The organism is Stenotrophomonas sp. SXG-1, from assembly GCF_014083965.1.
Taxonomy (GTDB): domain Bacteria; phylum Pseudomonadota; class Gammaproteobacteria; order Xanthomonadales; family Xanthomonadaceae; genus Stenotrophomonas; species Stenotrophomonas geniculata.
The window spans coordinates 4,267,867-4,323,779 of record NZ_CP046588.1; the positions used below are offsets into that span (position 1 = coordinate 4,267,867).

52 protein-coding genes (2 of these 52 only partly in view) are annotated in these 55,913 nt (G+C 67.6%); 25 read left to right on the forward strand and 27 right to left on the reverse strand.

The window, feature by feature from the left end:
- Window positions 1–758: the 5' portion of a chloride channel protein gene (locus GOC52_RS19480; protein WP_049454069.1), read on the reverse strand. It extends 583 nt beyond the left edge of the window; only the first 758 of its 1,341 coding nucleotides appear in the window; the start codon lies at window positions 756–758; its stop codon lies off the left edge, out of view.
- A gap of 203 nt (window positions 759–961) precedes the next feature.
- Between GOC52_RS19480 and bioB the strand changes: the two genes are divergently transcribed.
- From bioB to bioC, 5 genes are all read left to right on the forward strand, one after another.
- Window positions 962–2,005, forward strand: coding sequence for a biotin synthase BioB (gene bioB / locus GOC52_RS19485; protein WP_049412416.1), 1,044 nt, complete (start codon window positions 962–964; stop codon window positions 2,003–2,005).
- A gap of 67 nt (window positions 2,006–2,072) precedes the next feature.
- Window positions 2,073–3,296 carry an 8-amino-7-oxononanoate synthase gene (gene bioF, locus GOC52_RS19490; protein ID WP_049480069.1) on the forward strand — a complete coding sequence of 408 codons (1,224 nt, stop codon included), beginning with the start codon at window positions 2,073–2,075 and terminating at the stop codon, window positions 3,294–3,296.
- A 17-nt stretch (window positions 3,297–3,313) separates the two neighbouring features.
- Complete coding sequence (gene bioH / locus GOC52_RS19495; protein WP_191850230.1) at window positions 3,314–4,093, forward strand: pimeloyl-ACP methyl ester esterase BioH; 780 nt, start codon at window positions 3,314–3,316, stop codon at window positions 4,091–4,093.
- Window positions 4,094–4,122: 29 nt separating this feature from the next.
- Complete coding sequence (locus GOC52_RS19500; RefSeq protein WP_049480070.1) at window positions 4,123–4,902, forward strand: SDR family oxidoreductase; 780 nt, start codon at window positions 4,123–4,125, stop codon at window positions 4,900–4,902.
- A gap of 12 nt (window positions 4,903–4,914) precedes the next feature.
- Complete coding sequence (bioC, locus tag GOC52_RS19505; protein WP_010482174.1) at window positions 4,915–5,799, forward strand: malonyl-ACP O-methyltransferase BioC; 885 nt, start codon at window positions 4,915–4,917, stop codon at window positions 5,797–5,799.
- Window positions 5,800–5,912: 113 nt separating this feature from the next.
- Here the strand turns inward: bioC and GOC52_RS19510 are convergent, their stop codons facing one another.
- Together GOC52_RS19510 and GOC52_RS19515 are read right to left on the reverse strand one after the other, a co-directional pair.
- Window positions 5,913–6,557 (reverse strand): YdcF family protein, encoded by a 645-nt coding sequence (locus GOC52_RS19510; RefSeq protein WP_049480113.1) that lies wholly within the window; start codon window positions 6,555–6,557, stop codon window positions 5,913–5,915.
- Window positions 6,542–7,504, reverse strand: coding sequence for a pyridoxal-phosphate dependent enzyme (locus GOC52_RS19515; protein WP_049435790.1), 963 nt, complete (start codon window positions 7,502–7,504; stop codon window positions 6,542–6,544). Before GOC52_RS19515 ends, GOC52_RS19510 begins: the two co-directional genes overlap by 16 nt.
- A gap of 159 nt (window positions 7,505–7,663) precedes the next feature.
- Here GOC52_RS19515 and GOC52_RS19520 point away from each other — a divergent pair, with 159 nt between their 5' ends.
- Together GOC52_RS19520 and mnmG are read left to right on the forward strand one after the other, a co-directional pair.
- Window positions 7,664–8,146, forward strand: coding sequence for a hypothetical protein (locus GOC52_RS19520; protein ID WP_049435791.1), 483 nt, complete (start codon window positions 7,664–7,666; stop codon window positions 8,144–8,146).
- 550 nt (window positions 8,147–8,696) lie between these two features.
- Window positions 8,697–10,586, forward strand: coding sequence for a tRNA uridine-5-carboxymethylaminomethyl(34) synthesis enzyme MnmG (gene mnmG, locus GOC52_RS19525; protein WP_191850232.1), 1,890 nt, complete (start codon window positions 8,697–8,699; stop codon window positions 10,584–10,586).
- Between the two features lie 132 nt (window positions 10,587–10,718).
- On the opposite strand, the gene smeC is transcribed toward mnmG, so the two are convergent.
- From smeC to smeA, 3 genes are read right to left on the reverse strand one after another with little or no spacing between them, the layout of a single operon-like run.
- The gene (gene smeC / locus GOC52_RS19530; protein ID WP_191850234.1) at window positions 10,719–12,134 is read right to left on the reverse strand and encodes a multidrug efflux transporter outer membrane subunit SmeC; all 1,416 of its coding nucleotides are present in this window, start codon (window positions 12,132–12,134) and stop codon (window positions 10,719–10,721) included.
- Complete coding sequence (smeB, locus tag GOC52_RS19535) at window positions 12,131–15,280, reverse strand: multidrug efflux RND transporter permease subunit SmeB (RefSeq protein ID WP_191850236.1); 3,150 nt, start codon at window positions 15,278–15,280, stop codon at window positions 12,131–12,133. Before smeB ends, smeC begins: the two co-directional genes overlap by 4 nt.
- Window positions 15,281–15,292: 12 nt before the next feature.
- Entirely contained in the window at window positions 15,293–16,489 is a 1,197-nt protein-coding gene (smeA, locus tag GOC52_RS19540) for a multidrug efflux RND transporter periplasmic adaptor subunit SmeA (protein ID WP_191850238.1), read from the reverse strand.
- 128 nt (window positions 16,490–16,617) lie between these two features.
- On the opposite strand from smeA, the gene baeS reads away from it, so the two are divergent.
- From baeS to GOC52_RS19590, 10 genes are all read left to right on the forward strand, one after another.
- Complete coding sequence (gene baeS / locus GOC52_RS19545; RefSeq protein WP_191850239.1) at window positions 16,618–18,009, forward strand: sensor histidine kinase efflux regulator BaeS; 1,392 nt, start codon at window positions 16,618–16,620, stop codon at window positions 18,007–18,009.
- Window positions 18,006–18,695, forward strand: coding sequence for a response regulator (locus GOC52_RS19550; RefSeq protein ID WP_019337017.1), 690 nt, complete (start codon window positions 18,006–18,008; stop codon window positions 18,693–18,695). Before baeS ends, GOC52_RS19550 begins: the two co-directional genes overlap by 4 nt.
- 149 nt (window positions 18,696–18,844) lie before the next feature.
- On the forward strand, window positions 18,845–19,666 hold the full coding sequence (locus GOC52_RS19555) for a nucleotidyltransferase domain-containing protein (protein WP_010482192.1): 822 nt from the start codon (window positions 18,845–18,847) through the stop codon (window positions 19,664–19,666).
- 164 nt (window positions 19,667–19,830) lie between these two features.
- Window positions 19,831–20,361, forward strand: coding sequence for a gamma carbonic anhydrase family protein (locus tag GOC52_RS19560; protein ID WP_019337016.1), 531 nt, complete (start codon window positions 19,831–19,833; stop codon window positions 20,359–20,361).
- A 123-nt stretch (window positions 20,362–20,484) separates the two neighbouring features.
- Entirely contained in the window at window positions 20,485–21,174 is a 690-nt protein-coding gene (locus tag GOC52_RS19565) for an RDD family protein (RefSeq protein ID WP_010482196.1), read from the forward strand.
- Window positions 21,171–22,163, forward strand: a complete 993-nt coding sequence (locus tag GOC52_RS19570) for a stage II sporulation protein M (protein ID WP_019337015.1) — start codon at window positions 21,171–21,173, stop codon at window positions 22,161–22,163. Before GOC52_RS19565 ends, GOC52_RS19570 begins: the two co-directional genes overlap by 4 nt.
- Complete coding sequence (locus GOC52_RS19575) at window positions 22,153–23,775, forward strand: DUF4129 domain-containing protein (RefSeq protein WP_191850242.1); 1,623 nt, start codon at window positions 22,153–22,155, stop codon at window positions 23,773–23,775. The genes GOC52_RS19570 and GOC52_RS19575 overlap by 11 nt, the downstream gene beginning before the upstream one ends.
- Window positions 23,772–24,956, forward strand: a complete 1,185-nt coding sequence (locus GOC52_RS19580; RefSeq protein WP_191850244.1) for a DUF4350 domain-containing protein — start codon at window positions 23,772–23,774, stop codon at window positions 24,954–24,956. The genes GOC52_RS19575 and GOC52_RS19580 overlap by 4 nt, the downstream gene beginning before the upstream one ends.
- Window positions 24,953–25,939 (forward strand): AAA family ATPase, encoded by a 987-nt coding sequence (locus tag GOC52_RS19585; RefSeq protein ID WP_014648782.1) that lies wholly within the window; start codon window positions 24,953–24,955, stop codon window positions 25,937–25,939. The genes GOC52_RS19580 and GOC52_RS19585 overlap by 4 nt, the downstream gene beginning before the upstream one ends.
- Window positions 25,936–27,234, forward strand: coding sequence for a DUF58 domain-containing protein (locus GOC52_RS19590; protein WP_054172761.1), 1,299 nt, complete (start codon window positions 25,936–25,938; stop codon window positions 27,232–27,234). The genes GOC52_RS19585 and GOC52_RS19590 overlap by 4 nt, the downstream gene beginning before the upstream one ends.
- 103 nt (window positions 27,235–27,337) lie before the next feature.
- Here the strand turns inward: GOC52_RS19590 and GOC52_RS19595 are convergent, their stop codons facing one another.
- Genes GOC52_RS19595 through GOC52_RS19605 form a run of 3 tightly spaced genes read right to left on the reverse strand, consistent with a single transcriptional unit; the run spans window position 27,338 to window position 29,743 of the window.
- Window positions 27,338–27,985, reverse strand: a complete 648-nt coding sequence (locus GOC52_RS19595) for a hypothetical protein (RefSeq protein ID WP_191850246.1) — start codon at window positions 27,983–27,985, stop codon at window positions 27,338–27,340.
- Window positions 27,985–29,163 carry a glutathionylspermidine synthase family protein gene (locus GOC52_RS19600; RefSeq protein ID WP_191850248.1) on the reverse strand — a complete coding sequence of 393 codons (1,179 nt, stop codon included), beginning with the start codon at window positions 29,161–29,163 and terminating at the stop codon, window positions 27,985–27,987. Before GOC52_RS19600 ends, GOC52_RS19595 begins: the two co-directional genes overlap by 1 nt.
- Window positions 29,164–29,170: 7 nt before the next feature.
- Window positions 29,171–29,743 carry a DUF1190 domain-containing protein gene (locus tag GOC52_RS19605; protein WP_005420172.1) on the reverse strand — a complete coding sequence of 191 codons (573 nt, stop codon included), beginning with the start codon at window positions 29,741–29,743 and terminating at the stop codon, window positions 29,171–29,173.
- 466 nt (window positions 29,744–30,209) lie between these two features.
- Between GOC52_RS19605 and ilvD the strand changes: the two genes are divergently transcribed.
- Both ilvD and GOC52_RS19615 read left to right on the forward strand, forming a co-directional pair.
- The gene (ilvD, locus tag GOC52_RS19610) at window positions 30,210–32,048 is read left to right on the forward strand and encodes a dihydroxy-acid dehydratase (protein WP_191850251.1); all 1,839 of its coding nucleotides are present in this window, start codon (window positions 30,210–30,212) and stop codon (window positions 32,046–32,048) included.
- Window positions 32,049–32,152: 104 nt separating this feature from the next.
- On the forward strand, window positions 32,153–32,719 hold the full coding sequence (locus tag GOC52_RS19615; protein ID WP_049435806.1) for a hypothetical protein: 567 nt from the start codon (window positions 32,153–32,155) through the stop codon (window positions 32,717–32,719).
- Between the two features lie 36 nt (window positions 32,720–32,755).
- Here GOC52_RS19615 and dinG read toward each other — a convergent pair whose 3' ends face one another.
- The 3 genes from dinG to aroE all read right to left on the reverse strand — a co-directional run bounded on the left by dinG (window position 32,756) and on the right by aroE (window position 36,228).
- On the reverse strand, window positions 32,756–34,858 hold the full coding sequence (gene dinG, locus GOC52_RS19620) for an ATP-dependent DNA helicase DinG (protein WP_191850253.1): 2,103 nt from the start codon (window positions 34,856–34,858) through the stop codon (window positions 32,756–32,758).
- A 167-nt stretch (window positions 34,859–35,025) separates the two neighbouring features.
- Window positions 35,026–35,379, reverse strand: coding sequence for a hypothetical protein (locus GOC52_RS19625; RefSeq protein WP_029379808.1), 354 nt, complete (start codon window positions 35,377–35,379; stop codon window positions 35,026–35,028).
- Window positions 35,380–35,382: 3 nt separating this feature from the next.
- Window positions 35,383–36,228 carry a shikimate dehydrogenase gene (gene aroE, locus GOC52_RS19630; RefSeq protein ID WP_049454105.1) on the reverse strand — a complete coding sequence of 282 codons (846 nt, stop codon included), beginning with the start codon at window positions 36,226–36,228 and terminating at the stop codon, window positions 35,383–35,385.
- 48 nt (window positions 36,229–36,276) lie between these two features.
- On the opposite strand from aroE, the gene GOC52_RS19635 reads away from it, so the two are divergent.
- Complete coding sequence (locus tag GOC52_RS19635; RefSeq protein WP_191851489.1) at window positions 36,277–37,149, forward strand: TolB-like translocation protein; 873 nt, start codon at window positions 36,277–36,279, stop codon at window positions 37,147–37,149.
- A gap of 55 nt (window positions 37,150–37,204) precedes the next feature.
- Here the strand turns inward: GOC52_RS19635 and GOC52_RS19640 are convergent, their stop codons facing one another.
- The 4 genes from GOC52_RS19640 to GOC52_RS19655 all read right to left on the reverse strand — a co-directional run bounded on the left by GOC52_RS19640 (window position 37,205) and on the right by GOC52_RS19655 (window position 39,804).
- Window positions 37,205–37,474 (reverse strand): gas vesicle protein GvpG, encoded by a 270-nt coding sequence (locus GOC52_RS19640; protein WP_010482214.1) that lies wholly within the window; start codon window positions 37,472–37,474, stop codon window positions 37,205–37,207.
- A gap of 32 nt (window positions 37,475–37,506) precedes the next feature.
- Window positions 37,507–38,496 (reverse strand): porphobilinogen synthase, encoded by a 990-nt coding sequence (hemB, locus tag GOC52_RS19645; protein WP_010482215.1) that lies wholly within the window; start codon window positions 38,494–38,496, stop codon window positions 37,507–37,509.
- A gap of 19 nt (window positions 38,497–38,515) precedes the next feature.
- Window positions 38,516–39,433 carry a bestrophin family protein gene (locus GOC52_RS19650; RefSeq protein ID WP_010482217.1) on the reverse strand — a complete coding sequence of 306 codons (918 nt, stop codon included), beginning with the start codon at window positions 39,431–39,433 and terminating at the stop codon, window positions 38,516–38,518.
- A gap of 122 nt (window positions 39,434–39,555) precedes the next feature.
- Window positions 39,556–39,804: a hypothetical protein gene (locus GOC52_RS19655; protein WP_006475755.1), complete on the reverse strand. Its 249-nt coding sequence runs from the start codon at window positions 39,802–39,804 to the stop codon at window positions 39,556–39,558.
- Between the two features lie 184 nt (window positions 39,805–39,988).
- Here GOC52_RS19655 and GOC52_RS19660 point away from each other — a divergent pair, with 184 nt between their 5' ends.
- Window positions 39,989–40,447, forward strand: coding sequence for a hypothetical protein (locus GOC52_RS19660; protein ID WP_049435816.1), 459 nt, complete (start codon window positions 39,989–39,991; stop codon window positions 40,445–40,447).
- Window positions 40,448–40,531: 84 nt separating this feature from the next.
- On the opposite strand, the gene GOC52_RS19665 is transcribed toward GOC52_RS19660, so the two are convergent.
- The 6 genes from GOC52_RS19665 to GOC52_RS19690 form a co-directional block, all read right to left on the reverse strand.
- Window positions 40,532–42,334 carry a DUF885 domain-containing protein gene (locus tag GOC52_RS19665; RefSeq protein WP_191850255.1) on the reverse strand — a complete coding sequence of 601 codons (1,803 nt, stop codon included), beginning with the start codon at window positions 42,332–42,334 and terminating at the stop codon, window positions 40,532–40,534.
- A 113-nt stretch (window positions 42,335–42,447) separates the two neighbouring features.
- Window positions 42,448–43,749 (reverse strand): reprolysin-like metallopeptidase, encoded by a 1,302-nt coding sequence (locus GOC52_RS19670; RefSeq protein ID WP_191850257.1) that lies wholly within the window; start codon window positions 43,747–43,749, stop codon window positions 42,448–42,450.
- Between the two features lie 368 nt (window positions 43,750–44,117).
- Window positions 44,118–44,582 carry a hypothetical protein gene (locus tag GOC52_RS19675; RefSeq protein WP_054172775.1) on the reverse strand — a complete coding sequence of 155 codons (465 nt, stop codon included), beginning with the start codon at window positions 44,580–44,582 and terminating at the stop codon, window positions 44,118–44,120.
- A 212-nt stretch (window positions 44,583–44,794) separates the two neighbouring features.
- The gene (locus tag GOC52_RS19680; RefSeq protein ID WP_029379809.1) at window positions 44,795–45,310 is read right to left on the reverse strand and encodes a cytochrome c oxidase assembly factor Coa1 family protein; all 516 of its coding nucleotides are present in this window, start codon (window positions 45,308–45,310) and stop codon (window positions 44,795–44,797) included.
- A gap of 25 nt (window positions 45,311–45,335) precedes the next feature.
- Entirely contained in the window at window positions 45,336–47,561 is a 2,226-nt protein-coding gene (locus tag GOC52_RS19685; protein WP_191850258.1) for a S9 family peptidase, read from the reverse strand.
- A gap of 154 nt (window positions 47,562–47,715) precedes the next feature.
- On the reverse strand, window positions 47,716–48,405 hold the full coding sequence (locus GOC52_RS19690) for a glutathione binding-like protein (RefSeq protein ID WP_191850260.1): 690 nt from the start codon (window positions 48,403–48,405) through the stop codon (window positions 47,716–47,718).
- A gap of 112 nt (window positions 48,406–48,517) precedes the next feature.
- On the opposite strand from GOC52_RS19690, the gene GOC52_RS19695 reads away from it, so the two are divergent.
- Both GOC52_RS19695 and GOC52_RS19700 read left to right on the forward strand, forming a co-directional pair.
- Complete coding sequence (locus tag GOC52_RS19695; RefSeq protein WP_071228550.1) at window positions 48,518–49,126, forward strand: TIGR00645 family protein; 609 nt, start codon at window positions 48,518–48,520, stop codon at window positions 49,124–49,126.
- Window positions 49,127–49,327: 201 nt separating this feature from the next.
- Window positions 49,328–50,329 (forward strand): energy transducer TonB, encoded by a 1,002-nt coding sequence (locus GOC52_RS19700; RefSeq protein ID WP_049435820.1) that lies wholly within the window; start codon window positions 49,328–49,330, stop codon window positions 50,327–50,329.
- Window positions 50,330–50,413: 84 nt separating this feature from the next.
- Here the strand turns inward: GOC52_RS19700 and GOC52_RS19705 are convergent, their stop codons facing one another.
- Entirely contained in the window at window positions 50,414–50,668 is a 255-nt protein-coding gene (locus GOC52_RS19705) for a hypothetical protein (RefSeq protein WP_049435821.1), read from the reverse strand.
- A gap of 77 nt (window positions 50,669–50,745) precedes the next feature.
- Here GOC52_RS19705 and GOC52_RS19710 point away from each other — a divergent pair, with 77 nt between their 5' ends.
- Window positions 50,746–51,543: a helix-turn-helix domain-containing protein gene (locus tag GOC52_RS19710; RefSeq protein ID WP_191850262.1), complete on the forward strand. Its 798-nt coding sequence runs from the start codon at window positions 50,746–50,748 to the stop codon at window positions 51,541–51,543.
- A gap of 100 nt (window positions 51,544–51,643) precedes the next feature.
- The gene (locus tag GOC52_RS19715) at window positions 51,644–52,345 is read left to right on the forward strand and encodes a transposase (RefSeq protein ID WP_191850264.1); all 702 of its coding nucleotides are present in this window, start codon (window positions 51,644–51,646) and stop codon (window positions 52,343–52,345) included.
- Window positions 52,346–52,379: 34 nt separating this feature from the next.
- On the opposite strand, the gene GOC52_RS19720 is transcribed toward GOC52_RS19715, so the two are convergent.
- The 4 genes from GOC52_RS19720 to GOC52_RS19735 all read right to left on the reverse strand — a co-directional run.
- A complete protein-coding gene (locus tag GOC52_RS19720) occupies window positions 52,380–53,564 on the reverse strand; it encodes an ABC transporter permease (RefSeq protein ID WP_043399475.1) in 1,185 nt (394 codons plus the stop codon).
- Entirely contained in the window at window positions 53,561–54,307 is a 747-nt protein-coding gene (locus GOC52_RS19725; RefSeq protein WP_012512433.1) for an ABC transporter ATP-binding protein, read from the reverse strand. Before GOC52_RS19725 ends, GOC52_RS19720 begins: the two co-directional genes overlap by 4 nt.
- Window positions 54,304–55,830: an alpha/beta hydrolase gene (locus GOC52_RS19730; protein WP_049435824.1), complete on the reverse strand. Its 1,527-nt coding sequence runs from the start codon at window positions 55,828–55,830 to the stop codon at window positions 54,304–54,306. The genes GOC52_RS19725 and GOC52_RS19730 overlap by 4 nt, the downstream gene beginning before the upstream one ends.
- Window positions 55,831–55,898: 68 nt before the next feature.
- Window positions 55,899–55,913: the final stretch of a GGDEF domain-containing protein gene (locus GOC52_RS19735; RefSeq protein WP_191850266.1), read on the reverse strand. Its footprint extends 1,188 nt past the window's final position; the window shows 15 of its 1,203 coding nt (coding positions 1,189–1,203); the start codon falls outside the window, past its right edge; the stop codon is at window positions 55,899–55,901.

Consider the following 55,913-nt stretch of genomic DNA (forward strand, 5'->3'; position numbering starts at 1 on the left):
GCGAACAGGCCGCCCAGCAGGCCCGCCACCACGCCGCACAGCAGGATTGCCAGCCAGCCCTGGCCGAGCGGCAGGCGTGCGCTCACATGGCCGAAATAGGTGTAGTTGCCCAACAGGCCCAGCGACACCACGCCACCGACGATCACCGCAGTCAACAGGGTGCCCGAGAAGCGATGCTCGAAACGACCGCTGAGCTCCTCGATGGCGAAGACGATGCCGGCCAGCGGCGTGTTGAACGCCGCCGCGATACCCGCCGCACCACCGGCCAGCAGGAAGTGCGAGAGCTCGCGGGGATCCTTGAAACCGAACCAGCGGCCGAACAGATACATCAGGCTTGCGCCTACGTGCACGGTGGGCCCCTCGCGCCCGACCGATGCGCCCCCCAGCAGCGACAGCGAGGTCAGCAGCAGCTTGCCGGCCGAAACCGCTGGGGAAAGGTTGGTTTTCCGGAACGGCTCATCGGCCTTGTCCAGCGCAGCGATGACCTGCGGAATGCCGCTGCCCCGCGTGGGCTTCAGCACGCCGGAAGTGAGCCACGCCAGCAGCGCGAAGATGCCCGGCGTCAGCAGCAGGGCCCACCACGGAGAGTGCGACGTGATGCGCTGGAACAGATGGAACGCCGCGTCGCTGGCCTTGGCGAACAGGATCGCCACCAGCGCCACGGCCACGGCGCCGCCCCAGAGCGCGGCGCGGCGGCGCCAGGCTTCGCTGAGAACCAACGCGGTGATGCGGCCGCGAAGGCGATGGAGATCGGTCATGGGAAAGAGTCTGCGCGCCAGCGCTTCCGTTGGGCAGCGGCCACTTTGGCCGCAGCCCTTGCAGGATGCGGTGAAATGCGGCGTTTCCGCCAGGCTTGATGGGAGCGGCCAACCGTAAACCACAATAACAGCATTGAGGTTGACAGGGTTCATCAACCCACCCACACTGCCGCCCTCGCTCCACTCGTACCCAAGGTCCCGCCATGGCTGCTGCCATCCGCCACGACTGGCAACACGACGAACTGCAGGCGCTGTTCGATCTGCCGTTCCCCGAGCTGCTGTTTCGCGCCGCAGCGGTCCATCGCGAGCACTTCGACCCGTCGCAGGTGCAGGTGTCCACGCTGCTGTCGGTGAAGACCGGCGGCTGCCCGGAAGACTGCGCGTACTGCCCGCAGGCGCAGCGCTACAGCACCGGGGTGAACGCGCAGAAGCTGATGGAGACCGACGCGGTGCTGGCCAAGGCACGCCAGGCCAAGGCCGCCGGTGCATCGCGCTTCTGCATGGGTGCCGCATGGCGTTCGCCGAAGGATCGAGACATTCCGAAGGTCGCGGCGATGATCGCCGGGGTGAAGGCACTGGGTCTGGAGACCTGCGCCACGCTGGGCATGCTCAGCGGCGAGCAGGCGCGTGCGCTGAAGGACGCCGGCCTGGACTACTACAACCACAACCTCGACACCGCGCCGGACTACTACGATTCGATCATCCACACGCGCCAGTACCAGGACCGCCTGGATACGCTGGAACACGTGCGCGATGCCGGCCTGAAGACCTGCTGCGGCGGCATCGTCGGCATGGGCGAGACGCGCGCGCAGCGCGTCGGCCTGCTGCTGGCGCTGGCCACGCTGCCGGCGCATCCGGATTCGGTGCCGATCAACAAGCTGGTGCAGGTGGCGGGTACGCCGCTGCATGGCAGCGCCGAACTGGACCCATTCGAGTTCGTGCGCATGATCGCGGTGGCCCGCATCGCCATGCCGCGCTCGATGGTGCGGCTGTCGGCCGGGCGCGAGGCGATGAGTGACGAACTGCAGGCGCTGTGTTTCCTGGCCGGCGCCAACTCCATCTTCTACGGCGACAAGCTGCTGACCACCGGCAACCCGGAAAGCGAGCGCGACCTGGCCCTGTTCGCTCGGCTGGGGTTGCAGCCGATGGCGGTGCAGGTGGATGCCGAAGGCCACGACCACGGCGGTACCGTGCACGCCGATATCAGTGCCGATACGCCCGGCTGTGGCTGCGCTCACGCGGCCTGAGACGGGCCGCAAGCAGGCGCCGCGGCAACGCGCTACCCTAGCCGCCCCGTCGACGCATTCAGCCACCATGGCCCGCCCCGACCTGACCGCCCGCCTCCACGCCCAGCGCGCTCTGCGCGATGCCCAAGGCCGTCGCCGCCCGCGACGCACGGTCACCCGTCGTGATGGCGTGCGCCTGGAAGTGGACGGCCAGTGGCTGACCGGCTTCTGCAGCAACGACTACCTGGGCCTGGCCCAGCAGTTCAGCGTGGTCAACGCGCTGCAGGACGCCGCCGCACGCGAAGGCGCTGGCGCCGGTGCCTCGCACCTGGTCTGCGGCCATCATGCCTTGCATGAGGCGCTGGAACGCGAGGTGGCCGAGTGGCTTGGCTATCCACGTGCGCTGCTGTTCGGCAGTGGCTTCGCCGCCAATCTGGCGGTGCAGCAGGCACTGCTGAGCGAAGAGAACGACGTGTGCGTGCAGGACAAGCTCAACCACGCCAGCCTGCTCGATGCGACCCGGTTGGCCGGTGCACGTCTGCGCCGCTATCCGCACCTGGATCCGGAAGGCGCAATGCGTCAGCTCAAGCACGCGCCCGATGGCGCGGCCATGCTGGCCACCGATGGTGTCTTCAGCATGGATGGCGACATCGCACCGCTGCGTGCATTGTCGCTTGTGGCACGCCTGCAGCAGGCGCTGTTCTATGTGGATGATGCGCACGGTGTCGGCGTGGTCGGTGATGGCCGTGGTGCCGTGGCCGCCGCCGGGCTGGGCGTGGACGACGTACCGCTGCAGCTGGTCACACTGGGCAAGGCACTGGGCGGTTCCGGTGCGCTGGTGCTGGGCCGCGACGACCTGATCGAGCATCTGGCCGAAACCGCGCGCCCGTACATCTACACCACCGCCGTGCCACCGGCGATGGCCGCTGCTGCGCTTGAAGCAGTGCGCCTGGCGCGCCGCGACCACTGGCGTCGCACAAAGCTGACCGACCTGATCGCGCTGTTCCGCACTGAAGCGCGTCGCCATGGCCTGGACCTGATGGCTTCGGAAACACCGATCCAGCCGCTGCTGTGCGGCGATGACCGCACCGCCGTGGCGATGTCCACGGCGCTGGAACAGGCCGGCTGGCTGGTCGGTGCAATCCGCCCGCCGACGGTGCCGGAAGGCAAGGCACGCCTGCGCGTGACACTGTCCGCGCTGCATACGCCGGAACAGGTGCGTGGCCTGGTGGAGGCCATCGCCAGCGCGCGCGATCGCGTGACCCTGGCCGTGCGTGAAGCCGCGCCACCGCCGCTGCCCGCTTTTGCCTGAGTTCCGTGTCGTTGCCCATGCATATTGACGTCACCGGCCGTGGGCCGGACCTGGTACTGATCCACGGCTGGGCCCTGCAGGGCGGTGTATTCGCGCCGCTGGTGCAGCGCTTGGCCGACCAGTTCACCCTGCACCTGGTCGACCTGCCCGGCCATGGGCACAGCCGCGAGGACACCACGCCACTGCGCCTGCCGTTCGTGGTCAGCGCCATCGCGGCCGCCACGCCGCCAGCGGTGTGGTGCGGCTGGTCGCTGGGCGGCCTGTTCGCACTGCACGCGGCGGCCACCCTGCCGAAGGTGCGCGGGCTGGCGATGATCGCCGCCACGCCGCGCTTCGTGCGTGGCGAGGATTGGCCGCACGCAGTGGAGCCGGCCGTGTTCGAGCAGTTCGGGCGTGAGCTGGCCACCGACTTCGGCGGCACGCTGGAACGCTTCCTGGCGCTGGACGTGATGGGCTCGGCACACGCCCGCGAGGAGCTGCGCACGCTGCGGCAGCGGCTGGTCGAGCGCGGTGCGCCTACCGAACGCGCCCTGCTGGAAGGCCTGCGCCTGCTGGAAAGCACCGATCTGCGCGGCGCACTGGCCACGCTGGGCAAACCCAGCCTGTGGATCGCCGGCCAGCGCGACCGGCTGGTCTCACCGGCGGCGATGCAGGCCGCCGCGGCACTGGCCCCGGGCGCGCAGGCACTGACCATCGCCCACGGCGGACATGCGCCCTTCCTCGGCCATGCCGACGAAGTGGCCGCCGCCCTGCAACACTTCGTTGCCGGCCTGTCACCGGCCGATGGCGGACAATGAGCCCCCTCCGAATTCCGCAGGATTGACGCATGGATCTGGGTATCAACGGCCGCTGGGCACTGGTCTGCGGCGCAAGCAAGGGGCTGGGCCTGGGCTGCGCGCGTGCGCTCATACGCGAGGGCGTGAACGTGGTGATCGTGGCGCGTGGCGAGGCTGCACTGAAGGTCGCCGCCGACGAACTGCGTGCACTGCCCGGTGCCGGTGAGGTGCGCGCCGTCGCCGCCGACGTCACCACCGAGGCCGGCCGCACGGCGGCGCTGGCCGCCTGCCCGCAGGTGGACATCCTGGTCAACAATGCCGGTGGTCCGCCGCCCGGTGATTTCCGCAATTTCGAACGCGACGACTGGATTGCCGCGCTGGACGCCAACATGCTGGCGCCAATCGCGCTGATCCGCGCCACCGTCGACGCGATGATCGAGCGCGGCTTCGGCCGCATCGTCAACATCACCTCGTCGGCGGTGAAAGCCCCGATCGACATCCTGGCGTTGTCCAACGGCGCGCGCAGTGGCCTGACCGGTTTCGTCGCCGGCCTGGCGCGCCGCACGGTGGCCCACAACGTCACCATCAACAATCTGCTGCCCGGCCAGTTCGACACCGACCGCCTGCGCGCCAACTTCGCCCACAGTGCGGGCAAGGACGGCGATGCCGGCGAAGTCGCCGAACGCCGCCGCCAGCAGATTCCCGCCGGCCGCTTCGGCACGCCTGACGAATTCGGCGCCGCCTGCGCCTTCCTGTGCAGTGCACAGGCCGGTTACCTCACCGGACAGAACCTGCTGATCGACGGCGGCGCCTACCCCGGTACGTTCTAAGAGACTTTCGCAATGCCGTCCCACTTCGATGCCCGCCATGTCCGCCGCGCGTTCGCGCGTGCCGCCAGCAGCTATGACGCCGCCGCCGCCCTGCAGCGCGAGGTGCAGTCGCGGCTGATCGAATCGCTGGACTACCTGGAGGCACGCAAGCCCGAGGTGGTGCTGGACATCGGTGCCGGCACCGGCCACGCCAGCGCGTTGATGAAGAAGCGCTGGCCGAAGGCGCAGGTGATCGCGCTGGACGTGGCGCTGCCGATGCTGGACCAGGCCAAGCGCCAGGCCGGCTGGTGGAAGCCGTTCCAGCGCCTGTGCGGCGACGCCGCCGCATTGCCGTTGGCGGACAACAGCGTGGATGTGATCTTCAGCAACCTGTGCCTGCAGTGGGTGGACGACCTGCCGGCGGTGTTCGCAGGCTTCCGTCGCGTGCTCAAGCCCGGTGGCCTGCTGCTGTGTTCCACCTTCGGCCCGGAAACCCTGATCGAACTCAACGAAGCCTTCGCGGCCGCCGATGACCGCCCGCACGTGAGCCGCTTCGCGCAGATCGCCCAGTTCGGCGATGCGTTGATGATGGCGGGCTTCCGCGACCCGGTGCTGGACCGCGATCTGTTCACCCTGACCTACGACGACCTGCCCTCGTTGATGCGCGAACTGCGCGCGATGGGCGCGACCAACGCGCGGGTGGACCGCCGCCACACACTGACCGGGCGTAGCCGTTTCGCGGCGGCGGCAGCGGCGTATGAACCGATGCGGCGCGCCGACGGCAAGCTGCCCAGCAGCTGGGAAGTGATCTATGCCCATGCCTGGGCACCGGACCCCGGCGCACCAATCCGCGAAGGCGGGCATGACGTGGCCTCGGTGCCGGTGTCGGCGATTCCGATCCGGCGCAAGCAGACCTGATCGAAAGCCGCCGGGCATGGCCCGGCGCTACCGGGCGCGCGATAGGGGCCGCGCCGGGTGCACCAATGGTAGCGCCGGGCCATGCCCGGCGAGCGCAGCGGCGCGGCAGCCGCTCAGGTATTGGCCGGCGAACTCAGCGGCGGGCGCACCAGGTCGCGGTGGAAGAAGTAGATCTCCTGCACCAGGAAACGCCAGCTGGTGTGGAAGCTGCGGAAGCGCGTGCTGGGCGTGGACGAGGCCAGCGCATCGATGCCCAGTGCCTTGCTCAGTCGCAGCGCGCGCGCCATGTGCAGCGGGTCGCTGACGATGATCACCCGGTGCAGGTCGCGCTGGTCCATCAGTCGCTTGGCTTCGACCAGGTTCTGCACGGTGTTGCGCGAAGCGGTCTCGATCAGGATCGCATCGTCCGGCACGCCATGCTTGAGCGCGTAGCGGCGCGCCACCTGCGATTCGGAGAAGCGCGCACCGGTGCCGCCATAGCCGCCGGTGAAGATCAGCAGCGGCGCGTACTGGGCCTCGTACAGGTCCAGTCCATGCCGGATACGTTCTTCGAACACCGGCGATGGCTTGGCGTCATAGGCGGCCGCACCCAGCACGATGATGGCATCGGCCTTGGCGGCCTGGTCGCGCTCGCCGACCCAGACGATCCAGGCAGTCACACCCAGCAGCCAGATCACCAGCAGGACAAACAGCCGCCACAGCCAGCCCAGCAGGCCGGTGCGAGGCCGATGCCGGTCGCGGCTCATGGCGCCCCCCAGCGCAACGCGGGCAGGTCGACGTTGCCGCCGGACAGCACCAGGCCCACGCGCAGGCCGGCAAAACGCTGCGGCTGTGCCAGCACCGCGGCCAGTACGGTGGCCGAGGACGGCTCGACCACCTGCTTGAGCACCTCCCACAGCAGGCGCATCGCTGCCAGCGTCGCGGTGTCATCGACCACGATCACCTCGGCACCGGCGGCACTCAGCAGTTCGAAATTGGGCGCACCGATCAGGGTGCGCAGGCCATCGCAGACCGTGTCCGGGGTGAACGCGCCCTGGCGCACGCCAGCGGCCAGCGAGCGCGCGGTGTCATCGGCACCGGCCGGCTCGGCCAGCACCAGCCGCGTGTGCGGACTGGCGTGCTGCAGGGCCAGCGCGGTACCGCTGGCCAGGCCACCGCCGCCCACCGGCACCACCAGCACATCGAACGGACCGTCGCTGTGCAGCAGTTCCAAGGCCGCCGTGCCCTGCCCGGCCATCACCGCCGGGTCCGCATACGGATGGACCAGGGTCGCGCCGGTATCGGCCTGCACCCTGGCGCAGGTGGCCTCACGGTCGGCGATGGTCGGCGGGCAGCGCCAGAGCGTGGCGCCGTGGCGGGCGATGTTGGCCAGCTTGGCCGCCACCGCCCCTTCCGGCACCACCACATGGCAGGGAATGCCACGGGTGCGCGCGGCCAGGGCCAGCGCGGCACCGTGGTTGCCGGAGGAATGGGTCACCACACCGGCACTGGCGCGATCGGCATCGAGCGACCACACCGCATTGCAGGCACCACGGAACTTGAATGCGCCACCGCGCTGCAGGTGCTCGGCCTTGAACGCCAGCTGCGCGCCGGCCAGCGCATCGAGCGTGCGCGAGCGCAGCACCGGCGTCACGCTGGCGTGCGGGGCGATCCTCGCCGCAGCAAGCAGGACGTCATCGGCGCGGGGCAACAGTGAATCGCTCATGACGCAAGATTAACGTATGGCTTCGCGCTGGCGACCGGGACACAGGTCATGCCAGCATGCAGCCCTACGCCTCCATTCATCCTGGCCGGCGGAATTAAGGGCCGATTCAATGCTGGCGCCCGAAGCTGACTGCACACCCGTCCTCTGGGGGGACCCACCATGAAAATGCGCCTGATGCTTGCCGGTGGCCTGCTGCTGGCCCTGACCGGCTGCACCACCTACGACTATGTCGGCGGCGGCCGCAGCGGCAGCTACTACCACGGTGCGCCGTCGGTGGAGTACCGCTACCCAGCCGGCTATCCCTACAACTACGGCCCCTACTACGGTGGCTATGGCGGCTACTACGGCGGCTACGGCAATCCGTATTACTCGCGCCCGATCTACCGCCCGCCGCACAACCATCGCCCGCCGCCGCGCCCGGGCAATGGTGGCGAGCACCGTCCGCCGCCGTCGCGACCGTCGTACAACGGTGGTTCGCCGTGGCGGAACATGGACTCGATGCGCCGTCCGCCGCAGTCGAACGCGCAGCCGTCGGCGCCCCCGCCGCAGGCCCGTCCGGCACCGGCACCGAGTGCGCCGAGGATGAACGGTTCCCCCTGGCGCAACATGGATCGTGCGACGCAGCGCACAGTTGAGCGCTGAACCGTCTTGCATTTCACACGGTCTAAGCCGCAATCTACGCGGACAGTGACGGCCCGCGTCACAAAGTGACAAAAACGACACGGGCCGCCGCAAAAAGCTCTACGTCGATATCCGACAGGAACATCTGGATCCCCCCTGTTCCGGCCCTGTCGGATGTCGGCACCTCTGAAGGCAGACGGCCCCGCAATGCGGGGCCGTCTGTTTTGTCGGGTCGCCGACCGGCGAAGGCCCCAGCTTCAGTAGATCCACGCCATGCGCGGATGGCGCCTTCCCGACAGCCCCAAAAAAAACAGGGCCGGACAGTCCCCCGACTGCCGGCCCTCTGCTCCCCCACCGTGCGCCTGTACCGGCCCCTGTTCCAATTCCGGTCACGGGCGCCTACGGCGCCAGCCACGGTGGGTGCTATTGGGTTATCTGCAAAAATCCTGCCAACTTTAGGGCTGATTTCGCCGCCAACTGGCCTGCGCCGGCGTCCCGGCCCCGAATGGCGCTAAAATCGCCACCCCGGCGCCGCCCCCGGCCGCGCCCGCCCCCAGCTGAACAGCCTCCCATGAACCCGTCCTTCCATCGTTACGACGTCATCGTCATCGGCGGTGGCCACGCCGGCACCGAAGCCGCGCTGGCCGCGGCCCGCACCGGCGTGCGCACCCTGCTGCTGACCCACAACATCGAAACCGTGGGCGCGATGAGCTGCAACCCGGCCATCGGCGGCATCGGCAAGGGCCATCTGGTCAAGGAAATCGACGCTCTGGGCGGTGCGATGGCGCATGCCGCCGACCGCGCCGGCATCCAGTGGCGCACGCTCAACGCATCGAAGGGCCCGGCCGTACGTGCCACCCGCTGCCAGGCCGACCGCAACCTTTACCGCATGGCGATCCGCGCCATCGTCGAAGGCCAGGCCAACATGACGGTGTTCCAGGCCGCGGTCGATGACCTGGTCATCGAAGGCGATGCCGTGCGTGGGGTCATCACCCAGACCGGCCTGCGCTTCGACGCCGAGGCCGTGGTGCTGACCGCAGGCACCTTCCTGGCCGGCAAGATCCATGTCGGCCCGACCCAGTACGCCGCCGGCCGCATGGGCGACCCGCCGGCCACCACGCTGGCCGCGCGCCTGCGCGAGCGCCCGTTCCAGGTCGACCGCCTGAAGACCGGCACGCCGCCGCGCATCGATGGCCGCTCGCTGGACTACAGCGTGATGGACGAGCAGCCGGGCGACACGCCGCGCCCGGTGATGTCCTTCCTCGGCTCGGTGGACGAGCATCCGCAGCAGGTCAGCTGCTGGATCACCCACACCACCGAACAGACCCACCAGATCATCCGCGACGCGCTGCACCGCTCGCCGCTGTACAGCGGCCAGATCGAAGGCATCGGCCCGCGCTACTGCCCGTCCATCGAGGACAAGGTGGTGCGCTTCGCCGAAAAGGCCAGCCACCAGATCTTCGTCGAACCCGAAGGCCTGGGCATCGTCGAGATCTACCCCAACGGCATCTCCACCTCGCTGCCGTTCGACGTGCAGCTGGAGATGGTGCGCAGCATCCGCGGCTTCGAGAACGCGCACATCACCCGCCCCGGCTACGCCATCGAGTACGACTTCTTCGATCCGCGCGGGCTGAAGGCCTCGCTGGAAACCAAGCTGGTGAACGGCCTGTTCTTCGCCGGCCAGATCAACGGCACCACCGGCTATGAAGAAGCCGCCGCGCAGGGCCTGCTGGCCGGCCTCAACGCTGCACGCCAGGTGCGCGGGCTGGACAGCTGGTGCCCGCGCCGCGACGAGGCGTACCTGGGCGTGCTGGTGGATGACCTGATCACCCACGGCACCAACGAGCCGTACCGCATGTTCACCAGCCGCGCCGAGTACCGCCTGCAGCTGCGCGAGGACAATGCCGACCAGCGCCTGACTCCGGCCGGCCGTGAGATGGGCCTGGTGGATGACCGCCGCTGGAACGCGTTCGAGACCAAGCAGGCCGCCGTCGCCGCCGAGCGCGCACGCTTGGGTGCACTGTGGGCAACCCCGGCCAATGCGCTGGGCCGTGAAGTGCAGGACACGCTGGGCGTGGCGGTCAGCCGCGAAACCAACGTGCTGGACCTGATCAAGCGCCCGGAGCTGGACTACGCGCAGCTGATGCAGGTGCCGTCGCTGGGCCCGGCGGTAGCCGACGCCAAAGTGGCCGAGCAGGTGGAGATCGGCGTGAAGTACGCCGGCTATCTGGATCGCCAGCGCGAGGAAATCGAGCGCCAGCAGCGGCACGAAGCCACGCCGATCGCTGAAGCCTTCGATTACGCGACGGTGCGCGGGCTGTCGGCCGAAGCACTGCAGAAGCTGGAGCGCGTACGCCCGCAGACCATCGGCCAGGCACAGCGGATTCCCGGCATGACGCCGGCGGCGATCTCGCTGCTGCTGGTGCATCTGGAACGCGCACGCCGCGGCCGCGTGGCGTAAGCGGTCGCACCTGCCTCTGGTGGGTGCCGACCTTGGTCGGCACAAATCATCCGATCGCGATGCTCCATGCATGTGTGCCGGCCAAGTTCGGCACCCACCGGAGCGGAACACACACCCACATTGGCGAACGCGTTACTGCGCGTCCGCGCCGCCGCCCAGCACCTTGAACAAGGTCACCCGGTTGCCCGCCTCCTGCTGCTGCAACGCGATCAGGTCCTGCTGCGCGGCATACAGGTTGCGCTGTGCGTCCAGCGACTGCAGGTAGCCGTCCAGCCCGGTGCGGTAACGCGCATCGGCCAGCGTGTAGCTGCGCTGGCTGGCAGCGACCAGCGCGCGCTGCGCGTCCATCTGCGCGGTCAGGTGATCACGCGTGGCCAGCGCATCGGCCACTTCACTGAAGGCCTGCTGGATCGCCTTCTGGTACTGCGCGATACCGATGTCCCTGCCGATCTTCGAGGCATCCAGCGAGGCCTTCAACGCGCCGGCGTGGAAGATCGGCGCAGCGATGCTGGGTGCGAACGACCAGCCGCGGGTGCCGGCCGAGAACAGCGTCGACAACGCGGTAGAGCTGTGGCCATAGTTGGCGGTCAGCGTCAGCGTCGGGAAGAACGCGGCGCGCGCGGCACCGATATCGGCATTGGCTGCCTGCAGTGCGTGCTCGGCGGACAGCACGTCCGGGCGCTGCAGCAGCACGCTTGACGTCAGGTTGGCCGGCAGCGGTGCCAGCGCCACGGTGCCATCCAATGCCTGCGCGTTGGGCAGCAGTGCCACCTCCAGCGGCGCGCCCACCAGCAACTGCAGCGCATCGCGATCCTGCGCCTGCTGGGTCTGCAGCTTGGCCAGCGCAGCGCGCGCGGCTTCCACGCTGGTCTGCACCTGCGACAGGTCCAGGCCCGAAGCCAGGCCCTGTGCATGACGGGCCTCGGTGCGCTGCAGGGTCTGCTGCTGGCTGTCCAGGGTCTGCCGGGTGAACGCCAGTGACTGCTCATCGGCCGCCAGCGCCAACCACGCCGTGGCCACTTCGGCCACCAGGCTGGTGCGTGCGGCACGCTGGTTCTCGGCGCTGGCCAGCCAGTTCTGCAGGGCCTCGTTCTTCAGGCTGCGGATGCGCCCGAATAGGTCCAGTTCCCAGCTGCTGATCCCCACCTGCACGGCATCGGATTCGGTTATCTGGGTGGCACCGGTCTCGCTGTTGGCATCACTCGCCCGCGAACGGGTGACACTGCCGCTGGCATCCACCGACGGTAGCAGCGCCGCGCGCTGGATACGGTACTGCGTACGCTCCTTCTCCACCTGCAACACTGCCACGCGCAGGTCGCGGTTGTTCTGCAGCGCCAGCGCGATCACCTGCTGCAGGCGCGGTTCCAGGAACACCTCACGCCAGGCCGGCATCGCCAGTGCCGGCTCGGCCTCGCCCGTGGCGGCATTGCCGAACTGTGCCGGCACCGGCGCCTCGGGGCGCTGGTAGTGCGGTGCCATGCTCACGCAGCCGCCCAGCACAGTGGTCATCGTTGCGGCCGCCAGGGCGCGCAGCAGCATCGGCTTCATGGGCTTGCCTCCGCGGCAGTGGCTTCGGCCGGCGCGCGGCCCGGGAACAGGCGGCGCACCACCAGGTAGAACAACGGCACGAAGAACATGCCCAGCACCATCGAGGCGACCGTACCACCGGCCACGCCGGTACCCAGCGAACGGCGCGCGGCCGAACCGGCGCCGGTGGCAAACACCAGCGGCAACACGCCCATCAGGAACGCCAGCGAGGTCATCACGATCGGCCGCAACCGCAGATAGACCGCCTGCAGGATCGCTTCGCGGGTGCTCTTGCCCTGCTGTTCGAGGATGCGCGCGAACTCGACGATCAGGATGCCGTTCTTCGCTGCCAGACCAATCGTGGTCAGCAGGCCGACCTGGAAGTACACGTCGTTGTTGAGGCCACGCAGGTTCATCATCAGCACGGCACCGAACACGCCCACCGGCACCGCCAGCATCACCGCGAACGGCACCGCCCAGCTTTCATACAGCGCGGCCAGGCACAGGAACACGAACAGCAGCGAGATGGCGTACAGCATGGGCGCCTGGTTGCCTGACAGCTGCTCCTGGTAGGCCATGTCCGACCAGGCATGGCTGAAGCCTTCCGGCAGTGTGTCGGCCAGGCGCGCGATCTCGGCCATCGCCTCGCCAGAGCTGACGCCTGGCGCCGGCTGGCCGGTGATTTCCATCGCCGATACGCCGTTGTAGCGCTGCAGCGCGGCCGGCGCGCTGGTCCAGTGGCTGCTGACCAGCGACGACAGCGGCACCATCTGGCCGGCCTGGTTGCGCACGCTCCAGCGCTCGATATCCTGCGGCTGCATGCGTGCTTCAGCGGTGCCCTGGATGAACACCTTCTTGATGCGGCCCTTGTAGATGAAGTTGTTGACGAAGTCGCCGCCCAGCGCCGCGTTCAGGGTGTCATTGATGTCCTGCGGATTCACGCCCATGGCCTGCGCCTTGGCGTCGTCCACCTTCACGGCGTACACCGGCGCGTCTTCCAGGCTGGCGTAGCGCACGTTGACCAGCTTCGGGTCCTTGGCGGCTTCCTTCAGCAGCGTGTTGCGCGCGGCCACGGCGGCGGCATGGCCGGCACCGCCTTCGTCCTGCAGTTCCAGGGTGAAACCACCGGCATCGCCCAGGCCGAGGATGGCCGGTGGCGAGGTGATGAACACCTGCGCATCGGGCACGCTGGCCATGGCTGCGGTCAGCCGCGCGGCGATGGTATCGGCATCGTCCTTGCGGTCATCCCAATCCTTGAGCCGGATGAAGGCCTGGCCGACGTTCTGACCGCTGCCGGTAACACTGAAACCGGCAGTTGCCTGGATCGACAGCACACTGTTGTCCTTCACTGCGGCGGCACTGAGGCGATCCATCACCGCGCGGGTCTGCTCCAGGGTGGAACCGGCCGGCAGCTTCACCAGCGCGTTGAGCATGCCCTGGTCCTCATCGGGCAGGAACGCGCCCGGCAGGTGCCACAGCAGCAGGCCGGTGGCCACGGTCAGCACCAGGTAGAACAGCACGCCCAGCGCGCGCCGGCCGAGGAAACCATCGACGCGATGGCGCAGGCCATTGGAGGTGCGCTCGAAGCGGTGGTTGAACCAGATGAAGAACTTGCCCAGCAGGCTCGGCTCGCCGCCGTGGTCACCATGTGGGTGGCCGCCCTTGGGAATCTGATGCAGGATGCTGCCGCACAGCGCCGGCGTGATGGTCATCGCCACCAGCACTGACAGGATCATCGCAGCAGCGATCGTGACCGAGAACTGGCGATAGATCACGCCGGTGACACCGCTGAAGAACGCCATCGGCAGGAACACCGCGGTCAGCACCAGCACGATGCCGACCAGCGCACCGGTGATCTGGCCCATTGCCTTCAGCGTGGCCGGCTTCGGTGCCAGCCCTTCGAAGGTCATCACCCGCTCCACGTTCTCCACCACCACGATGGCATCGTCCACCAGCAGGCCGATGGCCAGCACCAGCGCGAACATGGTCAGTGTGTTGATCGAATAGCCGAACGCGGCCAGCACGCCGAACGTGCCCAGCAGCACCACCGGCACCGCGATGGTCGGGATCAGCGTGGCCCGCCAGTTCTGCAGGAACAGGTACATCACCAGCACGACCAGTGCGATCGCCTCGATCAGGGTGATCACCACTTCCTTCAGCGAGATGGTCACGAACGGCGTGGTGGTGAATGCCACGTGGGCGGTGTAGCCATGCGGCCAGTACTTCTGCAGCTGCTGAAGCCGTGCATCGATGGCCTTGGAGACGGCGATCGCGTTCGCACCGGCATTGAGTTCAATGCCCAGCGAGGCCGACGGCTTGCCGTTGAAGGTGCTGATGCTGTCGTAGCTCTCCGGGCCCAGGCCGATCGTCGCCACGTCGCCCAGGTGCACCACGCTGCCATTGGCATCGGCCTTGAGTACCACCTGCGCGAACTGCTCGGGCGTGTGCAGGCGGCTGCGCGCGGTAACCGTGGCGTCCAGCTGCTGGCCCTTCAGCGCCGGCTGGCCACCCAGTTCACCGGCCGACACGTCGGTATTCTGCGCCTGCAGTGCGGTTTCGATGTCCGACGGCATCAGCGCGTACTGGCGCATCTTCTCCGGGTCCAGCCAGATACGCATCGCGTATTCCTGGCCGATCGGCTGGATGTTGCCGACGCCGCTGACACGGCTGATCTGGTCGTCGATGCGCGCTTCCATGAAGTTGGCGACATCGAAGTTGTCCATGCTGCCGTCTTCGCTGGTGAACGACAGCACCTCGAAGATCGAGCCACTGGACTTGGTGATGGTCAGGCCGTTCTGCTGCACCGCCTGCGGCAGCGTCGCCATAGCCGCCTGCAGCTGGTTCTGCACCTGCACCTGTGCAGTGTCCGGATTGGTACCGGTAGCGAACACCAGGTTGACCTGCGCCGAGCCGTCCGAGGCGCTGGTGGAGGTCATGTACATCAGGTGGTCCAGGCTCTGCTGGGACTGCTCGATGACCTGGGTGACCGCGTTTTCCACGGTCTGTGACGAGGCGCCGGTGTAGGTGGCGCGGATGGTGATGGTGGGCGGGGCGATCTGCGGGTAGCGGTCCACCGGCAGGATCAGGATCGCGAGCAGGCCGAGCAGGCTGACCGCGATGGCGATCACCCATGCAAAGATCGGCCGGTCGATGAAGAAGCGAACCATGCGCGGCGGGCCTCAGTGCGACTTTTCGTCGGTGTTGCCGTTCGGGTCGATCGCCGGCATGGCGGCCAGCTGCGCGGTGGTGGCTGCGACCGCCTTCACCTGCTGGCCGAGCGCTACCGCACTGCCGTTGCTGACGATTACCCGCTCACCGGCTTTCAACCCCTGCATGATCTGCCACTGGTTGCCCACCACCTGGCCGGTACTGACCCGGCGCTCGACCACGTGGTCCTTGGCATCGAGCAGGCGCAGCAGCGGCTCGCCGCGTTCATTGCGCAGCACCGCCTTCTGCGGCACCAGCAGGGCACGCGCATCGGTGGCCATCGGCAGCACCGCCTTCAGGTACATGCCCGGCAGCAGCAGACCGTCCGGGTTCGGAATGACCGCGCGCAACACCACATTGCCGGTACCCGGATCGACCGCGCTACCGACAAACTCCAGCGTGCCTTCATGGGCATAGGTGCTGCCGTCCTCCAGCAGCACCTTCACCTGCGCCTTGCCGTCGATGGCCCTCACCAGGCCGGCATCAAGCTGCTTGCGCAGTGCCAGCATCTGCGTGCTGGACTGAGTGACATCCAGGTACACCGGGTCCAACCGCTGGATGGTCGCCAGCGCCGCTTCCTGTCCTGCAGCGACCAGCGCGCCGGCAGTGACGCTGGAGGTGCCGATGCGGCCCGCGATCGGTGCGGTCACCCGGGTGTAGTCGAGGTTGATGCGGGCGGCCTGCAGCGCAGCGCGCGCGGCGATCACATTGGCCTGTGCCTGCTTCAGCGCCGAGGTGGCATCGTCGGCGTCCTGCTTGCTGGCCGCATCCAGGCCCAGCAGCGTGTGGGTGCGCTCGGCCTTCGGCTGCGCCGACAGCACGGTGGCCTCGGCCTGCGCCAGCTGGCCACGCGCGGTATCGAAGGCGGCCTGGTACGGCGCCGGATCGACCTGGTACAGCAGCTGGCCGGCCTTGACCTGCTGGCCTTCGGTGAACAAACGCTGGCGGATCAACCCGCCGATCTGTGGCCGCACCTCGGAGACCTCGAACGGCACCGCGCGACCGGGCAGGGTCTGCTGCAGCGCCAGCGGCTGCGCGCTGGCGGTAATGACGCCCACTTCAGGCGTGGCCGGGGCGTCGGTCCTGCCCGCCGTACAGGCCGCCAGGGACATCAGCAGGGGCAACAACAATGGATGGGGAGAGCGGGACAGCAGGCGCGGGAGTGACATGGGGGGCGTGGGGGCCTTGCGTTGACCCGTGCACGCTGCCGTGGAACTGTGCAGAGAATATGGAGAATCTGCGACCAGCTCAGCTGGCGCTTGCTTTCAGCGCCACATGCGCCGCTAATGGCCCCGCGATGGTGAAGATTCGACTCAAATTCGGCCTGACCGCGAAGACCTTCCTCGCGATCTTCACCGCCTGCCTGCTGGTGCTGGCAGTGAACGGCATTGCCAGCCGCGTGGCATTCCAGACCGGCTTCCTGGACTACCTCAACGACCAGGGCGACCTGCGCATGCAGCGCCTGATGCCACACCTGCAGCGCGAGTACAGCGCGCACGGTGGCTGGGAGCATCTGCGCGGTGACAGTGATCGCTGGGCGCGGCTGCTGCGTCCGGATCTGGCCCATGGGCATGAGGGCCCGGTGCCGCCGCTGTCCGACCAGACCGGCGTACCGTCGCGGCTGGGCCTGTTCGATGCGCAGCACCGGTTCGTGGCCGGCAACCCCGATGCCACCAGTGATGACGAGCCGCATCCGGTGCAGCTGGACGGTCACACCGTCGGCTGGCTGGGCATGGTGCCATTCCAGACGGTCATCGCCACCAACGATCTGAACTTCTACAACACCCAGGTGCGCGCCTGGTGGGTGATCGGCGTCGCCCTGCTGCTGGTGACGGTGCTGCTGGCCTGGTTGGTGTCGCGTGCGCTGCGCCAGCGCCTGGCCAAGCTGGCTGCGGCCACCCATCGGCTCGCTGCAGGCGACTATGCCACCCGCATCGAGCGCACCAGCGATGACGAGCTGGACGCACTGGTCAACGACTTCAACCGGATGGCACAGGCGCTGGACGATACCGAGCGCAACCGCCGCGCGTTCATCGCCGACATCTCGCACGAGCTGCGCACACCACTGGCGGTGGTGCGCGCCGAGCTGGAGGCGATCGAAGATGGCATCCGTCCGCTGGACCGCGCCAACCTGGTGGGCCTGCAGGGCGAGATCCGCCAGCTGGGCAAGCTGATCGACGACCTGCACGACTTGTCGATGACCCAGTCTGGCGGCCTGGCGTACCGCTTCGCGCCACTGGACTTGGCGGCACTGCTGCGCAGCGAACTCAACGGCATGCGCGTGCGCTTCGCCAATGCAGGCCTGGCGCTTGAGGAAAATCTGCCCGCCATGCGGTTGCAGGTGTCCGGTGACGAACGGCGCCTGCAGCAGGTGCTGGCCAACCTGCTGGAGAATGCACTGCGCTACACCCACGCCGGTGGCCGCGTACTCGTGCAGGCAGCGCACGTGCCTGCCGGCGTGCAGCTGATCGTGGAAGACACCGCGCCGGGCGTGCCGGCCGACAAGTGCGCGCTGTTGTTCGAACGCTTCTACCGCGTGGAGAGTTCGCGCAATCGCGCCAGTGGTGGCAGCGGGCTGGGCCTGGCCATCAGCCACAACATCATCCTCGCCCACCACGGCGTCATCCACGCCGAGCCCTCGCCACTGGGCGGGCTGCGCGTGGTCATCACCCTGCCGGAGCCTGCATGAGCACGTCGCCCGCCACGTCCGCGAAGATCCTGATCGTCGAGGACGAGCCACGCCTGGCCTCGGTACTGCGCGACTACCTGGCCGCTGCCGGCATGGCCAGCGAGTGGGTGGACGACGGTGGCCAGGTGATCGACGCCTTCGCGCGCTACCAGCCCGACCTGGTGCTGCTGGACCTGATGCTGCCACAGCGCGATGGCGTGGACCTGTGCCGTGAACTGCGCGCCAGCAGCGATGTGCCGGTCATCATGGTCACCGCACGGGTGGAAGAGATCGACCGCCTGCTGGGCCTGGAGATCGGTGCCGACGACTACATCTGCAAGCCGTTCAGTCCGCGCGAAGTGGTCGCTCGGGTAATGGCGGTGCTGCGCCGCTACCGCCCAGACCCCGGTGCGCGCGCCAACGGCGGCCTGCACATCGACGAGCCGGCCGCACGCGCCACCTGGAACGGCAAGGGCCTGGACCTGACGCCGGTGGAATACCGCCTGCTGCGCACGCTGCTGGCCACGCCAGGCCGGATCTGGGCGCGCGATGAACTGCTCGACCGGCTGTACCTGGACCATCGCGTGGTGGTCGACCGCACTGTCGACAGCCATGTGCGCAACCTGCGCCGCAAGCTGGCCGACGCCGGCATGGAAGGCGAGCCGATCCGTTCGGTGTACGGCATGGGCTACAGCTACGAGCCGTGATCGCGTTCGCCGGGCTTGGCCCGGCGCTACCCCGTCATGCCTCGTCGACGAACGTCACCCCCTGGTAGCGCCGGGCCATGCCCGGCGAGCGCAGCGATGCAGACCTGCGCTACAGTCGAGAACGCTCGACATCAACGAATCACGACTGCATGGACGACATCCACCCGATCGCGCCGGACAAGCGCGCCGCCATCCTTTCGACCCTGGCCGACATCGAACAACGCTACGACGTACGCGTGCTGCTGGCCTGCGAGTCGGGCAGCCGCGGCTGGGGCTTTTCCTCGCCGGACAGTGACTACGACGCGCGCTTCATCTACGTGCATCGCCAGCCGTGGTATCTCAGCGTCAACGAGAGCACCGGTCCCGGCGAAGCGCAGCGCGATGTGATCGAACTGCCGATCGACGATGAGCTCGATGTCAGCGGCTGGGACCTGCGCAAGGCACTGCGGCTGGTCTCAAAATCCAATCCGACACTGATCGAATGGCTGCGTTCGCCGATCATCTACCAGCAGGATCACGCTGCGATGTCGCAGCTGTGGAAGGCAGCTGAGTCGTTCTATTCACCACTGGGAACGTGGTGGCACTACTTCAACATGGCGCGCTCGAACCATCGCGGTTACCTGCGTGGCGAAACGGTACGCACGAAGAAATACCTGTACGTGCTGCGCCCACTGCTGGCCTGCCAGTGGATCGAACACGAACAGACACCCCCGCCGATGGCCTTCGAGGATCTGCTGGACCGGCTGCTGCCGCTTGGCCCGGTGCGTGAAGCCATCGATGCCCTGCTGGCCGTGAAACGCGCCAGTGCCGAGTTCAGTGCCGGACCACGCATCGCGGCGATCAGCGATTTCATCGATCGTGAACTAGCCGCCCGCGCCGGGCAGGCCCCACGGCTGCCTGCTGGCCAGGGCGACAGCGCCTGGCTGGACGCGCTGTTCCGGCAGATGCTGGCCGAGCACGCGCCGTCCTGAGCGGTTGCACCCGTTTCTGGTAGCTGCCGACCTTGGTCGGCACCGAGATCACCATCCACGCATGGCGTGGATCTACTGTGTATCCGCGCGGCCCCAGGGCGGTACCTCCCCCAGCGTTCGCACGCGTATCATCGTCGCGAACGCCCTGATTTCCGGAGACTTCGATGAACCCGCTGCGCCCCTTCCGCGACAAGATGCCCGTCCTCGGCGAGCGCGTGTACATCGACCCGGCCTGCACCGTCATCGGTGACGTGGAGCTGGCCGACGACGTGTCGGTGTGGCCGGGCACGGTCATCCGCGGCGATGTCAACTACGTGCGCATCGGTGCGCGCACCAACGTGCAGGACGGCACCATCATCCATGTCAGCCACCACAGCCCGTACAACAAGGCCGGCTACCCGACCCTGATCGGCCAAGGCGTGACCGTCGGCCACGGCTGCATCATCCACGCCTGCACGATCGGCGATTACAGCCTGATCGGCATGGGCGCCTGCATCCTCGACGGCGCCCGCGTGGAGCGCCATGGCTTCGTCGGCGCCGGTGCGGTGGTCGGCCCGGGCAAGGTGGTGGGCGAAGGCGAGCTGTGGGTCGGCAACCCGGCCCGGCCGGCGCGCACGCTGAGCGACAAGGAGATCGAGTCGCTGCACTATTCGGCCGACCACTACGTGCGGTTGAAGGACGAATACCGGGGCTGAGCAGCCAACGCCGCCACGCGGCTCTGCTAAAGTCTGGGCCCGACCAGGACCTGTCGAGACCCCCATGCCTGTGGCTGCCTGCCGGAGAGGACTCCGGCGCCCACAACGAAGGCCATCGCGCTGATGGCCGCACCGATGCTCGATACCTACCGCGAGGTGGTGACGCCAGAGGGTGTGCCGCTGCAGTTGCCTGCCGCCGGCCCGGTACCGCGGGCGATGGCCTGGCTGGTCGATCTCGGCGTGCGCATCGCGGCACTGGTGCTGGTGTCCATTCCGCTGGCGCTGCTGGACAAGTTCGGCTCCGGCCTCTACCTGGTGCTGATGTTCCTGGTCTACTGGGCCTACCCGATCGTCTGCGAAGCAGTGTGGGGACGCACCCTGGGCAAGCGTGCGCTGGGGCTGCGCGTGCTGTCCCGCGATGGCGCGCCGGTAGGCTGGATGGCGGCGATCACCCGCAACCTGCTGCGCACGGTGGACATGCTGCCCTTCGGCTATGCGCTGGGCCTGATCAGCAGCCTGTTCGATCCGCATGGCCGCCGCCTGGGCGACCTGGTGGCCGGCACCGTGGTGGTGCATGCACCCGCACTGTACCTGCCACCGCCGCCGACCATCGACAGCGTGCTGGCCCCGCCGCAGCCCCTGCGACCAGAGGAACAGGCCGCGCTGATGGCCTTCGCCGAGCGCGCGCCACGCTTGTCGGCGGCGCGCCAGCAGGAGCTGGCCGGTATTGCCGAGCCACTGACCGGCACCCACGGCCAGGTCGGCGTTCTGCGCCTGTATGCGATGGCCAACTGGCTGCTGGGGCGGCGATGAAACAGGAGCAGTTCGTCGCCCGCTACCAGCAGGAATGGCAGGACCTGGAGCAGTGGCTGCTGCTGCGTGCCGGCGCCTCACGCCGCACGCGCCGCAAGGCCAGCGGCCTGGCACTGGACGACACGACCTTCCCGCAGCGCTACCGGCGGCTGTGCCAGCAGCTGGCGCTGGCCCGCGAGCGCGGCTACAGCCCGCAGCTGGTGCAGCGCCTGCAGCAGCTGATGCAGCAGGGCCACAGCGTGCTGTACCGCACGCCGCCGACACGTTGGCGGGGTGCCCTGGAGTTCCTGGTGGCCGACTTCCCGCTGCTGGTGCGCAGCCAGGCGCGCAGCATGTGGGTAGCGCTGGCGATGTTCGCGCTGCCGGCGGTGGCCTGCTTCGTGCTGGTGCAGGTCTATCCGGACCTGATCCACATGCTGATGGACAACCGCCAGATCGCAGAGATGGAGCGCATGTACGATCCCGCCGCCGAGCGCCTGGGGCGTGACAGCGGCACCGACTGGATGATGTTCGGCCACTACATCATGAACAACATCAGCATCGCCCTGCGCACCTTCGCCAGCGGACTGCTGGCCGGGCTGGGCACGCTGCTGGTGCTGCTGTTCAACGGCGTGATCATCGGTTCAGTGGCAGGCCACCTGCAGCACATCGGCCATGGCGACCCGTTCTGGCGCTTCGTGGTCGGCCACGGCGCCTTCGAGCTGACTGCGATCGTGATCGCTGGCGGTGCCGGCCTGCAGCTGGGCATGAAGCTGCTGGCGCCGGGCCGGCGCAGCCGCCTGGATGCACTGGTCGACGGCGGCCGCATCGGCGCGCGGCTGTGCCTCGGCGTCGCCTTCATGCTGTTGGTGGCCGCCTTCATCGAAGCCTTCTGGTCATCGATCGCCGAAGTACCTGCATGGGGCAAGTTCAGCGTGGCCGGTGTGTTGTGGGCCGGCGTGCTGCTGTGGCTGTGGCGCGGCGGACGTGGAGCTGGCCATGCGCATTGACCACCTGGACGTGGCGCTGCGTGCCCGCAGTGGCTGGGAAGCGATGGAGCTGGGCACCGCGCTGTCCCGCCGTCACGCGCGCGCGCTGTGGGGCAGCTGGCTGCTGGCCAGTGCACCGCTGTTCGTGATCTTCAACGCGCTGGGCTGGTGGCTGGATGCCTTCGGCTGGGCCTGGCTGGCGATGTGGTGGTGCAAACCGCTGTTCGAACGTGCGCCGTTGTATGTGCTGTCGCGCGGCATCTTCGGTGAACCAGTCGGCACGCTGGCCGCGCTGCGTGCGCAACGTCACTGGGGCAACAGCGGCTTCTGGGGCTACCTGGGTTGGCGTCGTTTCAGCGTGCTGCGCAGCCTGTGCCTGCCGGTGAACCTGCTGGAAGGCAACACACCGGGCCAGCGCGGCCCACGTCGTCGTGCAGTGGCAGCCGGCGCAGTGGGCGCGGCACTGGTACTGACCGTGACCTGCATGGCGTTCGAAGCCGTGCTGGTGTCCGGCGCGATCGGTGCGGTGTTCATGTTCATGCCACTGGAGCTGATGTCCGAATCATGGCGCGCCGCATGGGACATGATCGGCCAGGACACACCCGCATGGGCACGGCTGGGCTTCAACCTGGCGTGCTGGCTGGCCTCGGTGCTGATCGGCCCGTTCTTCGTCGGTGCGGGCTTTGGCCTGTACTTGAACCGGCGCACGCAGATGGAAGCCTGGGATGTGGAGATCGCCCTGCGCCGCCTGCGCGAGCGGCTGCTGCCGGCGGCATCGACGCTGGCCCTGCTGCTGTGCCTGGCACTGCCGCTGGTCTCCGCACCGGTGCATGCGCAGGACACAGACGCCGAGCCCGAACGCGCCATGGGCAAGCCCAACGACCGTGGCATCGACGCCGAGGAAAGCGACGAAGCACCGACCATCGACCCGGCCAACACCCCGGCAATGATCTTCGGCGGTACGCCGGTGGATACCGCCGGCTTCCGTCAGGCAGTGAACCGCGCCTATGAAGACCCGCTGCAGCGCCCGACCCGCCAGGTCACCCGCTGGAAGCCGATCGAACAGGCCGAGGAAGAGAAGAAGGAAGACAAGCAGCTGCAGCGTGACGCCAACAGCAACGGTGAACGCAAAGCGCGCAAGGACGGCATGGCCTGGCTGGCGCGGCTGGCCGAATGGGGCCTGTGGGGGCTGCTCGGCGTCCTGCTGCTGGTGCTGCTGCTGACCGCACGGCTGTGGCTGCCGTGGCTGCGGGGCAGTGGCCGACGCAAGGCCGAGGCCGCACCGCCGGTGGTGGAGGAACAGGTGGAGTTGCCGGTGGTGCTGCCGCCGGACGTGGCCACCCAGGCCGGCCTGCTCTGGGACCAGGGCCGGCCGCGGCAGGCGCTGGCCCTTCTGTACCGCGCCAGCGTGCGCACGGTGGGCGAGCGCAGCGGTATCGCGCTTCCACCCGGTGCCACCGAAGCGCAATGCCTGCGCGCGTCGCGGCGCATGCCCGAGGCCAGCGATCGTGACCTGTTCGCGCGCATCGTGCGCATGTGGCAGTACGCCGCCTACGGTGGCCGCCTGCCCAGCCGCGCCGATTTCGATGCATTGGCCGATACGCTGCGCCAGCAGTACGGGTGGCAGGCATGAACCCGCGCCTGTTCTGGTCGCTGCTGCTCGGTGCATTGGTGCTGTTCGGTGTACCGCTGACGATCCTTTACCTGCGCACGCATGAGCGGGTGACCGAGACCGTGCAGCTGCCGCCGCAGGGCGAAGCTGGCTACAACCCGCTGTACGTGCTCGGCCAGGCCCTGCGCGCCGACGGCATTGACGTGCACTCGCGGCCACGGCTGGAACTGCGGCAAATGACGCTGGGGCCGCACGACACGGTGGTGCTGCTGCAGGACAGCAGCGAACTGCCGCCGCCCGTCGCCAGCGCGCTGCTGGACTGGGTCGACGGGGGCGGCCACCTGCTGGTGCGGACGCCGCCACCGGCCGAGGACGATGCCGGCAGCACGCAGGGGCCCCTGCTGGATCAGCTGGGCGTGGACAGCCTGTTCCAGCGCAGCGACTGCCAGCCGTTCCATGTCGACGACGATCCTGGTCACGTTGAGTTCTGTGGAGGCCGCCGCTTCACCCTGGGTTTTGCCGCCAGTGCACAGGCCGAACGTCGCTGGGGCACGGATCGCGACCTGGTGTTTGCGCGCCTGCGCCATGGCCAGGGCAAGGTGAGCGTGCTGGCCGACATGGAGTTCATGCGCAGCGAGGTGGACTCACCGGCAGCGCGCCTGGCATCGGCAGGGGGCAAGGCCAGCGACGGCCTGCACGACGCGTCGCACCGCGACCTGACCCGCTATCTGCTCGATCCGAACTACGGCAAGGGTGCGGTCTGGCTGATCTACGCCAGCCGCCCGCCGTCGCTGTGGTCGCGCATGTTCTACCAGGGCTGGCCACTGTGGGCGCCACTGCTGCTGGCCCTGCTGGGCTGGTTGTGGGGCCGCTCGCGGCGCTTCGGCAGCCTGCTGCCGTCACCGGTACTGGAACGCCGTTCGCTGCTGGAGCACGTGCGCGCCAGTGGCGAACTGCTGCTGCGCTTCGGTCACGGCATACGCCTGTACGAGGCCGTGCTCGCCCTGTTCCTGCACCGCCTGCGCCTGCGCGCACCGATTGCCGCCGCACTGGATGGTGCGCCACGCGATCAGGCCATCGCCGAGCTGCTGAAATGGCCGCAGGCCCGCGTCGCCAGCGCGCTCACTCCCCCTCCGCCACACGATTCCTCCGCCCTGCGCGAGCGCATCCGCTTGCTGCTCCAGATGAGATCCCTGCTATGACCGAAGTCCCCGAGCTGCCGGCGGCCGCCAACGCCCGCCTGATCGAACGCGTCGATGCCATCCGCACCGCCGTCGGACACGCCTTCATCGGCCAGGCCGATGTGCTGGACCAGATCCTGGTGGCGCTGCTGGCCGGTGGCCACGTGCTGATCGAGGGCGTGCCCGGGCTGGGCAAGACGCTGCTGGTGCGCGCGCTGGCCCAGGCCTTGGAGCTGGACTATGGCCGCGTGCAGTTCACCCCCGACCTGATGCCCAGCGACGTCAGCGGCCACGCGGTGTACGACCCGAAGAGCGAAAGCTTCAAGATCCGCCGCGGCCCGGTGTTCACCAACCTGCTGCTGGCCGACGAGATCAACCGCGCACCGGCCAAGACCCAGTCCGCGCTGCTGGAAGTGATGCAGGAAGGCCAAGTGACCATCGAGGGCAAGGCCTTCACCCTGGCACCGCCTTTCATGGCGCTGGCCACGCAGAACCCGCTGGAGCAGGAAGGCACCTACCCGCTGCCGGAAGCACAGCTGGACCGTTTCCTGCTGAAGGTGCTGATCGATTACCCGCAGCTGGAGGACGAGAAGCGCATGGTGACCGCGATCACCAGTGGTCGTGCCGCCAGCGATTTCGACCTGAGCCAGGTGCCGCGCGTGCTCGGTGCCGGTGAGCTGCTGGAGCTGCAGCGCGCCACCGCGGCGATCACCGTCGATGACGAAGTGATCGACTACGCGGTACGCATCGTTGCCGCCACCCGGCAGTGGCCGGGCATCGCGGTCGGTGCCGGTCCGCGCGGCAGCATCGCGCTGGTGCGTGCCTCGCGCGCGCAGGCGGTGCTGGCCGGCCGCGACTTCGTCACGCCGGACGACGTGCGCGACATTGCGCGCCCGGCGCTGCGCCACCGCATCGCGCTGGCCCCGGAACTGCAGATCGAAGGCCAGGACGCCGACGACGTGCTGGGCGCGCTGCTGGCCAAGGTGGAAGCGCCGCGCCGATGAGGCCGGCCCCGCTGCTGTTGGCGCTGCTGCTGGCCTGGGCTGCCCTGGGCGGTCTGGTGCTGGGCGGGTTGCTGCCGCGCTGGAGCTGGGCGCTGGCGGCGCTGGCGATTGCCGTGCCCGCGTTGATGGATCTGTGGCGGCAGTCGCGGCGTCCGTCACCGCAGGTGCAGCGAGAACTGCCCGAAGCGCTGGCACTGGGCGTGCGCCGCGAGGCTGCACTGCGGTTGCAGGCAGACGCGTCGATGACGGTGCAGGTGTTCGACCTGGTGCCCGGCGGTTGGCCGTTGGAGTCGCTGCCACAGCGCGTGCACCTGCAGGCGGGCACCGCTGCCACCCTGCACTACCATCTGCAGCCGCTGCAGCGCGGGCATTTCCGCTTCGAGGGCGTGCACCTGCGCATGCGCTCGCCGTGGCGCCTGTGGTGGCAGCAACGCACGCTGCCCCCCGCGCTGGACGTGCGTGTCTATCCGAACTTCGTGCCGCTCACCCGCTTCGCATTGTTCAGTGCCGACCAGGCCTCGCGGCTGGTCGGTGCGCACGTGAAGCGCCGCCGCGGTGAGGGCACCGACTTCCACCAGATGCGCGAGTACCGCATCGGCGACAGCCTGCGCCAGCTCGACTGGAAGGCCACCGCGCGTGCACGCAAGCTGATCTCGCGCGAGTACCAGGACGAGAAGAACCAGCAGCTGCTGCTGATGCTCGACAGTGGCCGGCGCATGCTGGCCAGCGAAGGCGGACTCTCGCACTTCGACCACGCATTGAACGCCTCGCTGGTGGTGGCTTACCTGGCGCTGCGCCAGGGTGACGCCGCCGGCCTGTTCGCTGCCGGTGGTGAACGCCGCTGGGTGGCGCCGCAGCGTGGCATGGGCACGGTCGAGCACCTGCTGCGTGCCAGCTACGACCTGCAGCCGCGTGCGGTGGCCACCGATTACCTGGCCGCCGCCACCGAGGTGTCGCTGCGCCAGCGCCGGCGCGCACTGGTGATGCTGGTCAGCAACGTGCGCGACGAAGACATCGAGGATCTGCTGGCGGCGGTGCGCCTGCTGCAGAAACGCCACCTGGTGTGCGTGGCCAGCCTGCGTGAGCGCGAGCTGGACGGCGCACTGGAGGGCGAAGTGCAGACACTGGAAGACGCCACCCAGGCCGGTGCCGCCGCACTCTACCTGCAGCAGCGCGCGAAGGCGCACGAGGCACTGCGCAGCGAGAAGGTGATGGTGCTGGACGTGACCGCCGATGCACTGCCCGGCGCGCTGGTGGAGCGCTACCTGGCAGTGAAGCGCGAAGGATTGCTCTGATACCAACGATCGCTCTGGTAGGTGCCAACCTTGGTTGGCACGAAACCCACAGCGCCGACCAAGGTCGGCATCTACCAACGGCGATGCCGGCCAGCGGCCGGCACTACCCCTGCAACAACCGCCGCTGCAACCGCTCCACCGCACGTTGCAGCAACACCCGGTTGCGGGCCAGCTTCATCCACTGCGGCAGGCGCGAGAACATGGATCGGTGATGGCCGCGGCTTTCGCGCAGCATCGCGCTCGCGTACTCGTGCAATGCATGCAGATGTTCAGCGTTATAGGCCCAGAGCAGGCCCGCGCGGGTCGGTTCGACCAGGCGCAGCGGCAATCCGAAGTGCGGATCGGCAGGCTCGGCGTCACGCAACGGACGCACCGCGACCGAAACATCAGTACTGCGATCACATTGCGCACATCGAGCAGCGAAGGAGGCCGGTGCAGGCACGCCAGCGGGAACCCGGCGGCGCACATGCAGCCACTGATGCCCACAGAATCCACAAGGTTGGCGGCCCAGGATGTAGACCGCACCGACCCAGTCACCACTGTCCAGCGCTGAACTGCAGCCTGTGCAGCGGAATCGCGCCGTCCACCGGTAGGGTTTCCAGCTGGCGATCATCCAACCGGGGGTGTCGCAGCGATGGCAACGCACAGCGACGCGGTCCGCGAAGGCCTGCAGGCTGCGCCCGTCATCGAAATGCCGGCCCGGCACGGGCGTGGGACGCCCATGCCGACCAGGCCAACGCCGCACCGTCATCAGACGTAGATCCGCGTCGGCGCCTCATCAACGATCGCGTGCGGCACGAAGCGCGCACTGTCGCGGGTGATCGCGCTGTCGTCCTCGCGGATACCGATGCCGCAGGCGTGGTCACCCACCACCCAGCTGCCGATCAGCGGGTAGCCGCCTTCGAAGCGGGTCAGCGGATGCGCGCGCTGGATGATCGCCGGGCCGTCGTAGGGACCGTCGCTGCGCTGGGTGCTGCCATCGGCCAGGTGCATCTCGATATTGGCGCCCTCGCGCGAGAACAGCGGCTTGCGCACCCAGCCCGAGGCCAGCATGCTGCCGTCATCGAAGTGCGCTTCCAGCAGGTTCGGATGGCCCACGTTGCGCTGCCACAGCAGCGGCAGGATGCCCTTGTTGCTCAATACTGCCTTCCAGGCCGGTTCCAGCAGCTGCACGCCCGAGCCGGGCAGCGCGCGACCGAATTCCTCGGCCATCAGGTCTTCCAGCGGGTACAGCTTGAACAGCGTGCCGATCACCGAATCATCCAGCGCGGTGAAGCGGCCGTCCTCGGACAGACCGATGTCCTCGACGGCGATGGCCTGGCCATGCAGGCCGGCCTGCGAAGCGCAGTCGCGCAGGTAATCGACGGTGCCACGGTCTTCTTCGGAACTGCCCACCGCGCTGAAGTACAGCGGCGGCGGCAGCTGTGAAGCCAGTTCGCCGAAACGCTCGACCAGCGCCTCGTGGATCGCATTGAACTGGTCGGCGTGCTGCGGCAGGCGACCGGCGTTGCGCTGGTCTTCCAGCCACTGCCACTGGAAGAAGCTGGCCTCGAACAGCGAGGTCGGCGTGTCGTAGTTCAGTTCGTACAGCTTGGCCGGGCCGGTACCGTCGTAGGCCAGGTCCAGGCGCCCGTACAGGTGTGGCTGGCGCTGGCGCCAGCTGTCGGCGATCCAGTCGCGGTAGTGCGACGGAATCGCCAGCTGGTCCATCAGCCGTTCACTGGCGATGACATCGCCCACCAGGTCCAGCGCCATCTGGTGCAGCTCGGCGCTGGGGTCTTCGATGTCCTGTTCGATCTGGCGCAGGGTGAAGGCGTAGTACGCGCTTTCATCCCAGTACGGCTGGCCGTCGATGGTGTGGAAGCGGAAACCCGCCTCTTCCGCGCGTACCCGCCACTGGGCACGCTCGGCAATCCGGATGCGCTGCATGGGTCGATCAGCCGCCGTAGCTGCCGCTGGTGCTGCGGCGTGCGCTGGTGTTGCCGAAGCCACCACGGCTGGCAGTGACCGCACGGTTCGGCTCGCTGGTGACCGGCGCCAGGCCAGCCTTGCCGGCACCGATGCCGCTGGCGGTGTTCAGGCCACCGGTGCCGCCCGGTGCCGGGCGCGCCCAGCCAGCGTTCTTGTCCTGGTAAGCCGGTGCCGACGCCGGCGCCTGCGGGGCGAGGCCGCCGCGGTTGCTCAGCATCTGCGACATGAAGAAGCCCATCATCATCGGGCCGATGAACGAGGTACCCGCCGACGTGTGCTGCTGCACGCACTGTTCCGGCTTGTAGTCCTTCTCGCAGGCTTCCTTGCTGGCGTACTTCGGCGCCGCATCGGCGGCCTGCTTCTGCGCTTCGGCGAAGGCATTGCGGCACGACGACGGATCGCCGGTGGCCTCGGTGCAGGCTTCCACCGAGGTGTACAGGCCTTCCTGCACCTTCACCTCCGGCTCCTTCTGGCAGGCGGTGAACAGCAGCGGCGCGGCGCTCATCAGCAGCAGCGCGGTGGTGCGGGAACGTTTCATGGCCTCATGCCCTGTCGACGGATCAATGCCCCAATGATGCCAAATCCGGGCCAGCAACCGGAATCGGCAAAGTGGGAAAGATGAACGGCCTTTCATTTTCGTCGTTCCCCATCATCCACGCGTGGCGTGGATCCATCGTGTCGACCAAGGTCGACACCTACCACGAGCAACGCAGAGCGCCGGCCCCGACAGATCGCGGGAAACTGTCGAAGGCGGGGTGGGTCCGCTGGCGGGGGTGTCCGCGGCATGGATGCCGCGGTCAAGCCCCCAAGGAAGGGTTTACGGCGTCCCCCGCCAGCGGACCCACCCCGCCTCCCGCAGGAAGCCCGCTGTTGCTTCGGCCGTTGCTTCGGCGGGTGCCGGGCGCAGCCCGGCCGGACCACCTCCGGTGGTTGCAGCAGCAACCGAAAAAATTGGCCATGATCGGCTGACTCCCACGTCGTACGGCCCGCCCGTTCCGCCAGCCATGCCCGAATACCGTTCCCGTACCTCCACCGCCGGCCGCAACATGGCCGGCGCCCGCGCCCTGTGGCGTGCCACCGGCATGAAGGACGGCGACTTCCACAAGCCGATCATCGCCATCGCCAACTCCTTCACCCAGTTCGTGCCCGGCCACGTGCACCTGAAGGACCTCGGCCAGCTGGTCGCGCGCGAGATCGAACAGGTCGGCGGCGTCGCCAAGGAATTCAACACCATCGCCGTGGACGACGGCATCGCGATGGGCCACGACGGCATGCTGTATTCGCTGCCCAGCCGCGAGATCATCGCCGACGCCGTGGAGTACATGGTCAACGCGCACTGTGCCGACGCACTGGTGTGCATCAGCAACTGCGACAAGATCACCCCCGGCATGCTGATGGCCGCGCTGCGCCTGAACATCCCGGTGGTGTTCGTGTCCGGCGGGCCGATGGAAGCGGGCAAGACCAAGCTGTCCGAGCACAAGCTGGACCTGGTCGATGCAATGGTGGTGGCCGCCGATGACAGCGCCTCCGACGAGAAGGTGGCCGCATTCGAGCGCAGCGCCTGCCCTACCTGCGGCTCCTGCTCGGGCATGTTCACCGCCAACTCGATGAACTGCCTGACCGAGGCGCTGGGCCTGTCACTGCCCGGCAACGGCACCACGTTGGCCACCCACGCCGACCGTGAGGCGCTGTTCCGCCGTGCCGGGCGCCTGATCGTCGAACTCTGCCATCGCTGGTATGGCGGCGAAGACCCGAGCGCGCTGCCGCGCGGCATCGCCACCCAGGCCGCGTTCGCCAATGCAATGACCCTGGATATCGCCATGGGCGGTTCCACCAACACCATCCTGCACCTGCTGGCCGCCGCGCAGGAAGCGGAGGTCGACTTCGACCTGACCCACATCGACGCGCTGTCGCGGCGCGTACCGCAGCTGTGCAAGGTGGCGCCGAATACGCCGAAGTACCACATCGAGGACGTGCACCGCGCCGGCGGCGTGTTCGGCATCCTCGGTGAACTTGAGCGCGCCGGCCTGCTCGACACCTCGGTACCGACCGTGCACAGCACCAGCCTGGCCGACGCGCTGGAACGCTGGGACGTGGTGCGCAGTGACAACGACACCCTGCATACCTTCTTCAAGGCCGGCCCGGCCGGCATTCCCACCCAGGAGGCCTTCAGCCAGGCCACGCGCTGGCCGACGCTGGACATCGACCGCGCTGAAGGCTGCATCCGCTCGCTGCAGCACGCGTACTCACTGGAAGGCGGCCTCGCCGTGCTGCGCGGCAACCTGGCCGTCGATGGCTGCGTGGTGAAGACGGCCGGCGTGGACGAGTCCATCCACATCTTCGAAGGCCCCGCGCGCGTCTACGAAAGCCAGGACGCCGCCGTCGCCGGCATCCTCGCCGACGAAGTGCAACCCGGCGAGGTGGTGGTGATCCGCTACGAAGGCCCGAAGGGCGGTCCCGGCATGCAGGAAATGCTGTACCCGACCAGCTACCTGAAGTCGAAGGGGCTGGGCAAACAGTGCGCGTTGCTGACCGACGGCCGCTTCTCCGGTGGCACCTCGGGCCTGTCGATCGGCCACGTCTCGCCGGAGGCCGCCAGCGGCGGTGTCATCGGCCTGGTGGAAGACGGCGATCGCATCCGCATCGACATCCCTGCCCGCCGCATCGATCTGCTGCTGGACGAGGCCGTGCTGGCACAGCGCCGCAGCGACGCCGATGCGCGTGGTTGGAAGCCGCGCGCGCCGCGCCCACGCAAGGTCACCAGTGCATTGAAAGCCTACGCCCTGCTCGCCACCAGCGCCGACAAGGGGGCCGTTCGCAACACCGCCCTGCTCGGCGATTGATCAAAAAGGGGACGGAGGGGATTAAGTCGTTTGTGGCACAAACGACTTAATCCCCTCCGTCCCCTTTTCCTTCACCATGTGTGGCTCCGCACAAGGACGTGACGATGTATTTCCGCCACCTGATGGCCCTGGCGCTCGCCGTGAGTTCCGCGCCCGCGCTGGCCGACGACTGCCGGTTCGACGATCGCGCCGGACTGCTGGCGATGTCGCCAGAGGCGTTCAACCATGGCCCAGGCGAGGGCTGGGATGCGCTGGCCGAGCGTGCAGGCTGCCAGCTGGAAATCGCCGGGTTGTTCGCTGCCTATCGCCAGCAGGCGAAAGCGGCTGGGCATAGCGGGCTGGCCTGGCATGAGGCAACGATGCGCGCCGATGCAGGACAGCGCGATCCTGCCATTGCCCTGATGCGCTTGACCTACAAGCCCCACGGTGCCGATCCGGAGGGATGGAATCACTATGTCGATGCCACCATCGCCTTCCTCGATGATGATCTGCCGGCACTGAAACGGGCACGTGCGCGGCTCGCGAAACTCCCGATGCCCGCAGGCAGCGCGCGTGAGCAGGGCGATGATCGGCGATCCGCATGGCCACCGCGACTGCAGATCGTGGATTCACTGATCCGCTGCATGTACCAACCCTACGCGCTTGCCTCCCAATCCTGCCCGGAAGCCTAGTATCCGCCAGGCATGGCCCGGCGCTACCCGTGCGCCTCAGCCGATCACGCGCTTGAACGGCGGCAGCGCGTCGATGATGCGCTTGCCGTAGCGGCGGGTCAGCAGCCGCGAATCGAGAATGACCACGCGGCCGGTGTCGGTGGAGGTGCGGATCAGTCGGCCGGCGAACTGGGTCAACGTGCGCAGCGCATGCGGAATGGCGATCAGGTTGAACGCGTTAAGCCCGCGCCCCTCGAACCACTCGCTGAGCGTGGCGGTCTGCGGATCGGTCGGCACCGCGAACGGCACCTGGGTGATCACCACCGTGGTGCAGGCTTCGCCGGGAAGGTCGAGGCCTTCGCCGAACGAATTCAGCCCGAACAGCACCGAGCCCTCGCCCGCCGCCACGCGACGCAGGTGCTCGTCGATCAGCCGGGTCTTGGACATCTCGCCCTGCACCAGCACCCGCTTGCGGCGCGCGGCCGACATCAGCCCGGCCACCTTCTCCATCTTCCAGCGCGAGGTGAACAGCACCATCGAGCCCTTGGCCCAGTCCAGTTCGGTGTCGAGGTAACGCGCCACTTCGCGCGGGTGGCCTTCGCGGTCGTCCGGCGTGACCGGGAACTTCGGCACGATCAGCTCGGCCTGGTTGGGCAGGTCGAACGGCGACGACAGCGAGACCATCTCCGCCTCTTCGGGAATGCCGTTGTCGATCGCCAGCGACTGGAAGTCGCCGCCGCCGGTCAACGTCGCCGAGGTCATCACCACCGAGTCCACTTCATCCCACAGCAGTTTGCGCAGCACGTGCGCGGCCGACACCGGCGAGCCGTGCAGCACCAGGTCGCCATCGCGGGTGGCAGTCACCCAGCGCGCCATCGGCGGCGCGCCATCCTTGTCCTCGCGGCGCCACGCCTGCCACAGGTTGTACTGCTGCTCGATCATTTCCAGCGCCATGCCCAGGTTGCGCTGCAGGCGCTCGCGCGCGGCATCGTCCTGCTTGCCCTTGGCCACCTGCGCGGTGGCCGCATGCGCCCAGTTGTAGAGGCTGCGGGTGTCGTCGGCCAGCGCTTCGATCGGCTCGCGCCAGGCCTCGGGCAGGCGGCCGTTGGCGGCGCGCCACATCGGTTCCTCGTCGGCCGGTGCCGGCATCCATACCCGTTCGATGTGGTCGCGGAACGCACGCAGCTGCTTGGCCACGTTGCTGGCGACGTCGATCGCTTCGTTGGGCAGCAGGTTGCCCAGGCGGTCCTTGTCGACCGCGCGGTAGGCACCGGCAATCAGGATCTGCAGGCGGCCTGTGCGCTTGGCCATCTCGTCCAGCGCCAGGCTGGCCGCGCCCTGGTCGATCGCCACGTTGCCGATGTGATGACCTTCGTCCAGCACCAGCAGCATGTCCGACGGCGGTGCGATCAACGGCTGGCCGTTGTCGCTGTCGCCGATCGACAGCGCTGACAGCAGCAGCGCGTGGTTGGTGACCACGATCTGCGCGTCGCGCACCGTGTTGCGCGAACGCAGCACCGCGCATTGCGCCGAATAGGCGCAGCGGCGCCCGGCGCAACCCGAAGCCGGCGTGGTGATGCGACTGCGCAGGCCGGGGCTGATGGTCTCCGGCGCGTTGTCGATGTCGCCATCCCAGCTGCCACCGGTGAAGGCATCGGTCAGGCGCTTGGCGATATCCATCTCGATCGGCGCCAGTGGCCGGTCGAACAAGGGCGCGTCGTCCTCGAACATGCCGCCCTGCGAGCCCTCGCCCTGCGCCTCGGCGGCATTGCGCGTGCACAGGTAGCGGGTGCGGCCCTTGGCCAGCGCCACGGTCGCTTCCAGGCCGGTGGCTTTGAGAAAATTCGGGATATCGCGCTCGACCAGCTGCGACTGCAGGGCCACGGTGCCGGTGCTGATCACCAGCTTCTTCTTGGTGGCCAGCGCGATCGGTACACCTGCGGTGAGGTAGCCCAGGCTCTTGCCGACACCGGTGGGCGCCTCGACCACGCCGACGCCACCGCTTTTCGACAGCGCGCGCGACACCACGCCGATCATCTGGCTCTGCGAACGGCGGGTGGAGAAGCCGGGGGTATTGGCCTGCAGCGTGGTGTACGCCTTGCGGATCGCGTCCTTCAAGGCGTCATCAAGCGTGCGCGGAGCGGCGACGGTTTCAGTCACGCCGGGAAGTACCGTGGCTGGATCAGGCCGGTCATTGTCGCATGGCCGGCCACGTTCACCGCCGCTGGCACCCTGAACGGGCCAGCGACGACGCCTGGCGGCGGTCACGGTCCGGTGGCCGGACCGCTCAGGGGCCAGATACGCCGGGCATGGCCCGGCGCGACCGGTCAGGCCGCCGGGATCGTACGGCTACGCAGCAGGCGCACCAGTGCCCACACCAGCAGCACCACGCCGATGGCCTCGACCATCGCCAACGCGAAATGCAGCACGCCGAGGATGGCACCCATGCCCGAGATGGCGCTGAAGTTGCCACTGCTGACCAGCCACATCGGCAGGATGCCCGCCGCCAGGCCACCCAGGCTGGACAGCAGCAACAGCCCCAGGCCGACCAGGGCGCCGGTGCGGGTGGCATCGCGCGGTGCGCCGATCACCCAGACCAGGCCGATGCACAGCGCGATCAGTACCGGCAGGCGCACGCCGACCATGCTCAGCACGGTCACCATCAACGTTGTGCTGTCCATCGATCAGTCCTCGCCGGCCAGCACGGCCGAGCCCTGGCGCAGCGACTGGTAGATCTCGTCGGTCTGCGGGCGCACGCCATGCCACTGCAGGAAGCTCTCGGCCGCCTGTTCGACCAGCATGCCCAGGCCATCCACGGTATTGCGGCAGTTCGCCGCACGCGCCCAGGCCAGGAAGGCGATGGCGGCCTCGCCGTAGTTCAGGTCGACGGCGGTGGTCATCGAATTGACCAGCGACAGCGGCAGCTTGAACTCGACGTCGCGGTCGCGGCCGGCCGAGGTGGCATTGACGATCAGTTCGAAGTCGCCCAGATCACGCAGGTCTTCCCAGTAGCGGCTGATCGCGCGGCCCGGTTCGCCCATCGCGTCGATCAGTTCATCGGCGCGTTCCGGCGTGCGGTTGACCACCACCAGCTCGGTGATGCCGGCATCGAGGAAGGCCGGGGCGACGCTACGCGCGGAGCCACCGGCACCGATCAGCAGCATGCGGCGGCCACGCAGGTCCAGGCCATGACGGTCGGTCAGGTCACGCACCAGGCCGATGCCATCGGTGGTGTCGCCATGCCAGCGGTCGCCCTTGCGCAGCAGCGTGTTTACCGAGCCGGCGCGGCGCGCACGTGCGGTCAGGGTGGAGCACACCGAGAACGCAGCCTCCTTGTGCGGCGAGGTGACGTTGGCGCCGACACCGCCTTCGGCGGCGAAGGCTTCCAGGCCGGCCAGGAACGCATCCGGCGCCAGGTCGATCGCGCGGTAATCCACCGCGATGCCTTCCTGGCGACCGAACGTCGCGTGGATCTGCGGCGACTTCGAGTGGGCAACGGGGTGTCCGAAGACGGCGTAACGGTCGGTCATGGAATCCTCAAGCTGGCTAGACTGATGCTCTTTCGTGCACGGACCCGGATGATGCGCATCACCCCGCCCCTGCTGGTGCTTGCCGCCAGTCTACTCTCTGCCCCCGTGGCGATGGCGTTGAACGAGTACGGCATCGAAGGCATGGGCGTGGTCTCCACCCGTGCCGACGAGGGCCGCGCCACGATCAGCGCCGATGGCCAGCGCATCGTGTTCGCACGCCGCGGCGAGGCGGGCTGGGGCCTGTGGCAGGCACGCGTGGTCGAGGGCCGCTGGCAGCAGGCGCAGACGCTGCCGGTGGGCGTGGCCGGCGAGGCCCGCGATCCCTACTTCAGCCGTGATGGCCGCTGGCTGCTGTTCGCGGCCGGCCGCGAGGGCGCGCTGGCGCTGTACCGGGCCACGGTGGAAGCCGACGGCCAGCTCGGGAAGGCGCAGCCCTTGGCGGGCGATGGCGGGCGCCGGGAAGAGCGCGGGCCGGCCCTGAGCGCGGACGGCAAGCGGCTGTTGTTTGCCCGCGAGCAGGGTCGCGGCGCGGGCTGGGACCTGTTCGTGGCGTCACTGGACGCGCAGGGCGTGCGTGGCCCAGCCAGCGCATTGGCCGCGTTGAACAGCGCCGACGACGAGACCGACGGCGACTGGTTGGGCAACGACGGCGCGGTGGTGTTCAGCCGCGGCGGCGGCGCGACCGCGCAGGTGTGGAGCAGCGGCTGTGCGTGGACCGGCGCGGCGCTGCAGCCATTGGGGCTGTCATTCAACCAGGCCGGCGGCTGGACCGGCGCGCCGGTGATCGACAACGCCAAGCCGGGCGAGATGATGGTTGCCAGCAGTGCAGCGAAGGCGCCACGTGCCGGTGGCGTGGATGTGTACCGGTTGGCGGTGCCGAAGGTGGCGGCGGTTGCGGGGTGCGTGCCTGCCGCCCGGTAGATGCCAACCTTGGTTGGCATGCGGGAAAGTGCCAACCAAGGTTGGCACCCACCCGTCAGCGCGACAACACCTTCGCGCGCTGCTGCTCGTACTCGACTTCGCTCAACTGGCCGTTGTCCTTGCGCTGGTTCAGCGCGGCCAGCTCGGCCTGCACGCTCTCCGGCAGGGCCTGCTCACGGGCCACGTGGCGGGCGGCGGAGAGCTGCTCCGGCGGGCGCTTGCCCGCGCGCCATGCGGCGATGAAGACACCGACGATGATGGCGCCGAACACCAGCGTACCGATGCCCCAGATCAACCATTGCATCCATCCCAGTTCGGGTCCCATCGCGCAGTCCTCCGTCTATCGTGGCGCTATTGTCAGCGCTCGCGCAGCCATCGCGCCACCTGCGGCGCGAAATAGGTCAGCACACCGTCGGCACCGGCCCGCTTGAAGCCCAGCAGCGACTCCAGCACGCAGGCGCGCTCGTCCAGCCAGCCGTTGGCGAAGGCGGCCTTCATCATCGCGTACTCGCCACTCACCTGATAGGCGAAGGTCGGCACGCCAAACGTCTCCTTCACCCGGCGCACCAGGTCCAGGTACGGCATGCCCGGCTTGACCATCACCATGTCGGCACCCTCTTCCAGGTCCAGCGCGATCTCGCGCAGGGCCTCGTCGCCATTGGCCGGGTCCATCTGGTAAGTCTTCTTGTCGGCCTTGCCGAGGCTGGCCGCGCTGCCCACTGCATCACGGAACGGACCGTAGAACGCCGAGGCGTACTTGGCCGAGTACGCCATGATGCGCACGTTGATGTGGTTGCCGGCATCCAGCGCACGGCGGATCGCGCCGATGCGGCCGTCCATCATGTCCGACGGCGAGACGATGTCCACACCGGCCTCGGCGTGCGACACCGACTGCTTGACCAGCGCTTCGACCGTGATGTCGTTCAGCACATAGCCCTTGTCATCGATGATGCCGTCCTGGCCGTGGGTGGTGTATGGGTCCAGCGCCACGTCGGTCATCACTCCCAGCTCCGGGAAGCGCGACTTCAGCGCGCGGATCGCACGCTGCGCCAGGCCGTCCTCGGCCCACGCCGCCGACGCATCCAGCGACTTCAGCGACGGGTCGATCACCGGGAACAGGTCGATCACCGGAATGCCCAGCTCCAGCGCTTCTTCGGCCACCTTCAGCAGCTCTTCGATCGACAGCCGCTCCACGCCCGGCATCGACGGCACCGCGGTGCGGCCGGCCAGTTCGTGCACGAACACCGGGTAGATCAGGTCGTCGGTGGTCAGCGTGTTCTCGCGCATCAGGCGGCGCGAGAACTCGTCATGGCGCATGCGGCGCGGGCGGTAAAGCGGGTGGGACATGGCAGGCTCCGAGGAGTGGCTATTGCAACAGGTAACCCTGCGGCAGCAGGGGTTCGGGCAATGGGCGTTCGCCGAGCGCGTCGAGCTGGTCGATCTCGATGGTGCGCACCAGCGCGTCCAGCGGCAGGTCGTTCGGCTCCAGGCCGAACGGGTCTTCCATTTCTTCGCCCAGCTGGTCCAGGCCGAAGAAGGCATAGGCCAGCACCGCCGACAGCACCGGCGTGCCCCAGCCCAGCGAACTGGCCAGGCCGAACGGCAGCAGCACGCAGAACATCCACGCGCAGCGGTGCAGCAGCAGGGTGTAGGCGAACGGCAGCGGGGTGGTGAGGATGCGCTCGCAGCCGGCCTGGATCGACGACATCGCGTGCAGGCGCTCTTCCAGCTGGGTGTAGAGGATCGGGTCGAGGTCACCGGCGCGCAGGGCCTGGGCCAGCTCGGCCGCGATCATCGACAGCAGCGCGTCGGGCACGTTCTCACGCTGCCCGAGTTGTTCGCGCTGGCGCTTGTCCAGCCACGGCAGGGCCATCAGCGCCACGATGCGCCCGCGCAGGCGACCGGCCAATGCATGGGCGAAGGCGGTGGTGAGATAGGCGATGCGGCGGCGACGGCCGGTGTCATCGGCCAGCAGCAGGTTCACCTGGCGGGCCAGCGAGCGCGATTCGTAGACCAGCTGGCCCCACAGCTTGCGGCCTTCCCACCAGCGCTCGTAGCAGGCGCTGTTGCGGAAGCTGAGGAAGATCGACAGCACCAGGCCAAGCAGGGTGAACGGCGTGACCGACACGCGTTCGATGCCGGTGGGCGGCGCCAGCTCGACCACCGCGGCCACGGCGATGGACAGGATCAGGATGGCCAGCACCTTGGGCGCGATCGCTTTGACGATCGAACCGCGCAGGATGTACAGCAGTTGCCAGCCGTGGGGACGGGGTCGGATGATCATGGGGCAGCCGCGCCGGGCGCGGATTCACAGGCACGCGTGGGGCTCGCGCAGCCATTCATTGTACGCCCCTGCCCGGCCACCGACCGTGCGCCTGCGACGCCCTGTCGCACCCGGGCGCGGGCTCAGATCACGCCGCCACCCAGGCCGAGGCGGAGGATGCCCACCACCACCACGATGCCGTTCAGGACCAGGCCGGCCCAGGCCCGGCCACGCTTGCTCGGGTGGGTGAACAGGATGCCCAGCGCGGCGATGACCGCGCCCACCGCAGCGAACGGGATCAGGAACCAGTTGCCCCAGCCGAGCAGTGGAATCAGCGCCAGGATCATCCACAACAGCGCCAGTACGCCCCACAACAGACTGATCACACCCATGCCGCTCTCCCGCAGTTGGTTCCTGCCCCAACCATAGACGTTCCCGCTGCCGCCGCCTACTGCCATTGGCGGGGCTGTCACCCGCACCGTGCTAGCGTGCTGCCGTGCGTGCCCTGGCCCGGGTGTTGGCGCCGATTCAGAGTGGCCCGCCGATGATCGCAACCAGTCCTACAGGGGTCGTGCCATGAACATCCGTTGGGCCGCGTTGGCGGCCATCCTGCTGGTCGCCGCTGGCTGTGCCAGCACCTCCAAGGTGATGCTGGGCCATGCCCGCGCACCGATCGATCCGGCGCTGGTGCAGATCTACTCGACGCCACCGGCCGGTTCCCAGGAAATCGCCCAGCTGGAATCGGCGTCCGCCGTCGGCTTCGGCACCCAGGGCCAGACCGATGCCGCTGTGGCACGCCTGAAGCGTGAGGCCGCTGCGCTCGGCGCCAATGGCGTGGTGCTGATGGGTGTGGGCAGCAGCGGCTCGCCGGTGGGCATGTCGGTGGGCGCCGGCACGTTCGGTTCGCACGTCGGTGGCGGCGTCGGCATCGGTATTCCGACGACGCAGAAGCGCGCCGCCGGCGTCGCGATCTGGGTGCCGAATCCGGCACCGCCGGCGCGGTTGCCGACACAGGTGATCACCCCGCAGCGGTGACGCGGCAGCGTCACCGCGGGTAGCGCCGGGCCATGCCCGGCGTCTCTCCCGCTGCGCTCGCCGGGCATGGCCCGGCGCTACCGATTATTTCTGCCGGTACTTCGGCACGAACACCTTGTTCACCGCATCGGCGAGCTGGTCCGGCGGCAGCAGGCCCTGGTCGAGCAGGAAGTTGTTGAACGCCAGGCGGTCAAACTTCGCGCCCAGTGCCAGCTCGGTCTGCATGCGCAGCTCCAGGATGCGGGTGTAGCCGTAGAAGTAGCTGCCGGCCTGGCCCGGCATGCGCACCATGTAGCGGTCCAGTTCCTGGGTGGCCATCGCCTTGGACAGGCCGACCTGCTCCATCAGCACGCGCTCGCCGTTGGCGCGATCGGTCAGGCCGAGGTTGAGCATCGGGTCCAGCATCGCGCGCGCGGCACGCAGCAGGCGGAACTGCAGGGCGATCATCTGACCGTCCAGCGGTTCGTAGGGCACCATCTCGGCCTCGGCATACAGTGCCCAGCCTTCCACGTTCACCGAATTGAACGCGAACATGGTGCGTGCCAGCGACACGCCACGCTCGACCATCGCGGTGAACTGCAGCTCGTGGCCGGGGCGGCCTTCATGCGCGCTCAGCGTCCATGCCGCCGCACCGAAGTTGAAGTCGTCGTATTGTGCGCCCGGTCCTGCGGCTGGGTTGCCCAGCGGCAGCACGAAGGTGCCCTGCTGCCCGGTGTTGTTGACCAGTGGCGCCGGCAGGAAATGCGGGGCCGGGCTGGCCGCGCTCTCGGCGGCCGAACCCAGGCGCATCTGCATGGCACGCTTGGGTACGTCGACGATGGCGTGTTCACGGATCAGCGGGTCGATCGCATCGATCACCTTGCGGTAGTGGCCTTCCAGATGGTCGTCGGCGATCTTGTCGGCCTTCAGTGCGCGGATCACCGCTACCGGATCGCTCGGGTCGGCCACCTTCAGGCCCTTGTCCTTCGCCACCAGCGGCGCCAGCTGCTGCATCGCCGAGCGGGTTTCCATGAACTCCAGCTGCGCGCGCTGCATCAGCAGCTTCGGATCGATATCGATGCCGACCTGCTTGAGCTGGTAGGCATACAGCGGCGCCGGCAGGCGTGCGTCGGCACGCGCCTTCGGCAGCACCTCCTTGCGGGTCCAGGCGGCGTAGTCCTTCATCTGCCCGGCCAGGGTCTTCATCGCTTCATCGGCACCGGCAATCTGGTACTTCTTCAGCAGCGACTCGATGCCGGTGATGTAGGTTTCGACATTATCCAGCGACTGCTGCACTTCGATCTTCGTCGGCTGCAGCAGGCTGCTGTCCTTCAGCCGTTCCTCGTAGCGCTGGCGGGCCAACGTGGTGAAGGCGGTGCCGCCCGGCTGCAGGCCGGCATAGGCCTTGAGGCGGTCGAGCGCCTTGGCCCGGCGCTCGGCCGGCACCTGGTCGGACAGCAGCAGGTTGAGGCCGCTGAACACGGTCTGCGGCGCATCACTCCACGGCAGCAGGTATTTCTCGTTGAGCTCGCTGCCTTCGATGTTCTGGCTGGCGGCGTGGATCATGATCTCCAGGTCCTGGCGGACGTTGGGATCCTTCTCGGTGACCAGCTTTGCCTTGAGTTCATCGCGGGCTTTGGCCATCGCGGCGCGATAGCGCTTGCCGTTGTCCGGGCCAAGGTCTGCGACCTTGTCGTCGTAGCCGGGAACGCCGAAGAAGCCGGTTTCCTCCGGCTGGAACGGGCCTTGTGCATCGAGCAGGATCTGCGCCAGCGCATTGCTGCGGGCAACCCAGGCCGGGCTGGCCGGAGTAGTGGCCTTGGCAGCCGGCGCAGCCAGGGCCGGCGGTGCGGACAGCAGAGGTGCGGCAGTCAGGGCCAGGGCAACGGCCAACGCGATTGGCTTCATGGTGCATTCCAGGACAGGGTTGCCCGCACCCTACGCGCTCTCGGCGATGCCGACAATCGGCTGGAGGTCACGGGCGGACCGGCATGAATGCGCCCGCCCGCTCGGGTATCCGGTCATGGCTCGGGGTAGAAATTGGCAATCACCCCTCGGGTCTCATTCAACACTCTGACGTTGTGATGGGTCTCTTTCGTCCCTGCGGGCAAACCGTTATGACTGAGGTCAGGTGACGACCAGAGATTTATCCGTCCACATGGTGCTCCGGAGCATTCATAGGACATCAGTGTCCTCCATCGTCCAGGCGCATTTTCCGGCGCCTTATAGCCATGGCCATAAGAAAATCTCGGGGGACGTACGGTGGCGTTCGCGGGCTCATGATCTGCACCGAACAGGTGCCCGATCTCGTGGGCAAGGCTGCTGGTCGTGGCACCGAGACAATTCCGTTCCACTACCGCGAATGCGGTTTCCTTCGTCGCAAGCACGCGCTGCGATTGCCCACAGACCGACCGTGACGGACCGGTATCAATGATCATCAGCACGATGTCTGCCTTCTCAATATCACGAACCTGATGCATGACGCCGAGTGCGCCTCTTCTTCCGGCAACCAGATCGTCAAGCGTCTGAGTAACACCGGTTTCCTGATAGCCGGAAAGGACGTTGGCGGCGCGCTCGAGTTCAACCTTGATTCCGCTATGAGAGAAACTCTCGTTGGCTAAACAGACGGCCTCCCGCATTTCTGCGAAGACCACCTCGCGGTCATCGCCGAGGGCCGTAGTTCCGTAGCCAAACAGAACACGTACTGTCGATTTCGCCTCTTGCTCAACGTCGTCAGAACTGACCGCATCGAGTGCATCCGGGCTGACATCGCGAACCGGTGCCTCGCGTGGAAGCCGGCGAAAATCCTTTCGAATCAGCACACCGTCTTGCAGTTCGTATCGAAAGCTCCCAATGTCAAAGATGGCCCTTAGTTGTCCGTCAGCAGCCTCGGTGATCCGAACCGCTCTCTCCGCATCCACGCACGAAGACGGTGCCTTAGATGTAGAAGTAGATGTAGATGTAGATGCCATCGTTCCGGTCCAACGAAGCCGGGCAGAGGGCATCGCGGCCACTGCTCCTGCATCCGTGCCCGCCGGGACATAGACCGGGTCTGGAGCCGCATTCAATCGCGGGCCTGCAGTGCGCTTCAATCGCACGATTGCATCGAAGAGATCCACTTCGATCACATTGCCGGACAATGCCTCTGGGTGAACGTCGACACGGCGAATCCAGTCGACAATGCTATCCTCGTGCTGCTTACGAATCTGCATACCGGGATCCCAGCCGCCGACAGGAATCTCAATGAACTTGGATGCCGCCTGCGCAGGCCAGGATGCGCTACTGAATAGCACGACGGCCAGAGAGAATAGAGCTGTTTTCATGATCTACTCGTAGTATCGGTGCCACATGGCATGACGAACGCTACGGCCTTGCTACTGACCACTTGGAGACATTCGTCACATAGGCAGTGGGAGACAGCGATGTCGAGTAGCATGCGACAAAATCTCCCTATGCAAGCTCAGGATTGGTCAGATCTGAAGCGCTGAAATTCGGCCTCGCCATGCCAGCGATACTCAAATAACTGGCGCTTGCGACACCTGATAGTCTGGCCGCCGGTCCCTCACATCATTGCGCTCATTGAACACAGCGCGGCGCGTATCGCGCTTCACCAGCTGATCATCGTTGAGGGTATAGCGCCAGACGCCGTGCCTGAACCCCGCGCGTGCGCCCGAGGCACTCAATCTGATGCTTATGCGCTGCGGCTGGCTGAGCTTGGGTTTGCATCCGGGGACGTGCTTTTCGCCGTTCCCGTCCATTGCACGCTGGACATCGTGACAACTTCGCGATGGACGCCCTGCGCACCATCAGGGCGGTACATGACCTCTTCCGCGGTTTCGAACAAAGGGACGGAAGGATCGCGGACAAGGTGGAGAACAACGTCATACAGGTTGACGGTAATCTCGTCTGCGGCCGACGCAAGCTCATTCACTCGAACCAGACGCACCCATTCCACGGTGTCGCCACTCGCACGCAGGCGCTGCTCTGCCTGTACCACCGATGTATCGGCAAGCGCCTCCACGAATGGCTCAGCGGCCATGGTCTGCGAGAGCCATACCGGCGTGTAGAGCTGCAACGCCGCCAGCATCCTGATCGCTTCTATTCGAATTGCATGGACCTCCGGGACAGGACCGACGTCGGCTGCCTGGGGCAGCACGATACGTTTCGATCAATCTCTAGAGGAATGCGGGCAAGGTCGCAATGGTCAACCGCGACAGCCCCAGCCAAGCATGTGTGGCAGGGCATTCTCACGGCTCAGCACCCCGATGTAGGAGGTCCCGCTTACGACACGGCGACCAAGCCAAAGCCCCGCGCTGCGCGCGACAGTCGACTGACGGTCGGCGCTACTCCCGCCGCTTCAAGCGGAGGTCACAACGCCGCGGTCAGCGGGCATTCGCCGCGATCACGGCAGGCCTGCAACTCGCACTCTCCCGCAGCCTCGTCGTCATCCAGCGCGGTCAGATCGAAGGTCTGCTTGTCTTCGGCCAGTACATACATCACCGGGTAATCCCAGACTTCATCGCGACGGCTGCCCTGCACGAACAACCGGCCGTGCGCATGCGGTCCTTCCAGGGCCACGGTCAGGCCGACATCGCGCTGGCCGTTGATCGCGGTCTGCATGCTGCCCAGCGGCATCGATTCGATATGCAGCGGCTCGCCGAAGGCTTCCACCAGTTCGATGCTGCAGCCCGCGCGACGCAGCGCTTCGCGCATCGGCGGGCTCTCGCGTGCCGCCTCGCTCCAGCGCAGCACGCTCCAGGTCACCACGCCACCTGCGCCGCCCAGCACCAGCACCACCGTCAGCGGCATTGCCCAGCGCCAATGGCGGCACCACCAACCGGCGGACGTCTGTCGATGGGCGGGAATCGGTGGTGGCAGGGTCATCGGCGGGCTCCTTCCCGGCTGCGGATCAGGGCTTCAGGCAACGTCCCAGGAAGGCTTCGGCCACGCGGTAGCGATGCAGGGCATCGGCGCCGGACAGGCCATGCTTGGCACCCGGGTAGGTCATCAGCTCGAACGGCTGTGCACGCTTCTGCAACGCGCTCATCAGGCTGGTCGAATTGGTGAACAGCACGTTGTCGTCAGCCATGCCGTGGATCAGCAGCAGCGGTGAGCGCAGGCCGTCGATATGGGTCAGCACGCGCGCTTCGCGGTAACCCGCTTCATTGCGCGCCGGCAGATCCATGTAGCGTTCGGTGTAATGGCTGTCATACAGGCCCCAGTCGGTCACCGGCGCACCGGCCACGCCACAGGCGTACTGGTTCGAGGCCTTGGCCAGCAGCATCAGGGTCATGTAGCCACCGTTGGACCAGCCCTGCACGCCGATGCGCGCCGGGTCCACCCACGGTTGCTGCTTCAGCCAGGTCACGCCGCGCAGCTGGTCGGTCACTTCCACCGTGCCCTGCTTGCCATACAGCGCACCACCGAAGTCACGGCCACGTCGCGGGGTGCCACGGTTGTCCAGCGAGAACACCACGTAGCCCTGCTGGGCCAGATACTGGTTGAACAGGTGGTCGCCACGGCCGGGCCAGCTGTCGGTGACGGTCTGGCTGGCCGGGCCGCCGTAGACGTACACCGCCACCGGGTAGCGCTTGGACGGATCGAAGCCGGCCGGCTTGATCAGGCTGTAGTTCAGCGGGGTCTTGCCATCGGCAGCCGTCAACGTGCCGAACTCGACCGGGCGCTGCGCATCGCGGTAGCGCGCATACGGGTGCTTGGGATCGGCCAGGTCGTTCTCCACCAGCGTAGCGATCTTCTCGCCGTTGGCGCGGAACAGTTCAATCTGCGGCGGCGTAGTGCTGTTGGACCAGCTGTCAACGTAGACGCTGGCATTGCGGGCGAACGTGGCGCTGTGCATGCCCGGCGCCCTGGACAGGCGCTGCGGCTCGCCACCCTGCAGCGACACCGCGTAGATCTGGCTTTCGCGCGAGGTCTCGATGCCGGCACGGAAGTAGGCCTTGCCGGCCTTTTCATCGACCGCCAGCAGTTCGTCCACCGGCCAGTTGCCGTGGGTCAGCGCGGTGGCCTTGCCCTTGCTGTCGATGCGGTACAGGTGCTGGAAGCCGGTGCGCTCGGACGACCACAGCACGCTGCCGTCGTCGAGGAAGCGCAGGCTGTTGTGCAGCGGCACCCAGGTCGGGCTGGTCTCGTGGGCGAGCACGCGCTGGCGGTTGGAATCGAGCGCCACTTCCACCAGGTCCAGCTGTTTCTGGTCGCGCGACTGGCGCTGGAAGCTCAGGTGCTGCGCATCGCGCCAATCGACGCGGGCCAGGTAGATGTCCTGCTCCTTGCCCAGGTCGACCCAGCGCGGCTGCGCGTCGGCGGCCGGTGCGATCACGCCCAGCTGCACGCGCACGTTGGCATCGCCGGCGGCCGGATAACGCTGCTCGATCACGTCGGTGCGGTCGGCGTAGACCTCGTAGCGCTTCTGCACCGGCACCGGTGCCTCGTCGATGCGGGCAAAGGCAATGGCCGAATCATCCGGCGCCCACCAGTAGCCCGTGTGGCGGTCCATCTCCTCATCGGCGACGAACTCGGCCACGCCGTTGCCGATGGTGGTGCTGCCATCACGGGTCAGCTGCAGCTGCTTGCCACTGGCCAGGTCGATCACCCACAGGTTGCGGCCGCGGATGAAGCTGACGAAGCCGCCCTCGGGCGACAGCTTGGCGTCGGTGGCGAATCCTTCACCGTGGGTCAGCTGGCGTACCGCGGCTTGGCCCTGCTGCTTGAGGTCGTACAGGTACAGCTCGCCGCCCAACGGGAACAGCAGGCGCTGCGCGTCCGGCGACCACTGGTAATCGACGATGCCGGTCATCGCGGCGATGCGCTGGCGTTCGCGGCGTGCCTTTTCCTCATCGCTGAGGGTTTCGGTGCCGGGCAGCACCACCTTGGAATCGACCAGCAGCCGGGTCTGGCCGCTGCCGATGTCGTAGGTCCACAGGTCCAGCTGGTTGCGGTCGCTGTCCTTGCCGCGCAGGAAACTGACCTGCGAACCGTCCGGCGCCACCTTCGGCTTCATCAGGGTCGGGCCGGACAACGGCAACGGGCCGGTGATGGCTTCCAGGGTCAGCTTTTCAGCGTGGGCGGCGGTTGTGGTGGCGAACATGAGGGCGAGCGAAGCGAACAGGTGGCGCATGGAGGATCCCGGCAAACGGCAGGTCCACCCCGGCTCGGAGCACGGGGCGGTCGTTCCCCATCCTAACCAAGCCCGTGCAGGAAGGCAGCATGACCTTTTGCCCATAAGGCGTGCTGACGAGTGCCGACCAACGGTCGGCACCCACCGTACCGGGTCAGCGCTGGCCGAACAGGTGCTTGCGCTCTTCGTCGCTGAGCGGCTTGCCGGCGTTGGGGTTCACCTGCTGGCGCAGGGCATAGGCGCGCTGGGTGGCCGGGCGTGCGGCGATGGCGTCGTGCCAGCGCTTGAGGTTCGGGAACGCGGCGAAATCCACCGGCAGCTTGTCGTAGGCGCCGATCCACGGATAGCTGGCCATGTCGGCGATGGTGTAGTCGTCGCCGGCCAGGAAGGCGTGCTGGGCCAGGCGCTTGTCCATCACCCCGTGCAGGCGGCGCACTTCGTTGTCGTAGCGCTCGATGGCATACGGGATCTTGTCCGGCGCATACACGTTGAAGTGGCCCATCTGGCCGCTCATCGGGCCCAGGCCGGCCATCTGCCAGAACAGCCATTCCAGGGTGGTGACGCGGCCGCGCGGATCGCTGGGCAGGAACTGGCCGGTCTTTTCGGCCAGGTACAGCAGGATCGCGCCGGACTCGAACACGCTCTGCGGGGCGCCGCCATCGGCCGGGGCATGGTCGACGATGGCCGGCATCTTGTTGTTGGGCGAGATGGCGAGGAATTCCGGCTTGAACTGGTCGCCCGAGCCGATGTTGACCGGGTGGATGCGGTACGCCAGGCCGGCTTCTTCCAGCAGCAGGGTCACTTTGTGGCCGTTCGGGGTGGGCCAGTAATACAGGTCGATCATGGCGGCGGCTCGGGGTGCGGAAAGGAACCTGAAGTCTAGTGCGTGAGTTGGGTTGGCACCGTCACGGCAGGCCGGTAACCTCGCCTCTCCCCCGCAACGCAGCATCCTCCGCATGAGTGCAAACCGCCCGCCGCTCTCCCCGCTGTCCACGCTGATCTTCGCCTCGCGCTGGCTGCAGCTGCCGCTGTACCTGGGCCTGATCGTGGCGCAGTGCGTCTATGTGTTCCTGTTCGGCAAGGAACTGTGGCACCTGATCTCGCATTCGGCCTCGATGGGTGAACAGCAGATCATGCTGATCGTGCTGGGCCTGATCGACGTGGTGATGATCTCCAACCTGCTGGTGATGGTGATCGTCGGCGGCTACGAGACCTTCGTCTCGCGCCTGCGCCTGGAAGGCCACCCGGACCAGCCGGAATGGCTGAGCCACGTCAACGCCAGCGTGCTGAAGGTGAAGCTGGCGATGGCGATCATCGGCATCTCCTCGATCCACCTGTTGAAGACGTTCATCGCCAGCGGTGCGCTGGGCGGCATCCCGCTGTGCACGCCGGAGCAGATGAGCGTGGCTGCTGCCAACATCGGTGTCGCCCGTTGCTCGATGCTGACCCAGGACGGCGTGCTGTGGCAGACCATCATCCACTGCGTGTTCATCCTCTCGGCGATCGGCATCGCCTGGACCGACAAGCTGATGTCCAACAGCCACAGCAAGTCGCACGACCACTGATGCAGCAACCGGCAGCGGCGCTTCGCCGCTGCCCCGTCCCGGCCACCGCCCCTTGTACGCGGCGGTGGCCGGGATGCTAGATTGCACCCTCGCCGTTGCCGGCGGTGGCGTCGGGAAACGTCATCGTTCCGCGCCCGGACCCCAGGTCCCGGCCATGCGTATCAATGATTTACGTCACGTCGTCTTCTAGAGGGGAGCAGGATGTCGCACGTCTCAACGATCACCGCCGCGCGCCGGTGGCTGCCGGTTACCCTGGCACTGGCACTGGCCGCCTGCTCGGGCAAGGAAGAATCCGCAGCGCCTGCTGCCGCCACGGCGCCTGCCGCTGCTGCACCCGCCGCACCGGTGGTCGCTGCCAAGGTGCAGTCGATGGGCACCGAGCAGCTGCGCGAATCGGCCAGCCAGGCGCTGCGCGAGAACCGCATGTATGCGCCGGCCGGCGACAACGCCATCGAGTACTACCTCGCCCTGCGTGACAAGACGCCGGACGACGCCTCGGTGAAGAGCGCGCTGACCGACCTGCTGCCCTACACCCTGATCGCCGCCGAGCAGCACCTGGGCCGTGAGGACTACACCGAGGCGCAGCGCCTGGTGGCGCTGATCGAAAAGGTGGATGCCTCCGCCCCCGCACTTCCGCGCCTGAAGGAAGGCCTGGCCAAGGGCGTGGAAAACGCGGCCAAGCGCACCGAGACCGAAGCCGAGAAGGCAAAGAAGGACGCCGAGGACCGCAGCAAGCAGCAGATCGAACAGCAGCGCCTGGCCGAACAACGCACCAAGGAAGCCGACGCGGCCAAGCAGATCGCCGCGCAGCAGGATGCCGCACGCCGCGACAACGAGCGCCAGGAGGCCGAGCGCCAGGCCGCGGCCCGTCGCGATGCCGAACAGAAGCAGCAGCAGGCCGCCGCCCAGCAGGCCAGCGCCGCGCGCCAGGCAGCCGCCGTCGCAGCTCCCACCCTGCGCCCGGTCAGTACGCCAGCGCCGCGCTATCCGGCCGAAGCCCTGCGTTCGGGAACGTCGGGCGAAGTGCTGGTGGAGATCACCGTGGGCACCGACGGCTCAGTGGTCAGCGCCCGCGTGCTGCGCGCAACGTCCGGACGGACCTTCGACCGCGAAGCCCTGAACGCAGTCAAGCGCTGGCGCTTCGAGCCGGTCAACGCGCCGGTCACCACCCGCCGCACCCTGGTGTTCGCGCCGGGCGGCTGACCGCAAAAAAGGGGACGGAGGGGATTAAGTCGTTTCTGCCGCCTCCGTGACGCCAAGGCCCGGTTCGTCCGGGCCTTGTCCGTTTCAGGCCGCGCCATCAATCAGGCGCTGCAGGGCAGGATCGCGCGCGACCAGCACCTGGAACAGACCCAGCGCATGCAGGCCCGGCAGCAACGCACGCAGGTCGGCTTCGGCAGTGGCGCGGAAGGCGGGATCGCTGGACGGATCCTGCCAGTCACGAACGCTGGCCAGGAAAGCACCCACGCTGCCCTTGCGCACGGTGACGCCGTTCACCTGCACGTCGTTCTGATGATCGGGAAGAATGTCCTGTGGCTGCATGGGGAAGCGCTCCGTTGAAGTAGGCTCCAGTGTCGGGACGCGGACGCGACGTTTCTGCCGTATAACTGCCAACTAATATGGCAGATCAGACAACCAGCGGATTGCTCGACCCCGTGTTGGCCGATACCGCCGACGGACCGGTGGTGCTGGCGGCCGGGCTGCGCCAACGCGGTATACGTCGCACAGCCCGCCACCGGCATGCCCGTGGGCAGCTGCTGGGTGCGCATCAGGGGCTGCTGCGGATCGCCGCCGACGACCTGCACTGGCTGCTGCCCGCAGGTCACGTCGCCTGGATACCGCCCTTGCTGCCCCACGCGCTGCTGAGCGCAGACGGGTTCGATGGCTGGAGCCTGTACTTCAACGCCGAGGCCTGCCTGGACCTGCCCGCCACACCGCGCATTTTCCAGCCCAATGCACTGCTGCAGGCGGCGACAACACGTGCGCTGCGATGGCCCCATCAGCCACTGGATGCTGCACAGGCTCGACTGGCCGGTGTGATCGCCGATGAGATCGCCGCCAGCACGCCCCTGCCGCTTGCCCTGCCACAACCGCGTGACCGGCGACTGCAGAAGATCGCTTCGGTGCTGGCGCGTTGGCCGGACGACCTGCGCAGTGTCGAGGCGTGGGCGGCCACCAGCGGGCTGTCCAGCCGCAGTCTCGCCCGCCGTTGGCAGGCCGAAACAGGCATGACCTTGAGCCAGTGGCGGCAACGCCTGCGCGTGCTGCTGGCGCTGCCACGCCTGCTGGCGGGCGAGCCGGTGATCAGCGTCGCGCTGTCGATGGGTTACGAGACGCCCAGCGCCTTCATCGCCGTGTTCAAGCGCGAGATGGGTGTGACGCCTGCGCGGTACGGAAAAGGGGACGGAGGGGATTAAGTCGCTTCTGCCCTACCCCACATCTTCTCGCGGCATCGCCTGATGTCCACCGCAGCCACGTTGGCGGCAGGCTGATGATTCCTTGAATCCCTGAACTCCCATGCCTCGACAAGCACGCCTGATGTTGGCCGGCCAGCCATACCACGTGACCCAGCGCGGTGTGAACAAGGGGGCTATCTTCGTTGACGATATCGACCGCCAACTGTTTCTGCACCTGTTGCACAGCGCCTTCCTGAAGCGTCAGATCGCGCTGCATGCCTACGTATTGATGGGCAATCACGTCCATCTGTTGGCCACACCCTCCACGGGTGTGGGCCTAGCCAATGCGATGCGGATGCAGGGCAACAACTACGTCCAGGCCTTCAATCAGCGACATGGGCGCAGCGGACCGCTCTGGCAGGGCCGCTTCCATTCTTCAATGGTGGACAGCGACGCCTATCTGCTCAGCGTCTATCGCTACATCGAACTCAATCCGGTTCGTGCAGGCATGACAGCCGGCCCGGAAGATCACCCATGGTCGAGTGTGCATGGGAACCTGCAGCGACGGCACGACCCGATTCTGACAGAGCATCCTGCATTTCAGGCACTGGCCGCGAGCAAGCGACAGCGTGCGACGCTCTATGGGCAGTTCCTGCGGGATCTGAATGCGTCCGCTGACCTGCAGGCAATCCGCGCTCACAGTGCTGCGCAGCATCCATTGGGAAGTACAGCGTACCTGCGGATGGTGGAGCAGACACTTGGGCGACCTGCGATGCTGCGCAAGCGGGGGCACCCGCGCAAAGAGGGGACGGGAGAGCTGTAAACGACTTAATTCCCTCCGTCCCCTTTTTTACATGTCAGCCGGAGATCGCCAGACGCTCATTGTGGTAACGCCGCACCGCGGCGAACCACAGCAGTGCGGCCAGGCCGAGGCTGGCGCCCAGGTAGATGGCCCAGACCGCCGGCGTGATCGTCTCGTGGCGGATCACCTTCAGCAGCATCTGGTTCTGCGACAGGAACGGCACGGCGTACTGCCACAGCTCGCTCTTCAGCGGGTAGGCCACCAGCGCGTAGCCGGGCATCATCGGCAGCAGCATCAGCCAGGTCATGTGGCTCTGCGCCTCCTTCATGCTCTTGGCCGCGGCCGACAGGAAGGTCAACAGCGAGGTGCCGATCATCAGCATCGGCAACATCACCAGCAGCATCTGCAGCATCGAACCGACATTCATGTTGAACTGGCGGCCGATGTTACCGGGCGCGATCTGTGCGCTCACCTTGAACGCGACCAGGGTCAGCAGCAGCGACACGAACCCGACCACGCAGGCGGCGGCGATCTTGCCGCTGACGATCGCGCTGCGCGAACCCGGCGTGGCCAGCAGCGGCTCCAGCGACTGCCGCTCGCGCTCACCAGCGGTAGCGTCCATCACCAGGTAGGCGCCACCGATGAACGAGGTGAGCGTGAGCAGCACCGGCAGCAGCATCGACAGGATCATGCCGCGCTTGGCTTCGGCACTGGCCAGGTCCTGGCGCGCCACGTCCAGCGGCCGCGCGACCTGTGCGTCGATGCCACGCGCCATCAGGCGCAGCGCACCGACCTGGCCATTGTAGGTCGCCAGTGCCGCCTCCAGCCGCGCGCTGGGCACTTCTGCGGCGCGACGGGTACTGTCCTTGATCACCTCCACCAGCGCCGGCTTGCCATCGGCCCAGTCCTTGCCGAAGTCATCGCTGATGCGCAGTGCCACGTCGATCTGCTGGCTGCGGATGGCCTCGGCCAGGTCCTTCGGTGCCGGTGCGGTGTTCAGTCCCTGCGCGGCAAGGAAACGCACCAGATTAGGGGCGTTGTCCGCACCGATGGTCGGAATCTGCAGCGGTTGTTCAATCTGGGTGCGTACCCGGCTCTCGGCCAGCTTGCCCATGCCCAGCAGCAGCACCGGGTACAGCAGCGGCCCGAACAGCAGGGTCAGCAGCAGCGTGCGGCGATCACGGGAAAGATCGCGCAGTTCCTTGCGCATCACCGTCATCAGGGTCGACATCATGCTCATGCGTGCAGGCCCTCTTCGCTGCCGATCAGTTTCACGAACGCATCTTCCAGGTTGGATTCGCCGGCCTGCGCGCGCAGTTCATCGGCGCTGCCGGCAGCCATCACCGTGCCCTTGGCAATGATCACGATGTGATCGCACAGCGCGGCCACCTCCTGCATGATGTGGCTGGACAGGATCACGCAGCGGCCCTCTTCGCGCAGACCCAGCAGGAAGCGGCGCAGTGCGCGCGTGGTCATCACGTCCAGGCCATTGGTCGGCTCATCGAGAATGACGTTGCGTGGGTCGTGCACCAGCGCGCGGGCAATCGCGGTCTTGGTGCGCTGGCCCTGCGAGAAGCCATCGGTCTGGCGGTCGAGGATGTCACCCATGTCCAGCGCGTGCGACAGCACCTCGATGCGCTCGCGGATGCGCTCGGCCGACAGGCCATGCAGTTCGCCGAAGTAGGCGATGTTCTCGCGCGCGGTCAGGCGCTTGTAGACGCCACGCGCGTCGGGCAGCACGCCAAGGTGGCGGCGTACTTCCACCGGATTGCGCGCAGCATCCACACCATCGACGCTGATGCTGCCCTGGTCGGGCGTCATCAGCGTGTACAGCATGCGCATGGTGGTGGTCTTGCCGGCACCATTGGGGCCGAGCAGGCCGGTGATGCGGCCATCCTCGGCGCGGAAGCCGACGTTGGAGACCGCCTGGATGCGGCCCGTGCGGGTGTCGAAAGCCTTGTGCAGGTTGTCGGCGACGATCATGGTTCCCATCCGTTGAACGAGGTGAACGCCGGCACGTAGCTCAGCGTGTCCAGGCAGCCGGCATCCAGCGCCTTGGCATCGGTCTTGTCGATGAACTGGCCGAGCAGGCGCGGCATGCAGCCGGCGGTCAGCGTGCCGTGGCCCTGGCCGCGGGCGACCAGCGCGCGGCCATTGGGCAGGCCCTTGAGCACCTGCTCGGCATAGCGCGGCGGCGTCACCGGGTCCAGCTCACCGGACAGCAGCAGCGCCGGTACGTCACTGCGCAGCGGCACGGCATTGCCTGCCGGTGCCGGCCGGTGCGGCCATACCGGGCAGGCGGCGAAGAAGGCACTGGCCACGTCGTTGCCGAACAGGCGCTCGGGATCTTCGGCCGGTGCGTGGTAGCGCGGCGCATCTTCGCTGCAGATCACCGACCACTGCATGCCACGATTGATCTGGAAATCCATGCTGCGGTTCGCACCACGTGCCAGCGACGCCAGCGGTGCATAGCGGCCATGCGCGGCTTCATCGAGAACCAGCGGCAGCAGCGAGGAATACTGCGGCACATAGGAGAAGGCGAACGCCAGGCCGATCACGCTGTCCGGACTCAGTACATCCTGCCGGGTCTGGTTGGTGCCGGGGTCGCGATACTCCACCGAGACCGGCGCACGGCGCAGGGTCTCGACCACGCTGCGCAGCTGCGCGCGGGTGTCGGTCGGGAAGCGCTTGCTGCAGGCGGCATCCTTGCGGCACTGCGCCGATTGCAGGGCGATCGCATCCTCGAACGTCGTGGCGAAATCACCGCCCACCACCAGCTCATTCGGCACTACGCCATCGATGACGATGCTGCGCGTGTGCTGTGGATAGGCACCTGCATAGCGCTGGGCCACGCGCGTACCGTAGGAGCCGCCGACCAGGTTGATACGCTCGACGCCCAGCGCCTGACGCACCGCATCCAGATCAGCAATCGCCTCGGTGGTGGTGTAGAAGCGCGCATCGGCCCGCCCCTGCAGCGAAGCGGCGCAGCGCTCGGCGTAATCGCGCAGCGACGCTTCAGTGGGTGCGGCATCCTCGTCCATGGCCAGGTCCTTGCCATCCGCGCCAAGGCAGTTGAGGGGATTGGAGCCGCCGGTACCGCGCTGGTCGACGAGGAAGACGTCGCGCTGCTTGCGCACCTGGCGCAGCGCCGTATCGACGATGACCGCCACTTCGCTGGCGGCCTGGCCCGGACCACCGGCCAGGAAGAACACCGGATCTGGCTGGCTGGAGCCGCTGCTGCCCGATTCCAGCCAGGCGATGCGCAGGCCGATGCGTCGGCCATCGGGCTGGGCCCGATCCTCCGGCACCTGCAGGGTGGCGCACTGCGCCTCCACGTTGGCGCTGGCGCCTTCGGTGGACAGCGTGCAGGGCTGGAAATCGATGCTGCCGAAGCGGCGGCTGGGTGCATCGCTGGCGCCTTCGGCACCGGGTGACGGTGACTGGCTGCAACCGGCAAGCATCAGGCTGGCCAACGCTGCGGCCAACGCGAGGTGGTGTCTTTGCATCGTGCTCGTTTCCCCTGGAGGACGTTCCTGGCAACCACGACGGGCTGCCGCGGAAGATGTGACCCAACTTACACGGGCACGGC

What these genes read in the sequence shown, in the direction of transcription:
- bioB (WP_049412416.1), top strand. Translation starts at nt 962, where the DNA reads ATGGCTGCTGCCATCCGCCACGACTGGCAACACGACGAACTGCAGGCG.
- bioF (WP_049480069.1), top strand. Translation starts at nt 2,073, where the DNA reads ATGGCCCGCCCCGACCTGACCGCCCGCCTCCACGCCCAGCGCGCTCTG.
- bioH (WP_191850230.1), top strand. Translation starts at nt 3,314, where the DNA reads ATGCATATTGACGTCACCGGCCGTGGGCCGGACCTGGTACTGATCCAC.
- GOC52_RS19500 (WP_049480070.1), top strand. Translation starts at nt 4,123, where the DNA reads ATGGATCTGGGTATCAACGGCCGCTGGGCACTGGTCTGCGGCGCAAGC.
- bioC (WP_010482174.1), top strand. Translation starts at nt 4,915, where the DNA reads ATGCCGTCCCACTTCGATGCCCGCCATGTCCGCCGCGCGTTCGCGCGT.
- GOC52_RS19515 (WP_049435790.1), bottom strand. Translation starts at nt 7,504, where the DNA reads ATGAGCGATTCACTGTTGCCCCGCGCCGATGACGTCCTGCTTGCTGCG.
- GOC52_RS19520 (WP_049435791.1), top strand. Translation starts at nt 7,664, where the DNA reads ATGAAAATGCGCCTGATGCTTGCCGGTGGCCTGCTGCTGGCCCTGACC.
- mnmG (WP_191850232.1), top strand. Translation starts at nt 8,697, where the DNA reads ATGAACCCGTCCTTCCATCGTTACGACGTCATCGTCATCGGCGGTGGC.
- smeC (WP_191850234.1), bottom strand. Translation starts at nt 12,134, where the DNA reads ATGAAGCCGATGCTGCTGCGCGCCCTGGCGGCCGCAACGATGACCACT.
- smeB (WP_191850236.1), bottom strand. Translation starts at nt 15,280, where the DNA reads ATGGTTCGCTTCTTCATCGACCGGCCGATCTTTGCATGGGTGATCGCC.
- smeA (WP_191850238.1), bottom strand. Translation starts at nt 16,489, where the DNA reads ATGTCACTCCCGCGCCTGCTGTCCCGCTCTCCCCATCCATTGTTGTTG.
- baeS (WP_191850239.1), top strand. Translation starts at nt 16,618, where the DNA reads ATGGTGAAGATTCGACTCAAATTCGGCCTGACCGCGAAGACCTTCCTC.
- GOC52_RS19550 (WP_019337017.1), top strand. Translation starts at nt 18,006, where the DNA reads ATGAGCACGTCGCCCGCCACGTCCGCGAAGATCCTGATCGTCGAGGAC.
- GOC52_RS19555 (WP_010482192.1), top strand. Translation starts at nt 18,845, where the DNA reads ATGGACGACATCCACCCGATCGCGCCGGACAAGCGCGCCGCCATCCTT.
- GOC52_RS19560 (WP_019337016.1), top strand. Translation starts at nt 19,831, where the DNA reads ATGAACCCGCTGCGCCCCTTCCGCGACAAGATGCCCGTCCTCGGCGAG.
- GOC52_RS19565 (WP_010482196.1), top strand. Translation starts at nt 20,485, where the DNA reads ATGGCCGCACCGATGCTCGATACCTACCGCGAGGTGGTGACGCCAGAG.
- GOC52_RS19570 (WP_019337015.1), top strand. Translation starts at nt 21,171, where the DNA reads ATGAAACAGGAGCAGTTCGTCGCCCGCTACCAGCAGGAATGGCAGGAC.
- GOC52_RS19575 (WP_191850242.1), top strand. Translation starts at nt 22,153, where the DNA reads ATGCGCATTGACCACCTGGACGTGGCGCTGCGTGCCCGCAGTGGCTGG.
- GOC52_RS19580 (WP_191850244.1), top strand. Translation starts at nt 23,772, where the DNA reads ATGAACCCGCGCCTGTTCTGGTCGCTGCTGCTCGGTGCATTGGTGCTG.
- GOC52_RS19585 (WP_014648782.1), top strand. Translation starts at nt 24,953, where the DNA reads ATGACCGAAGTCCCCGAGCTGCCGGCGGCCGCCAACGCCCGCCTGATC.
- GOC52_RS19590 (WP_054172761.1), top strand. Translation starts at nt 25,936, where the DNA reads ATGAGGCCGGCCCCGCTGCTGTTGGCGCTGCTGCTGGCCTGGGCTGCC.
- GOC52_RS19595 (WP_191850246.1), bottom strand. Translation starts at nt 27,985, where the DNA reads ATGACGGTGCGGCGTTGGCCTGGTCGGCATGGGCGTCCCACGCCCGTG.
- GOC52_RS19600 (WP_191850248.1), bottom strand. Translation starts at nt 29,163, where the DNA reads ATGCAGCGCATCCGGATTGCCGAGCGTGCCCAGTGGCGGGTACGCGCG.
- GOC52_RS19605 (WP_005420172.1), bottom strand. Translation starts at nt 29,743, where the DNA reads ATGAAACGTTCCCGCACCACCGCGCTGCTGCTGATGAGCGCCGCGCCG.
- ilvD (WP_191850251.1), top strand. Translation starts at nt 30,210, where the DNA reads ATGCCCGAATACCGTTCCCGTACCTCCACCGCCGGCCGCAACATGGCC.
- GOC52_RS19615 (WP_049435806.1), top strand. Translation starts at nt 32,153, where the DNA reads ATGTATTTCCGCCACCTGATGGCCCTGGCGCTCGCCGTGAGTTCCGCG.
- GOC52_RS19625 (WP_029379808.1), bottom strand. Translation starts at nt 35,379, where the DNA reads ATGGACAGCACAACGTTGATGGTGACCGTGCTGAGCATGGTCGGCGTG.
- aroE (WP_049454105.1), bottom strand. Translation starts at nt 36,228, where the DNA reads ATGACCGACCGTTACGCCGTCTTCGGACACCCCGTTGCCCACTCGAAG.
- GOC52_RS19635 (WP_191851489.1), top strand. Translation starts at nt 36,277, where the DNA reads ATGATGCGCATCACCCCGCCCCTGCTGGTGCTTGCCGCCAGTCTACTC.
- GOC52_RS19640 (WP_010482214.1), bottom strand. Translation starts at nt 37,474, where the DNA reads ATGGGACCCGAACTGGGATGGATGCAATGGTTGATCTGGGGCATCGGT.
- hemB (WP_010482215.1), bottom strand. Translation starts at nt 38,496, where the DNA reads ATGTCCCACCCGCTTTACCGCCCGCGCCGCATGCGCCATGACGAGTTC.
- GOC52_RS19650 (WP_010482217.1), bottom strand. Translation starts at nt 39,433, where the DNA reads ATGATCATCCGACCCCGTCCCCACGGCTGGCAACTGCTGTACATCCTG.
- GOC52_RS19655 (WP_006475755.1), bottom strand. Translation starts at nt 39,804, where the DNA reads ATGGGTGTGATCAGTCTGTTGTGGGGCGTACTGGCGCTGTTGTGGATG.
- GOC52_RS19660 (WP_049435816.1), top strand. Translation starts at nt 39,989, where the DNA reads ATGAACATCCGTTGGGCCGCGTTGGCGGCCATCCTGCTGGTCGCCGCT.
- GOC52_RS19665 (WP_191850255.1), bottom strand. Translation starts at nt 42,334, where the DNA reads ATGAAGCCAATCGCGTTGGCCGTTGCCCTGGCCCTGACTGCCGCACCT.
- GOC52_RS19670 (WP_191850257.1), bottom strand. Translation starts at nt 43,749, where the DNA reads ATGAAAACAGCTCTATTCTCTCTGGCCGTCGTGCTATTCAGTAGCGCA.
- GOC52_RS19680 (WP_029379809.1), bottom strand. Translation starts at nt 45,310, where the DNA reads ATGACCCTGCCACCACCGATTCCCGCCCATCGACAGACGTCCGCCGGT.
- GOC52_RS19685 (WP_191850258.1), bottom strand. Translation starts at nt 47,561, where the DNA reads ATGCGCCACCTGTTCGCTTCGCTCGCCCTCATGTTCGCCACCACAACC.
- GOC52_RS19690 (WP_191850260.1), bottom strand. Translation starts at nt 48,405, where the DNA reads ATGATCGACCTGTATTACTGGCCCACCCCGAACGGCCACAAAGTGACC.
- GOC52_RS19695 (WP_071228550.1), top strand. Translation starts at nt 48,518, where the DNA reads ATGAGTGCAAACCGCCCGCCGCTCTCCCCGCTGTCCACGCTGATCTTC.
- GOC52_RS19700 (WP_049435820.1), top strand. Translation starts at nt 49,328, where the DNA reads ATGTCGCACGTCTCAACGATCACCGCCGCGCGCCGGTGGCTGCCGGTT.
- GOC52_RS19705 (WP_049435821.1), bottom strand. Translation starts at nt 50,668, where the DNA reads ATGCAGCCACAGGACATTCTTCCCGATCATCAGAACGACGTGCAGGTG.
- GOC52_RS19710 (WP_191850262.1), top strand. Translation starts at nt 50,746, where the DNA reads ATGGCAGATCAGACAACCAGCGGATTGCTCGACCCCGTGTTGGCCGAT.
- GOC52_RS19715 (WP_191850264.1), top strand. Translation starts at nt 51,644, where the DNA reads ATGCCTCGACAAGCACGCCTGATGTTGGCCGGCCAGCCATACCACGTG.
- GOC52_RS19720 (WP_043399475.1), bottom strand. Translation starts at nt 53,564, where the DNA reads ATGAGCATGATGTCGACCCTGATGACGGTGATGCGCAAGGAACTGCGC.
- GOC52_RS19725 (WP_012512433.1), bottom strand. Translation starts at nt 54,307, where the DNA reads ATGATCGTCGCCGACAACCTGCACAAGGCTTTCGACACCCGCACGGGC.
- GOC52_RS19730 (WP_049435824.1), bottom strand. Translation starts at nt 55,830, where the DNA reads ATGCAAAGACACCACCTCGCGTTGGCCGCAGCGTTGGCCAGCCTGATG.